Consider the following 57,671-nt stretch of genomic DNA (forward strand, 5'->3'; position numbering starts at 1 on the left):
GTGGCGCCGGGGCAGGGCGTCGGCCGCGCCCCGCGCGGCCGACGCCGACCCCCACTGCTGCTCCTGCTGCCGGCGGCGGTCATCATGATCCCGCTGGTCGCCTACCCGATCTACCAGCTCGGCCTGCTGTCCGTGCTGGACTTCGGACAGGCACAGGCCTCCGGTGGGGTGCCGACCAGCTTCGTCGGCTTCGGCAACTACCAGAAGATCCTGAGCGACGGACAGTTCTGGTCGGTGCTGGTGCAGACGATCGGCTTCGCCGCGTTCTGCGTGGTCGCCACCCTGGCCGTCGGCGCCACCCTCGCGGTGCTGCTGACCAGGGTGGGCCGGGTGCCCCGGCTGGTGCTGACCACCGCCGCGATGGCGGCCTGGGCGGCGCCCGCGATGACCGGCTCGACGGTGTGGAGCTTCCTGTTCGACACCAACCTCGGCCTGGTCAACAAGACCCTGGTGAGCATCGGCCTGGACGGCTTCCACGAGTACAACTGGTTCTACGACAAGTGGACGGCCTTCCTCATCGTCGGCGCCGTCGTCGTCTGGCACTCCTTCCCGTTCGTCATGGTGACGCTGTACGCGGGCATCAGGGCGATCCCGACCGAGGTCCTGGAGGCGGCGTCGCTGGACGGCGCCGGCACCTGGACCACCTTCCGCCGGATCACCGCCCCGATGCTCCGGCCGATCCTGACCATCGTGGTGATCCAGTCGGTCATCTGGGACTTCAAGGTCTTCACCCAGATCTACGTGATGACCGAGGGCGGCGGCATCGCCGGCCAGAACCTGGTGCTCAACGTCTACGCCTACCAGAAGGCCTTCGCCTCCTCCCAGTACGGGCTCGGCGCGGCCATCGGCGTGATCATGCTGCTGATCCTGGTGATCCCCACCGTCCTCTACATCCGCTCGCTGCGCAGGACGGGGAACGAACTGTGAACGCCCGTAGCCGCTGGCGCCTGGGCGCCAACGCCACCGCCCTCCTGGTGGCGGCCGTCACCGCCTTCCCGATCTTCTGGATGGTGCTCTCGGCCATCAAGCCGAAGGGCGAGGTGCAGTCGCTCGACCCGCGCCCGTGGACGGCGCACCCGACGCTGGAGAGCTTCCGCCAGGTGCTCAGCGTGGACGGCTTCGGCCGGTACTTCCTCAACAGCCTGGTGATCGCGCTGTCGGTGGTGGTGCTCTCCGCGCTGGTGGTCTTCCTCGCGGCGGTCGCGGTGACCAGGTTCAACTTCCGCTTCCGCACCACCATCATGGTGATGTTCCTGATCGCCCAGATGATCCCGGTCGAGGCGCTGACCATCCCGCTGTTCTTCATGTTCCGCGACGCCGGCCGGTTCGCGCCGGGCATCGGGCTCAACACCCTGGCCTCGCTGATCCTGGTGCAGCTCGCGTTCTCGCTGCCGTTCGGCATCTGGATGATGCGGGGCTTCGTCGCCGCCGTGCCGGTGTCGATCGAGGAGGCCGCGCAGATCGACGGCGCGAGCCGGGCCCGCATCCTGTGGACGATCCTGCTGCCGCTGGTCGCCCCCGGGCTGGCCGCGACCAGCGTGTTCTCCTTCATCGCGGCGTGGAACGACTTCGTCTTCGCCAAGACCTTCATCATCAGCGCGACCGACAACCAGACCCTCCCCTCGGCGCTGCTGGTGTTCTTCAAGCCGGACGAGAACGACTGGGGCGGCATCATGGCGGCCTCCACGCTGATGACCGTGCCGGTGCTGATCTTCTTCATCGCGGTGCAGCGCAAGCTGGTCTCCGGGCTGGCGGGCGCGGTCAAGGACTAGGCCGTTCAGGGCCGTGACCTCGACGGAAATCCCCGCGACGGGGGAGCTGCGGCGGGTGTAGCGTCCGGTGCCGTGATGGTGGGGTCCATGGACCGGGAGCGCGCCGACGGGCAACTCGCGCAGATCGCCGAGACGGTGGGCCTCGCCCGCCGTCTCGGTTCGCGTGTCCGGCTGCGCGGCGGCTGGGCGATGGACTTCTTCCTCGGCGAGCAGACCCGCGACCACGAGGACGTCGACTGGTTCGTCCCGGTCGCCGACGCCGCCGCGCTCGCCGCGGGACTGCACGCCCTCGGCTACCGCCCGCTCGCGGGCAGCCCGCCGGAGCAGCAGTTCGACGTCGTCAAGGACGGCCTGGAGCACGGCTTCGCGCTGGTCGACCCGGTGCCGGACGGCCGGGTCCTGGTGGCCGGCGGCCCCTGGGCGGGGACGGCCTGGCCGGCCGGGCTGCTGGACGGGCCGCCGGGGCGGCTCGGCGATCTGGTCTGCCCGATCGTCGCACCGGCGGCGCAGATCGAGATCAAGCGGATGATGCCGGTCTGGGACCCGCGCCGCCCGCGCCGGGCGAAGGACGCCGAGGACGTCGAGCGCCTGCGGCAGGCGCTCGGACGGTAGGCGTTCGGGCGGCAGGTGCTCAGGCGGCCGCCGTCTGCTCCGCCGACGGGACGCCGACCAGGGTGAACGCCGCGCCGCCGTCGTCGCGGACCACCGCCCGCCGCCCGAACGCGGTGGGCTCCGGTCCGGCCAGCACCGTTCCGCCGAGTTCCCGCACCCGCTCGACCGCGAGGTCGGTGTCGGCGGTCCCGAAGTGGACCGCCCAGCCGGGGTCGGGCCGCCGGGCGATCCCGCCGGCCGGCAGTCCGGCGACCCGGAACAGGGTGGCGCCGTCGTTCTCGCGGCCGTACTCGTAGCCGAACACCTGCCGGTAGAACGTCCGGGCGGCGTCGGGGTCGGGGGAGTGCTGCTCGCTCCAGCTGAACGCGGCGGGCTCGTCGACCAGGCCCGCGCCCTGCCAGAGCAGCCCCTGCCGCAGGCCGAACACCGCCCCGGCCGGGTCGGCCGCGAGCGCCGCCCAGCCCTGCTCGGGCGGTACTTCGTACGGTTCCCGCAGGACGCGGCCGCCCGCCTCCCGCACCGCCGCGGCCGTCCGCCCGGCGTCGGCCACGGCCAGGTACGTCGTCCAGGACTGCTCGGAGCCGCGCGGCCGGGCGGTGAGGCCCGCGACCTGGGCGCCGCGCAGCGTGGCGACGGTCCAGCCGGGCAGTTCGACGAACTCCCAGGCGAACAGCGCGCCGTAGAAGCGCCGGGCCCGCCCGAGGTTCACCGCGCCCAGCTCGACCCAGCAGGGGACGCCCTCGTGGTACCTGCCCGCCTTCGGCATGCCGCGGCCTCCTGGGTCTGTCCGGTGAATCGGGTCTGTCCGGTGTTCTTGTCGGGCCGGCCCGCCGGCGGGCTCAGGAGACGCCGCGCGGCCGGAACTGGACGCTGATCCGGGGGCCCACCGGCCGGGCCGTCTTCGGCACCGCGTGCTCCCAGGTCCGCTGGCAGGAGCCGCCCATGACCAGCAGGTCCCCGTGCCCGAGCCGGTGCCGCAGCACCGGCACGCCGCCGCCCCGGGGGCGCAGCAGCAGCGGCCTGGGCTCGCCGACGGACAGGATCGCCACCATGGTGTCCCGGCTCGCGCCGCGCCCGATCCGGTCGCCGTGCCAGGCCACGCTGTCCCGGCCGTCCCGGTAGTAGCAGAGGCCCAGGGTGCGGAACGGTTCGCGCAGCTCGCGGGCGTAGTGCTCGCTGAGCGCCGCGCGGGCCTCGCCGAGCACCGGGTGCGGTGGTGCGTCCTCCTCCCGGTAGGAGGCGAGCAGCCGGGGGACCTCCACCGTGCGCTCGTACATCTCGCGCCGCTCGGCCCACCAGGGCACCTCGGCGGCCAGCTGTTCGAACAGCCGGTCCGCCCCGTGCAGCCAGCCGGGCAGCAGGTCCACCCAGGCGTCCGGGCCCAGCGCCTCCCGGCGCATGCCGGTCAGCGGCCCCAGGGCGGGCCCGGCCGGCCCGGGGTCGTCGAACAGTGACGGCTGGAGGTGGACGGCGGCGGTGGTGGGCATGGCTCCAGCCTACGCCGTGAATCGAACACGCATCCGAATGGAGAGGTCAGAGCGGGACGACCGTCAGTGTCCGCTCGAAGAAGTTGGTGACGTAGAGACGGCTGCCGTCGGGGCTGACGGCGACGCCCCGCGGGCCGCCGGACACCGGGATGGTGCGGGCGACGGCCCTGGTGCCGAGATCGATCACGGAGACCGTGTCGAAGGGGAAGTGGGCCACGTACAGCTGCTCGTCGTGGGGGTCGACGGCCAGCCCGTACGGTCCCCGGTCGACCGTGATCACCGCGAGCGGCTGGGCCGGGGTCGGCCCGGTCACCTGGATGACCTCGGTCGCGTCGTACACGGACACCGTGTTCGCGAAGTAGTTGCTGGCGTAGAACCGGTTGCCGTCCGCGGACGCCGCGAGGCCGACCGGGAAGTCGATGCCGGTCAGGGTGCCGTGGCTCTTGGTGAGCAGGTCGGAGACCATCACCTGGTCGTCGATGGCGTTGGCGATCAGTAACTGCTCGGGGTGGACGGTGATCGCCAGGCCGTACGGCCGGGCGCCCATGCCGGTGCTGATGGTCGTGTCACCGGTGGCGGTGTCGAACACCTTGACGAAGGTGGAGGCGTGCTCGGCGACGTACAGCCGCTTGCCGGCCGGGTCGACGGCCACCCCGTAGGGGCCGACGGCGACCGGGAAGGTCAGGGCGACGGTGTTCGCCGGGGTGTCGACGGCGGTGACCGTTCCGTCGAGGAAGTTGGTGACGTAGACCCGCCGGCCGTCGCTGCTCGCGGCCACGCTGTGCGGGCCCGCGCCCACGGGAATCGTCTCGAAGGTCTGGGGGCCGGCCCGATCCGGGCCGGACGTCGGAGTGGTGGAGAGTGACATGGTCCGCTCTTCCCTGTGTCGGGTCCTCCGCCGGCCTTCGACCGGGTGCGGCGCCGGGTGCCGCCGCAGGCGGCCGGGGAGCGTCCGGGGGCGCCGGCCACCTCGTCCGCGCCCCTGGTCGAGGGGCGCGCCGGTGGTCGTCGCCTTTCGATCCTACGCCGACCGTATGCCTGGTCCACCGGGCACACGGTCGGCGTGGGCGGGGCCTCAGCGGAGGGCCGGCTCCCCTTCGGCGGTCCCGCCGGCGGCACCGTCCGCGTCCGCGGTGCCGAGCCGGGCGTACACCTCCGGGCGGCGCGAGCGCAGCCGCAGGGCGAGGCCGACCCCGATCAGGAACACCACCGGAACCACCGACACCAGCGGCCAGTTGACCTCCGGTCCGGCCGCCGTGAACAGGTCGAGCCGCCAGACCACCAGCCCGGTGGCGCCGCACAGCAGCGCCGTGGAGAGCAGCGGGGCGACCACCGTGCGGAACCGGCCCGCGCTCGCCGCGGCCGCCCGCTCGCGGCGGAAGTACGCGTACACGGCGAGCCCGGCCAGCGCCTGGAGCACCAGGATGCCGACCACCCCGGGGGAGTTCACCCAGAGGAAGAACTGGTTGTACGGGTCGGCGCCGATCAGCGCGGCCACCACCACGGCGCCCGCCGCGAGCAGGCTCTGCGCGATCCCGCCGATCCACGGCGAGCGGTGCCGGGGGTGGATCCGCCCGAGCGCGGCGGGCGCGGCGCCCTCGGCGGCCAGCGCGTGGCCGTAGCGGGTGATGGTGTTGTGGAAGGCGAGCAGCGCGGCCAGCAGGCTGGTGACGATCAGGACGCGCTGGAGGTCCGTCGCCCAGCCGCCGACGTAGTCCGTCATCGCGGTGAAGAACATCCCGGCCGGGTCGGCGGTCGCGGCGGCCACCGCCTGCGAGTCGCCGAAGGCCTGCACGATCGTCCAGGTGATGAAGGTGTAGAACAGCCCGAGGAAGGCGATGGCCGCGTACGTGGCCCGGGGCACCGTGCGGTGCGGGGCGCGGGCCTCCTCGCGGTAGATCGCGGTGGCCTCGAAGCCCACGAACGCGGCGAAGGACAGACCGAGCACGCCGCCCATGCCGCCGGTGGCCACGTTCCCGGGCGCGAACGAGGAGAGCGAGAGGCCGTGCGCCCCGCCCCGGGCCAGGATCGCGACGGCGAGCAGCAGCAGGATCCCGGTCTCGGCGATCAGCAGCGCGCCGAGCACCTTGGCGCCGAGGTCTATCGAGCGGTAGCCGAGGAACCAGACCGCCGCGACCCCGAGCAGCGCCCAGAGCGGCCAGGGCAGGTCCAGGCCGAGCAGGTCCGCGGCGGTCTCCTTGGCGAAGTAGCCGAAGGCGCCGAACATGCCGACCTGGATCGCGTTGTAGGACAGCACCGCGAGCAGCGCGGCGCCGAGCCCGGCGGGGCGGCCGAGGCCCCGGGTGACGTAGGCGTAGAAGGCGCCGGCGTTGCGGACGTGCGCCGTCATGGTGGTGAAGCCGACCGCGAACAGGGCCAGCACCAGGCCGGTGGCCAGGTAGGCGGCCGGGGCGCCGATGCCGCCGAAGGAGATGGCGAAGGGCGCGACCCCGGCCATCACGGTGAGCGGCGCGGCGGCGGCGACGACGAAGAAGACGATGTCGCCGGTGCCGAGGACGCCGCGTTCCAGCCCGGGGGCCGGTGCCGGTGCCGGGGTCGCCGCCGCGGGAGCGGTCGTGTCGGAGGGCAGGTGCATGGGGGAGCTCTCCTGGGGTCGTGCGGTCGAGGGTAGGGGAAAGCCGCCCGGGTGGGGGCGCGGACGGCCTTGGTGCGCGCCGGGGGCGCGGTGCTGTCGGCACTCGTGCCGGTTCGGGCGCCGGCGCGGGGGCGCTCAGTGCGTGCGCCGGCCGCCCAGCCAGGTGCCCAGCACGGCGACCCCGGCCAGTTCGCCCGCCGGGACGGCGTACGGGTCGGCGGCCAGGTGCACCAGGTCGGCCCGCAGGCCGACCCGCAGCACCCCCCAGGCGTCCTCCTCGAACGCCTGGTGCGCCACGCCCGCCGAGTAGGCGGCGAGCGCCTCGTCGAGCCCGATCCGCTCCTGCGGCAGCCAGCCCCCCTCCGGCAGGCCCTCGGGCGTCTGCCGGGTGACGGCGGTGGCCAGCCCGGCCAGCGGCTCGTACCGGGTGACCGGCCAGTCGCTGCCGAACGAGACCCGGGCCCCGCTGCGCAGCAGGGCGGCGATCTGGTACTGCCGGGCGCCGCGCTCGGGGCCGATCCGGGGCAGGGTCAGCTCGGTCATCAGCGGGTCCGACTGCGCCCAGAGCGGCTCGAAGTTGGCGATCACGCCGAGTTCGGCGAACCGCGGCAGGTCGGCCGGGTCGACCAACTGGACGTGGGCGATCACCGGGCGGCGGGCGCGCGGGCCGTTGCGGCGCGCGGCGGCCTCGATCGCGTCCAGCGCGATCCGCACGCCGTGGTCGCCGATGGCGTGGATGTGCGGCTGGAAGCCGAGCGCGTCGACGGCGGTGACGGCGTCGGCGAGCTCCGCGCCGGTCCAGTTGGCCGCCCCGTGCGAGTGCGGGCAGTCGCTGTACGGCTCCAGCAGCGCGGCGGTGCCGGACTCCACGACCCCGTCGGCGAAGAACTTGACGGCCCGCGCGGTGAGCCGGCCGCCCCCGGCGGCCTCCACCCGCTCGCGGTCGGCGGCGAGCCGCGGGAGCCGCCCGGCCCAGCCGTCCGGTTCGAGCAGCAGCGCGAGGTTGGCCCGGACGGCGAGGCCGTCGTCGGCGACGGCGGCGATCCAGGTGTCCACCTGGACGGCTTCGACCCAGGCGTCCTGGATCCAGGTCACCCCGGCGGAGGCGAGCACCCGGGCCGTGCCGCGCAGCGCGTCGACCTGCTCGGCGAGGTCGGGCAGCGGCACGAGGGCGAGCACGGGGTTGAGCGCGCCGAACTCGCGCAGGGTGCCGAGCGGGCTGCCGTCGGGGCGGCGGACGATCTCGCCGTGGGCCGGCTCGGGGGTGTCGGCGGTGTACCCGGCCCGCCGCAGCGCCTCGCTGTTGGCCCAGCCGGTGTGGTGGTCCATGGTGCGCAGCAGCACGGGCCGGTCGGGGACGACGGCGTCCAGCAGCGCGGCGTCGAACAGGCCGCCCTCGGCGAGCCACGGGTCGAAGGCGTCGCCGGTGATCCACTCGGCCTCGGGGTGCTCCTCGGCCCAGACCCGGACGGCCTCGACCACCTCGGCCAGGGTGGCGCAGTCCCGGACCGGGACGCCGCGCAGGCCGAGCCCGCCGATCAGCGGGTGGACGTGGCCGTCGCCCCAGGACGGCAGCAGGGCGCCGCCGGCCAGGTCGACGGTCTCGGTCCGCTCGTCGCGCAGGGCGTGCGCCGTCGCGCCGAGGGCAGTGATCCGCCCGGCGGTCACGGCGAGGGCGTCGGTGACGGGGCGGGCCGGGTCGCCGGTGTGGATCCGGCCTCCGGTGAAGAGCGTGTCGGCGCGCATACGGGTGCGTCCTCTCCCGGTGCGGTCTGGTGTGACCTGGTTAACTGAATGGGATTCGGTAACCGTAGGCGCGGCCGGGCGGGGCGCGGAAGAGTTTTATTGAAAGTCATTCGATTACGTTTTCATTACGATGATCTTGCGCGATGATCGTAGGGCCGCGCCGTGCGGCGACACCGCCATCGCCGAGCAGGACGGACATCCCATGGCCAGGCCGCGCACACCCCTGCTGGACCGGCAGCGCATCGTGCACACCGCGCTGCGACTGGTCGACGAGGCCGGCGACCTCACCATCCCGGCCCTCGCCGGCGCGCTCAAGGTCAGCCCCTCCGCGCTCTACCACCACGTCACCGGGCGGGCCGAGATCGTCGCCCTGATGCGCGCCGAACTCGTCCGTGCGATCGGCGAGCGGTCGCTCTGGGACCGGCCGTGGGACGAGGCGCTGCGCGGCTGGGCCCGCGCCTACCGGGAGGCCTTCGCCGAGCACCCCGGCATCATCCGGCTGCTGGCCACCGCGCCGCTCGCCGAACCGTTCATGCACGAGGTGTACGAGCGGGCCGTCGCCACCCTGGAGGCGGCGGGGTTCGCGCCGGAGGACGTGATGGGCGTGATCACCGCCCTGGAGAGCTTCATCCTCGGCTCGGCGCTGGACCTCGTCGCGCCCGCCGTCATGGTCGACGCCGTCGACCGGGAGGTCACGCCGCGACTGGCCGCCGCGCTGGCCGCCGTCCCGACCGGGCGGCGCCGGGCCGACCAGGCCTTCGAGGTCGGGCTCGCGGCGCTGATCGCCGGCTACCGCACGCTGCTGCCGGCCGATCACGCGCCGGTGGCGGCGGGTCCGGATCCGATTTCTGACCAGGCGTGATGGCCTGCTAGTGTTCTTTCCGTCGAGAGGGAACGATCTTCGCGGAGCGGGGATCGGGACCGGTTCGACCAGGCGTCAGCGGTGCTACCAGAGCACGCCCTACTTTCAGTAGGGAGAGTCCGTGCGATCCGGGCCTGGCGCTCCACCGGAAGCGGCCGTCCCCCAGCGGGGGGCGGCCGCTTCGTCGTTCCTCGGGTGACTCCGGGTGGCGTCGGGCGTCGTCGGCCGGGCGCCGGGCGCCGGGCGTCGTCGGATGAGGTCGGTCCTATCGCACGGGGCCTCCGAAACCCATCGGGGCGGCCGACAATCGGCCAACGTCCCACGCCAGGTGGATCGTTCGTTCGTGTGGCGGATGGATGTGCGGTCAGCGCCGATGCCGTACCGGTCGGCCTGACGCGACGTCAAAGGATGGCCGAAAGCGGACCGTTGTGGTGTGAATATGCCATTGGAACGTTCGTTGAATGGATTCCACCAGTAGCCTTCCGTGTCGAACCCGCCACGGGTCGTGGCAGTCCGGCCCCTGCCCGGCGGCCATGCCCCGCCGCGCCGTTTCCTCCCCGAACCCTCCGAAGGAGCCCGAGTGCCGGGTATCGACGAGTGCCTGTCCCGGGCGATGGCGATCGCCGGGGCCCGCGCCGCCAGTCTGGTCGACTGGAGCAGCGGGCTCGCCCTGGGCAGCGTCGGAGTCAGTCCGACCGGCGACCACGACACCACGGCCGCAGAGGCAACCGACCTGGTACGGACGGCTGTTGAGAGCGCGACCTTCACCGCCGCCGAGGACCGCACGGCACCGCTGCAGGACATCATCCTGACCGCCGGACGCAGTTACCACCTGTTGTGCTTCATCGACACCGTCTTCGACAGCCGGCTCGTCCTGCACCTCTGGCTCGACCGCGCCGAGGGCAACCTCGCCGTCGCCCGCTTCCGCCTCCAGTCGCTCGCCGAGGAACTGGTGCTCGGATGACGAACCCCGTGACGAATCCCGCTGCGCGCTCCGCCACGGGTGATCAGGGCGCCGAGGTTCGCGCCACCGTCGGGTTCCGGCCACCGGACGGGTCCACCGCGCACCCGGTCGCCGCCGAGCCCGGCTGGACCCCCGGCGCGGCCGTCGAACGGCTCGCCCGCGAACGCGTCACCGGCGCCCTGCACGGCCCCGCCGGCACCGTCTACCTCGTCGACGGCCTGGTCGCCCACGCCGAGTCCGACCGGGCGCCCGACCTCGCCACCGTGCTCACCGCCTGCGGCCGGCTCACCCGCGAGACCTGGCGGGAGGCCGTCCACCGGTTCGGCCCGCACGCCCGGGTCGGTGAGGCGCTGGTCGAACAGGGCCGGCTGACCCGCGGCGAGCTCGAACTCTGCCACCTCGGCGCGCTCTACGACGCCGCCTGCTTCCTGCTCGACGCCCCCGGCGGCGCCGCCCCCACCGACGGGCCGGCCGCCCCCGCCGCTCCGGGCCGCTGGACCTTCGCGCCCGGTGCGCGGCACTGGCTCGGCCCGGTGGCCGCCGTCGGCGCCCAGCGGCTGCGCCGGGAGGCGCAACGGCGGCAGCACGTGCTGGACCGGATCTGGCCCTCGGCGCAGTTCGACACCGCGCCGCTGTGCCGGACCGCCGCCCCGCCGACCGCTGCCCCGCCGACCGCTGCCCCGCCGACCGCCGCCGCCCCCGGACGCCACGCCCGCCGGCTCCGCCCGCCGACCCGGCGCCAGTGCGAGCTGCTCGACCACGCGGACGGCCGGAGAACCCCGGCGGAGCTGGCCCGGCTGCTCGGCCGCTCCGCGTTCGCGACCACGGCGGACGTCCGCCGGCTCGCCGCCGCCGGCCTGCTGGTCGGCCCCGACACCGGGTGCGCGGCGGGCGCCGCAGCCGCGACGCCGGGTCCGCCCGGCGGGGTGCCGGCGCCCCGGGACCCCGGCGGGCTGCACCGGCGGGTACCCGGCGCGGCGCTCGCCGCCCTGACCGGCGAACGGGGCGGGCCGGACCCCGCCGCCGTCCCGCCCACCGACACCGACCCGGACATCGCGCTGCTGATCCGGGTCCGAACCCTTCTGGAGGCCCGACTTTGAACCACTCTCCGCCCGCGACCCCGCCGTCACGGCCATGAGGCGGGCGCTCAAGCAGCGTGCCGGAAGGAGACAACTGATCGCCTTGGAGACCGAGCTGCTGGCCGAACTCCGCGCCATCAGGCACCGGTTGCCGCACCTCGCGGGCGGCCTGGTGGCCAGTGTGGACGGACTGCTGGTCGCCCACGACACCCATGGGACCGAGCCCTCGAGCCTGGCGGCGATGACGGCCGCCTCGCTCAGCCTGGCGCAACGGCTCGCCGACAGCACCGGCCAGGGGGAGTTCCGCGAGTCACTGGTCCGCGGTGAGAACGGCTACGTCGCCACCTACGCGGCCGGCGGCAGCTGCGTGCTCACCCTGCTCGCCCATCCGGACGCGAACGTCGGCCGCCTGCACCTGGAGGCCCGCCGCTCCGCCCGGCGCATCGCCGAGCTCCTCAACGACGCGCTGCTGCCCAAGGACGCCCGGGAGCTCTGACGGGCCCGGCCGTCCCGCCCTTGCCCTCTTCCGGTCGGTCCATCGAATCGACCGACCGACCTACCTACCTATCGACTCACCGACTCATCGACGAACGGGAGACACCGAGATGACCGACGCCGCAGGCGCGCTCAAGCAGGCCATGACCGTGATCGAGGGCGCCATCGGCGCGGCCCTGGTCGACTACAACAGCGGCATGGCGCTGGCCACCCTCGACGGCCCCGGCGGCCTCGACCTCAACGTGGCCGCCGCCGGGAACACCGACGTGGTGCGGGCCAAGATGCGCACCATGGACATGTTGGGCCTCAGCGACGGGATCGAGGACATCCTCATCACCCTCAGCAGCCAGTACCACCTGATCCGCCCGCTCACCAGCCGCAGCGGCAAGGGCCTGTTCCTCTACCTGGCCCTGGACAAGGGCCGGGCCAACCTGGCGATGGCCCGTCACCAGCTCACCAGGATCGAGGCGGACCTGGAGGTCTGAGCGCGGTCGGCTCCCCGGAGCAGGCGACCTCGCCGCCGGGGAGCCCCGCGCAGACCGTGCCGTCGGGCGTGACCACGCGCCACGGTGCGAGCAGCGCGTGCGGCGGGACGGACATCGTCCCGCCGCCCTCACCGCTTTCCCCGGTGAAGACCAGCTCCAGCCCTCCGGCCGGGGTGATCCGGGCGGAGCCGACCGTCCGGCCGACCAGAGCGAGCAGTGGTCCGGTGGGCCGGAGGGTCAGCGCGGGGTAGAAGATGCCGACGCCCGTCGGCCCGGTGACGCGGAACTCGTGCGCCACCCGGACGGTCACCGGCCCGTCGAGCACGAGGTCGAGCCGGTCGCCGCCGTGGACCGCCGTCACCCGGCGACCGGTCAGGACGGCGTCGAGGCCGTGCCCGGCGTGCGTCGTGTGCTGCGTGTTCTGCATGCGGCCAGTGTGGACCGGCGGGACGCCGCCTGTCCCGCCGTTCGGCGCGGGCACGCTCAGCCGGCCGGGTGCCCGCCGACCAGTTCGGCCGGGCCGCCCGGCCGGTCCCGCGCCGCCAGTGCGGCCGCCGTCCGGGCCCAGGACGCCGGCGTCAGCAGCGCCCGCGCCTCCACCGGGTCGCAGAGCCGCCACTCGACCAGCTCCTCCTCGGCCAGCACGATCGACGCGAACCGCTCGTCCGCCACCGTGCCGCCGTCGAACAGGTACACCAGCACGGCGCTCTCCCGCACCGCCGCCGGGTCCGCCGCCCGGCCGGGCAGCCAGTCCAGCGCCAGCAGCCGACCCGGCTCGCAGGTCCAGCCCAGCTCCTCGCGGACCTCGCGCGCGGCCGCCGCCCGGGGCAGCTCCCGGTCCGCCTCGATGCCGCCGCCCGGCAGCGTCCAGTACGGCACCTCGCCGCCCGGCAGGTCCCACGGCCGCTGCCGCACCAGTAGGACGCGGCCCGCCCGGTCCGTGAACACCGTGCGGGCCTTGGCCCGGATCCGCGGCAGGCTCGCGATGTACGTCGCCCGGTCCAGCAGGGGCGGGGCATCGGCCGGCGGCGCGGGGGCCGCCCCCGGGGGCCAGTGCGCGGACAGCTCGGACAGCCCCGTCTCGCCCGTGTACGCGGGGGCCGGGACGGGCGTCGGATGCTCGAGCGCTTGCCCGACCGGGTGACCGTCCTCCAGTTCCAGCGGCGCGGCCGCGCGGGGCGCCCGCAGACAGGCCGCCACCCGCCGGGAGAGCCGCGGCGGCAGCGCACGGCCCGCCTGGTCGGGCGTCAGCCACGCCCAGCCGCCCACCTCGGCGCGGTCCGGTGTGAACGCCGCCGCCTGTTCCGGCGTCAGCGGCTCGGCCCAGTACAGGTGGGCGGCGATCGGCGGGCGGTGGTGGTCCAGCGTCCAGTCCAGGCAGGCCAGCGCCCCGAGCCGGGGCGTGAACCCCAGCTCCTCCTCGATCTCCCGCACCGCCGTCCGGCGCGGGGAGCCGTCCTGTGGATCCCAGCCCCCGCCCGGCACGGCCACCGGATGCTTCCGGTCGTACGGCAGCCGCACCAGCAGCACCCGCCCCCGCCCGTCCGGGAACAGCACCCCGGCCGCCGCCAACAACTCCCGCCCCGAACCCGCCGCGTCCGCCATCCGCACTCCCTCCACCGCGCCGTCCGCCTCCGGAGACACCCCACCCCACCCCTCCGGTTCCCGCCCGCCGCGGGGTGTTCGGCGCGGTGTGGGGTGGAGTGGGAAGTCGGCCACGTCGACTTCCCACTCCACCCCACTCCTTCCTACCCCGCCGGTTCAGGAGGGAGGGCGGCGAGGGCGGTGGTGGTGGCGTGGGCCATCCGGCGGTCCTGGCGGTCGGTGGCGCCGCGCAGGCGGGCGCAGCCCTCGACGGCGGCGAGGGCGACCAGGCCGGGGAGCAGGTCGGTGCTGCGGTCGGCGACCCAGCGGGTGCCCTTGGTGGCCATCCACCGGACGTCGGCCAGGGTGCCGGGTGGCGGGTCCACCGGTTCGGGGGCGGGGGCCGGGCCGAGCGGGCGGCCGGCGGCGGTGAGCAGGTCGTGGAACCCGCGGGCGATCAGGTGGTGGCCCTCGGCGCTCGGATGGAGGCGGTCGACGCTGAGCAGCCGGCGCTGCGCCGTCCAGGGCAGCTCGGCGATGTGCAGGTGGACGGCCCGGTGGCGGACGGAGAGCGCGTGCACCACCGTGTTCACCGCGTGCATCCGCCGGGCCAGCGGCCGGGCGAGCGGGCGGGGCAGGCGCAGCAGGGCGCCCGGGTCGGGCAGGCAGGCGGTCAGGACCACCGCGCCGCTGTCGGTGAGGCGGCCGAGGACGGTGTCCAGGGCCAGGGTGGTGCGGCCGACGTCGAAGCCGGACCGCAGGGTGTCGTTGCCGCCGGCCACCACGGCGGCGAACCGCGGCCGCAGGGCGAGCGCGGCCGGCAGTTGTTCCGTCGTCAGGTCGGTGGTGAGCGCGCCGCTGCGCGCGAGGTTGGTGAAGTCGACCCCGGTCCGCGGCGGGGCCAGGGACCGGGCGAGCAGGGCCGCCCAGCCGCGCCATCCGTCGGCGATCGGGTCGCCGACGCCCTCGGTGAGCGAGTCGCCGAGGGCCACGAACCGGACCGGTTCGCCGGTCCGGCGGCCCCCGCCGGGGGCTGTGCCGTGCGCGGTACCCGGTACGGTGCCGCCTCCTCCGTCCACTGTCGTGATGGTGTTCATCGGACCTCCCACCCCGTCCGTGCCGTTCTGTTCCGTGCCATGCCGTGCCGCCCTGTCCCGCCCTGCCCCGTCCCGCCGTGGGCCCGTACTCAGCGGGCGGTGACGGGCGCCGTGCCGTGGGCGGCGAGGAAGGCCGCCACAGCCGCGGGCCAGCCGTACCGCTCGGCCCGGGCGCGGGCGGCGGCGCGCCGGGCCGGTTCGGGGCGCGCGAGGAGCTCGCGCACCGCCTCCGCGAACCCCGCGCCGGTCGGTGCGGCGGCCACACCGGCCGTGCCGATCAGCTCGGGCAGCGCGGAGCCGCGGTTGACGGCGACCGGCGTGCCGCAGGCGAGCGCCTCCAGCGCGGCCAGCCCGAAGGTCTCCACCGGCCCCGGCGCCAGCACCACGTCCGCGCAGCCGAGCAGCCGGGCGACGTCCGCGCGCCCGGCCAGGTGGCCGAGGAGGTGCACGGGCAGCCGCTCCCGGGCGGCCCGGGCGGCCAGCCGTGACCGCAGCGGCCCGGTGCCCGCCACCGCCAGCACCGCCTCGACCCCGGCGGACCGGAGCGCGGCCAGGGCGTCGAGGGCCAGAGCGGGGTGCTTCTCGGGGGCGAGCCGGGAGCAGAGCACCAGCAGCACCTGCCCGGGGGCCGCGTACCGGGCCCGCTCCGCCGCCCGGTCGGCGGCGGCCTGCGGGCCCAGGGCGGCGAGGTCCACACCGAGCGGGGCGCGCGCGAGGTTCCGCACGCCCAGGCGGCGGAACTCGGCGGCGGCCCAGTCGGTCGTGCAGATCACCGTGTCGTACGACCGGGCGGTCCGGGCGTTGAGCCGGTCGGCGGCCGCGGCGGCGACGCAGCCGTGCACGCCCCAGGTCCGCAGCACGCCGACGGCGCTCTCGTGCGACACCATCGCGGCGCGCACCCCGTGCCGCCGGGCCCAGGCGCCGGTCCAGCGCAGGGTGGTGCGGTCGGAGACCTCCAGCCGGTCCGGGGCGAGCCGTTCGAGCTCGGCGGCCACCGCCCGGCGGTCGGCGAGCAGCCGGTACCCGCCGCTGCCGGGGAGCAGGGGGCCGGGCAGCGTGACGACCAGCCCCTGCTCCTGCTCCTCGACGGTGCGCCGCTCCCCGGGCACGACGAGCACCGGGGTGTGCCCGGCGGCCCGGTAGCCCGCGCCCAGGTGGCGCAGCGCGGTACGCAGTCCGCCGGAGACGGGGGTGACGAAGTTCGCCACCCGGACGATCCGCAGCGGGCCGGTGGTCATGCGGGCAGTTCCTCCGTCAGCGCGGCGTCCTCCGTCGGCGGGGCGGCCGGCCCCGGGCGGCCGGCCGCGGCCGCCGGATCGGGGGAGGCCGCCGCTTCGCCGGGTGCCACCGGGGCGGCGGCCACCCCGTGGTGCTCCGCGAGCACCTCGGCGTAGTGCCGCAGCAGCTGGTCCCCGACCGCCTCCCAGGTGCGGGCGGTCACCTCCGCCCGCCCGGCGCGCCCGTACGCGGCCCGCAGCTCCGCGTCCCCGGCCAGGGCGGTCACCGCCCGGGCCACCGCCGCGCCGTCGCGGGGCGGGACGAGCAGGCCGGTGCGGTGGTGCGCGATCAGGTCGAGCGGGCCGCCGGCGGCCGGGCCGATCACCGCGACGCCGCTGGCCATCGCCTCCTGGATGGTCTGGCAGAAGGTCTCCAGCGGCCCGGTGTGCACGAAGACGTCCAGGGTGGCGAAACATCGGGCCAGCTCCTCGCCGGTGCGCCGGCCGAGGAAGACGGCGCCCGGCATCGCGGCCTTCAGCCCGGGCGCGGACGGCCCGTCGCCGACGATCACCACCCGCACCCCGGGCAGCGTCGAGGTCTCGGCGAGCAGGTCGACCCGCTTCTCCGGCGCGAGCCGCCCGACGTAGCCGACCAGCACCTCGCCGCCGGGGGCGAGCGCCCGGTGCAGCGCCTCGTCGCGGTGGCGCGGGTGGAAGCGGGCCGAGTCCACGCCGCGCGGCCACAGCTGGACCCGGGCGACCCCGTGCGCGGTGAGGTCCTGGGCGGCGGGGGTGGACGGCGCGAGCGTCCGGGCGGCGAGGCCGTGGACGGCGCGGATCCGGTGCCAGGCGGCCGCCTCGCCGAGCCCGCGTCCGGCCCGGTAGGCGTGCGCGTACCCGGCGAGGTCGGTCTGGTAGACGGCGACGACGGGCACGCCGAGCCGGGTCGCGACCTGGGCACCGCGCACGCCGAGCACGAACGGGCTGGCCAGGTGGACGAGGTCGGGCCGGTGGCCCTGGATCGCGGCGGCCGGCCGCCGGCTGGGCAACGCGATCCGGACCTGCGGGTAGCCGGGCAGCGGGACGGAGGGGACGTGCACCACCGGCAGCTCGTCCGGCACGCCGCCGGCGCCGAAGGTGTGCGAGGGACTCTGCGCGCCGCGCGCGGGCGCCGGCGTGACGACGAGCGGCTGGTGCCCCCGGCGGAGCAGGTGCTCGGCGGTCCGCAGCACGCTGTGGGCGACGCCGTTGACCTCGGGGGGAAAGGATTCGGTGACGATGACGACACGCATGTCCGTGTTCTGTCCGCGCCCGGCGTGCACCCGGCCAAAGGGATCTGTCGTACAAACGAACGCGGGTCGGCGAATTGTCCCGCCGACCCGCGTCGTGCCCGGTCCGGGCGCGGCCGAAGACCTCAGGCCGGCCCGGCGGCCGTCTCCTTCAGCTCCGCGTAGGGGGCGAGCTTGCGGATCGACTCGATGCTCTTCAGGCAGTCGTCCCGGTTCTCCTGCGGGTCGCCCGTCACCACGATCGATCCGTTGCTCGCCTTGAGCCGGAACCGGTGCATGCCGCTCTCATCGGTGTACAGCTCGAACTTTCCCGCCATGGCAGTCGACACCTCTCGTTCAGGAAGCCCCCTCGCACCGCACCGTAGGGGCAAATCCCTTGCCGGGCGCGCCAGATGATCCATCCGAGTGCCGGGGCCCGGGTGTGTCCGGGAGTCGGTCCCCGGCAGGCGCGCCGGCCGGGGCCGCCTGCTCCAGCCAGGTGCCGTCGCGCATGATGACGCGTCCGCGCAGTTCCCGCTCGCCCCGCCAGGCACGCACCGTCCTCGGCACCACGCGCACGTACAGGTGCGGCTTCTCCTCCGTGCGCGGGTCCCACCCGAACTTGTCGGTGAACGCCCGGGCCGCCTCCGCGGGCACCTCCCGGGCCGAGAAGCCCTCCGCCTCGCCCTGGAGGAGCACCACGTCGAAGGTGTCCGGCAGGGCCAGCCGTACGCGTGGCTCCGCGCGGACGTTGCGGGCGGTCACCGAAGTGGCGCCGGTGCACATCCACGCCGCCCGCCCGTCCCAGAAGAACCACAGGGGTACCTGGTGCGGCCCGTGCTCGGGGTGGGCCGTCGACACCCATACGTCCCGCTCGGCGACGAGCCGTTCGAGGGTGTCGCGGACACGTTCCGCCGTCTGGCGCTGCATGCTTGCGGTGGTCATGATCGGCGATGCTAGCCACCGGGTTCCGGGCCACACATCGGACGAGCGACCTACGCCCGGAGGCGGACGACCGGGTTCCGGGGCGGGCGGAACGCCCCGGGCCCGCCGGGCTGCTGCTGCCCGGCGGACCCGGTCTCCCCCTTCGGTCGGTCGGTCAATCGGTCGGTCGGTCGCGGTGGAGGGCGGACGCCGCGGCCCGGACGACGTCGTCCGCGGCGTCGCCCGCCGACCCGCGCCGTCGGATTCGAAGCCAAGCACGGCACCGCCCGCCGGACTCGGTCACCTGACTGAAAGCGGCGAAGTCCGCAGCCCGCCGGGCCGGCGGCGCTGTCGGTGGCGCGGGCTAGGGTGGGAAGCCCGTTCTGCTTCCGCCCGGAGAGGTGCCGCCCACCGATGTACGCCCTGCACGCGCTCTGGCGGGCCGACGGCCGGCTCGCCGTCTGGGCCGAGGACGCGGTGGTGTACCGGGGGGACGCGCCCGCCCGCGGTGAGCGCGGTGGGACGGCGCACCCGTTCGCCTGCCCGGCCGGGGAGGTGGCGCGGCTGCTGGGGGCGGTCGGGCCGGGCCTGGGCTGGCTGGCCGAGCAGGCCGCCGAGCGGTGGACGGGGCTGCTGCTGCCGACCCTCGGCGGCCGGCCGACACCGTCCCCCGACCTGCCGACGGGCGCCGCGCCGCGCCCGGTGGGGCTGAGCCCCTGGCGGGTGCCCGCGCTGCTCTTCGACCGCTCGCAGGCCGCCCAGCTGCTCGGCGCGCTGCACGACCCGCACTGGCCGGGGGCGAGCGTCCAGCTGCCCGACGGCACCCCGGCCGAGCTGGCGTACGGCGCCTCGGTGCGCTGGCTGGCCGCCGTGCACGACCTCGCCTGGCGGCTGGTCGGGCGGGGGCGGCTGCTGCCGGTGCCGGTCGAGGAGGCGGGGGAGTGGTACGCGCGCTGGCGGCCCGCCCCGGACGGCCCGGCCCGCCGGGAGGCGGCCGCGCTGGTCGCCGGCTGCCCGCCGGTCTGCCGAGCGGAGCACCCCGGGGGCGGGCCGTCCGCCGAGACCCTGGTCGCCGGTCTGCTCGACACCCTCGTCGACCAGGAGGCCCGGGTCGCCCTCGCGGACCTCGACCCGCCCGCCGACACCTTCCTCGCCGCCCTGTACGGCCCCGACGGCCGGCTCGCCCAGGCCCCGCCCGCCGCGCTGTCCGACGGGCTGGCCGCCTGGCAGGCCGCCCGCCCGGCCGACGCGCCGCTGCGGCTCGACTTCCGCCTCACCGAACCGCTCGGCCCCGACCCGGACGACCCCGACGGCGGGGTGTCCGCCGAGGCCTGGCGGCTCGACCTGCTGGTCCGCGCCGCCTCCAGGCCCTCCCTGGTGGTCCCCGCCGCCGCCCTGCGGCCGGGCGCCGCCGCCGACCCCGCGTACCAGGCGCTGGCCCGCGCCGTGCCCGCCGCGAGCGGCGACCCGGCCGAGGCCTACCAGGCCGAGCTGGCCCGCGCCGTCCGGGTGGACCCGGGGCTGCGCGCCTCGCTCGCGGGCACCTTCCCCACCGAGGCCCGGCTCGACCGGGCGGGCGCCCTGCGCTTCCTGCGCGAGGGCGCGCCCGCGCTGACCCGCGCCGGGTTCGGCGTCCTGCTGCCCGCCTGGTGGCAGCGCCGCCCCCGGCTCGGCCTGGTCCTGACGGCGGGCACCCCGGCCGGCGACCCGTCCGCGGTGGCGCGCACCGCGCAGGTCGACCGGGACGCCGTGCTGGCCTTCGAGTGGCGCCTCGCCCTGGGCGCGGACACCCTCTCCGAGCAGGAACTCGCCGACCTCGCCGCCGCCCAGCAGGGGCTGGTCCGGCTGCGCGGCCGCTGGGTCGAGGTCGACCAGGCACAACTCGCCGCCGCCGTACGGTTCCTGGCCGAGCACGGCACCGGAGTCATGGAGCCGGTCGAGCTGCTGCGCCTCGCCGTGGAGGACGGCGCCGTGGTGGACGGGCTGCCCGTCACCGCCGTGCGCGCCACCGGCCCGATCGGCGAGCTGCTGGCCGGCCGCCCCGCCGCCGCCGACCGCGTCCCGCGGCTGCCCGACGGCTTCACCGGCACCCTCCGCCCCTACCAGCGGCGCGGACTGGCCTGGCTGGACGCGCTCGGCCGGCTGGGCCTCGGCGCCGTACTGGCCGACGACATGGGCCTCGGCAAGACGGTGCAGACCCTCGCCCTGCTCGCCCTGGAGCAGGAGCGCGGCGCGCGCGGGCCGGTGCTGCTGGTCTGCCCGATGTCGATGGTCGGTACCTGGCAGCGCGAGGCCGCCCGGTTCGCGCCCGGCCTGCGGGTGCACGTCCACCACGGCGCCGACCGCGCCGCGCCCGACGCGTCCGCCGACCTGGTCGTCACCACCTACGGGCTGGTCCAGCGGGACGTCGCCGAGCTGCGCGGCGTCCACTGGCGGCGGATCGTCGCCGACGAGGCCCAGCACGTCAAGAACCGGTCCGCCCGGCAGTCCCGGGCGCTGCGCTCGCTGCGCTCCGGCCCGCGGATCGCGCTCACCGGCACCCCGGTGGAGAACCGGCTGGCCGATCTGCACGCCGTCCTGGACTTCGCCAACCCGGGGCTGTTCGGCAGCCCGGAGGCGTTCCGGGAGCGGTTCGCGATCCCGCTGGAGCAGACCGCCAGCGCGGACGCGGCGGCCCGGCTGCGCCGGGCCACCGGCCCGTTCCTGCTGCGCCGCCGCAAGGACGACCCGCTGATTGTCCAGGACCTGCCCGCCAAGCAGGAGTTCACCGTCCGCTGCGCCCTGACGGCGGAGCAGGCCGGCCTCTACCGGGCGGTGGTGGCCGACCTGCTGGAGCGGCTGGACGGGCTGCGCGGCGTCGAGCGCAAGGGCGCGGTGCTGGCGGCGATCGGCCGGCTCAAGCAGGTGTGCAACCACCCGGCCCAACTCCTGCACGACGGCACGGCGGTGGCCGGGCGCTCGGGCAAGGTGGCGCGGCTGGTCGAGCTGCTGGCGGAGGCGCTGGCGGAGGGCGACCGGGCGCTGGTCTTCACCCAGTACGCCGAGTTCGGTGCCATGCTCCGGCCGTACCTGCGGCGGACGCTGGGCGAGGAGGTGCTCTACCTGCACGGCGGGGTGCCGCGCGGCCGCCGGGAGGAGATGGTCGAGCGGTTCCAGTCACCGGACGGGCCGCGGGTGTTCCTGCTGTCGCTGAAGGCGGGCGGCACCGGTCTCAACCTGACCGCCGCCAACCAGGTGGTCCACTTGGACCGCTGGTGGAACCCGGCGGTCGAGGACCAGGCCACCGACCGCGCGCACCGGATCGGCCAGCGCCGCGCCGTCCAGGTGCGCCGGCTGGTCTGCGCCGGCACCGTCGAGGAGCGGATCGGTGAACTCCTCGCCGCCAAGCGCGTCCTGGCCGAGGCGGCGGTCGGCGACGGCGAGCAGTGGCTGGCCGAACTGCCCGCCGACCGGCTGCGCGAGCTGCTGACCCTGTCCGCCGACGTGATCGGGAGCGAATCGTGACCGCCTTCGACGAACGACCGCCGGCCGAGCTGCTCGACGTCTTCTGGCAGGGCGCCGTCCCCGGCCGGGCCGACGAGCCGGAGGGCGGATCCGTCACCGCCTTGGACGAGTTGGGCCCCTCGGGCCTCACCGTGCGCGGCCGCCCGCTGGACCCCGCGCTCACCGCCGCCTACCGGCGGTTCACCGGGACCGCCTGACCCGGCGAACCGCCCGCCGATCCGCTACCCCGCCGTCACGGGGTAGTGGTCGGACAGGTCGTTGTAGGTGTAGGCGGTGCCCCAACTGCTGACCGTCCACGGCGCGCTGTGGAAGCGGACCACCGTGTTGGTGTAGTTCGCCGGGCGCGCGTGGTCGGCCCGGTAGAGGACGTGGTCGAGGTCCTCCTTCGGCTCGCCCGGGTAGCGGTAGGCGGCGATCGAGTTGTCCGCGGTGTCGAAGGAGTCGGCCCAGCCGTTGCGGGTGGTGGCCGGGGCGACGCCCGCGTTGGCCAGCAGCGCGGGGTACTCGCTGCCGTGGGAGTCGATGTTGAGGTCCCCGGCGAGCACGATCGGCTCGGCGGCCGGGATGTTCTTGGCGTCCACGAACGCCTTCATCGCCTTGAGCTGGGCGGCCCGGATCGCCGCCGGCTGGCCCGCCGAACAGCCGGAGTCGGTGGACTGCAGGTGCGTGCCGAGCACGTGCGTGCGCAGGCCGTCGACGTTCAGCACGGCGTAGACGAAGCCCTTGTTCGACCACCAGTCCGAGCCGCAGGCGTCCTGGAAGACGTACTGCTCCTTGCGCAGGATGGGCCACTTGCTGAGCAGGGTGACGCCGCCGTCCTCGGGGGTGGCGGAGCTGTAGCTGCCGGAGGTGGCGTCCCAGCCGCTGGTCGAGCGGCCGACCACCGGGGTGTGGTACGGGTACGCGGCCGAGGCCTGGGCGACCAGCGCGTCGGAGGCGCCGTTGTCGAAGGCCTCCTGGAGCACCACGACGTCCTGGCCCCGGAAGACGTCGGCGGCGGGGATGGCCTTGGCGCGGTAGTCCTGGCCCCAGTTGGGGTAGAGGTTCTTGCTCATCAGGAAGACGTTGTACGTCAGCACCTTGAGCGCCGGGACGGAGGCGCTCGCGGCCGGGGCGGCGTGGGCACCCGGCGCGGCGGCGAGCGGGGCGAGCAGGGCGGCGGCGGCCGTGCAGACGGCGGCGAGGCGCGCGGAGGGAGTTGGCATGCCCGCAGTGAATCGACAGCGGGCCACGTTCGTCCAGACAGTGAACGATGACCATATGAATGCATCGGTAACTTAAAGCTGTCTGGCCAACTCCTCCTTGGGTGCACGAACTTGCCTGGACAACCTGCCCGGCTCCGGTGGGCTTCGGCTCGGCCCGGCGGGTCGGGGGCCGTCCGGTCGGGGGTGGTTCCGCGCCACCGGGGCGGGGTGCGGGGCGGGGCGGCCGGGCCTGGGGGTGGGGGAGGGGCACCCGGGGCCGGTTCCGGGGGCGCGGGTGGACGGGTGGGGCGGGGGGTGGTGGTCGGGGAATGTCCGGAGGGAGGCTGGTTGGCGTTTCTGACATGTCCATACGATCGCCCGGGTGGCGGCCGCCCGGCCGTCCCGGGACGGGGGGTGGGGAGATGTCCGCACGCATGCTCCGCGCGCGGCGGGTGAAGCGCGGGAAACAGCGCGCGCTGACGGCTGCCGTGGTGGCGGGGGCGCTCGGCGCGAGTCTGCTGACGGGGGTGCAGGGCGCCTCCGCGGGACCGCCGAAGCCGAGCCCGAAGGCGCCCCCGAGGGCCGCCGCCGCGGTGTCCGACACCGCGTCGGCCCTGCTCGCCGCGAAGCTGGGCGGCAGCCGGGTCGAGGTGCTGGAGGCGCGCAGCGAGACGGCGACGACCTGGGCGAACCCCGACGGCACGCTGACCACCGACACGGCCGCCGGTCCGGTCCGGTTCCGGCGCGGCTCCGACTGGGTGGACGTCGACGTGTCGTTCGGGCGGCAGCCCGACGGCTCCGTGGCGTCCAAGGCGCACCCGCGCGGGCTGACCCTGGCCGCGGCGAAGGGCGGCCGGGCCGCGTCGTTCGCCGGAGCGGTGAACGCCCCGGCGCAGGACCTGATCACGCTCTCCGCGGGCGACCGCAGCGTGTCGATGCGCTGGAAGGGCGGCCTGCCCCAGCCGCAGACCGACGGCTCCCGGGCGACCTACCCGGACGTGCTCCCCGGCGCCGACCTCGTCATCGACGCCACCCGGACGGGGTACGAGCAGTCGCTGCTGCTCAAGAGCCGCCCCGCCGAGGACGCGACCTTCGTCCTGCCGATCCGGGCACCGGGCGTCACCGCGCTCCAGCAGCCCGACGGCTCGGTGGAGTTCAGCGAGCGCGCGACCGGCCGCCGGCTCAGCACCATGCCGGCCCCCGTCATGTGGGACGCCACCGTCGACGAGCGCTCGCTGGAGCACACCCGCAGGGCGCCGGTCGGCCTCACCGTCACCCAGACCGGCGACGACATCGAACTGCGGCTGAGCCCCGACGCGGCGTTCCTGGCGGACCCGGCGACGCGCTACCCGGTCACCGTCGACCCGTCCGACACGGTGCTCTCCGACGTGTTCGACACCTTCGTCCAGCAGGGCGACACGGTCGACGAGTCCGCCTCGACCGATCTGAAGATCGGCTGGCCGGGGGACTACGCGGACCCGGGCCCCAACACCAAGCCGCGGGTCGCGCGCTCCTTCATCAGCTGGGACATGGCGCCGATCAAGGACGCACTGGTCTCCAGCGCGACCCTGTCGCTGTTCAACTACCACTCCTGGAACTGCCAGGCGCCCGCCGCCTGGGAGGTGTGGGACAGCGGCCCCGGGAAGACCACCAGCCGCTGGACCGCACAGCCCAACTGGTACCAGCGGTACGCCACTTCCCTTGAGACCAAGGGCCAGAACTGCTCCAACGGCGGCTACGTCAACGCCGACGTGACCTCCCTGCTGCAGTACTGGGCGGGGCAGCCCTCGGTCGCCGTCCAGGGGCTCGGCATCCGGGCCGCCAACGAGGGCAGCACGGCCGGGTGGAAGCGCTTCTACTCCGGCAACGCCGCCGCCGCGCAGATCCCCAGGCTCTCGGTCACCTACAACTACCGGCCCAGGACCGGCACCGACCTCCAGGCCGGGCCGCCGTTCTTCCCCGCCGACGGCGGCTACGTCGTGAACACCCTCACGCCGACGCTGCGCGACACCTTCACCGACCTGAACAACGACCGGGTCGACGGCACCTTCCAGATCTTCGAGGACACCACCGACACCCAGGTCGGGAACCTCCTGGTCTCCCCGTACGGGGCCGCCGGCCAGCCGGTCTCGGTCTCGGTGCCGGCCGGCCTGCTCGTCAACGGCCGCACCTACCGCTTCCGCTCGAACCCGTACGACGGGACGCACTACAACCTCGGTTGGTCGCCCTGGAAGCGGTTCACCGTCGACACGAGCGCGCCGTCCGCCCCGGTGTCGGTCACCTCGACCGACTACCCGGCGACGGGCTGGGTCAAGGGCGCGGGCCAGCCGGGCGTCTTCGTGGTCACCCCGCCCGCCGCCGACCACCGGTGGATCGAGTGGTCGCTCGACGGCGCCGGGTGGACCAGGGTGGCCACGAACGGCGCCGCCACGCCGGTCCCGCTGCAGGTCACGCCCGCCAGGGGCGGCACCACCACTCTCCAGGTGCGGGCGGTCGACCAGGCGGACAACCGGTCCGAGCCGTTCGCCTACACCTTCCACGCCGGTGCCGGCGGCCTCGTCGGCGTCGACGACGGGCAGCGCACCCCGGCCCGGCTCCCGCTGGTGGCGGAGGCCGACGCCGGCCGGTTCGACGCCGTCACCTTCTCCTGGCGCCGCTCCGACGCCGACGCCTGGACGCCGATTCCGCCCGGCGCCGTCACCGACGCCGGGCAGCCGGTCGCGGCCTGGCCGCAGCCGCTGACCGGTGGGACGGGCCGCCCGCTGGTGTGGACCGCGACGGACACCGTCACCCCGGACGGGGCGGTCCAGGTCCGGGCGGACTTCACCGGGCCGAACGCGGCCGCGGCCTCCTCGGACGCCGTCAAGGTGGTGGTCGACCGCACCGCCGACGTCGCCACCTCGACCGCGGTCGGCCCCGGTTCGGTGAACCTGCTCACCGGCAACTTCGGCCTGAGCGGCACGGACGTGTCGGTCTTCGACACGGCGGTCACCCGCACCGCCGGATCCCGGGTACCGGACGCCGGGGCCCGCCAGGACGGCCAGGTCGCCATCTTCGGCAAGGAGTGGGTGTCCGGCACGGTCGCCACCCGCACCAACCCGACCTACACGGCGGTCCGCCGCACCTCCGACACCTCGGTCGACGTGGCCACGAAGTCCGGCACCGGGATCCGCTTCACGGCCGACGCGGCGGGGACCGGCTGGGTGCCCGAACCCGGCTCCGAGGACCTCACGCTGACCGGCGGCTTCGCCGGCACCTTCACCCTGACCGGCACCGACGGCTCCGTCACCACCTTCGCCAGGGTCACGCCCGCCGCGACGGTCTGGACGGTGACCACCTCGCTCGCCGACGGCCTGGCGAACTCCACCACCGAGGTCGTCTCCGAGGCCGTCACCGGCCCCGGCGGCGCCACCCTCGCCCGGCCGCGGCGCATCATCGCGGCGAGCAGCGCGGTGACGCTCGGCGCCTGCGAGGCCGCCCCCGCCACCCGCGGCTGCCGCGTCCTGGAGTTCGTCTACGCGCCGGCGACCACCGCGACCGCCGCGGTGTTCGGCGACTACGCCGGCCAGGTCTCGGCGATCCGGCTGTGGGCGACCGCGCCGGGGGCCGCCGCCGGTACCGCCACCGACGTCGCCCGCTACGCCTACGACGACCTGGGGCGCCTCCGGGAGACCTGGGACCCGCGGATCAGCCCGGCCCTGAAGACCGCCTACGCCTACGACGGCGCGGGGCGCGTGGTCGGGCTCACCCCGCCCGGCGAGCTCCCCTGGACCTTCGCCTACGGCCGGGCCGGCGGCTCGGCGGCGGCCGGCGACGGCATGCTGCTGTCCGCCTCCCGCCCGACCCTCGCCCCCGGCAGCGCGGACCGGACCGAGGGGACCGCGACCACCACCCTGGTCTACGGCGTCCCGCTGACCGGCGCCGGCGCGCCGTACGACCTCGGGGCGGGCGCCACCGCCGGCTGGGGCCAGCGCGACAACCCGACCGACGCCACCGCGGTGTTCCCCGCCGACCAGGTACCCGCGTCGAGCGACGGCCGGGCGCTGCCCGCCGGCGCCTACACCCGGGCGACCGTGAGCTACCTCGACGCCTCCGGCCGGCCGGTCGACTCCGCCCAGCCCGGCGGGAACATCGCCGTCACCGAGTACGACCGGTCCGGCAACACCGTCCGGCAGCTGACGGCCGGAAACCGGCTGCTCGCCCTCGGCGCGAGCCCCGCCGACCGGGCGGTGCTGACCGACCTCGGCATCAGCGGCGCCGGGAGCGCCGAACGGGCCCGGCTGCTGTCCACCGAGCACGTCTACAGCCCGGACGGCACCCGGGAGACCGAGACGCTCGACCCGCTGCGCCGGACCGCCCTGGCCGCGCCGCTGATGGACGGTGCCACGACCGTGGCCCTGGCGGGCAACCAGATCGCGGCCCGCGCCCGCACGGTCCGCGAGTACGACGCGGGCCGGCCCACCGACGGCACGGCGGTCACCCGCAACCAGGTCACCGCGACGACCGTGGGCGCCCAACCGCGCTCCCACCCCGCCCTGTTCGCCGACGCCCGCACCACCCGCACCGGGTACGACTGGGCCCGGGGCCGGACGGTCGGCACCACCCTGGACGCGGGCGGGCTCAACCTCACCAGGACCACCGCGTACGACGCCCAGGGCCAGATCACCCGGACCACCCAGCCGGCGTCCTCGGGAACCGACGCCGGGGCCACCGTCACCGCCTACTACACCGGCGACGGCACCGGCCCCTGCGGCGGCAGGCCGGAGTGGGCCGACGCGGTCTGCACCACCGGCCCCGCCGCCGGCATCACCGGCGGCGGCCAGAACCCGTCCCAACTCACCACCAGGACCGCCGAGTACGGCCTGTACGGACAGCTCACCAAGCAGATCGAGACGGCCAACGGCGTCACCCGGACCACGGTCCGCGACCACGACGCGGCGGGCCGGCCCACCACGGTCACCGTGACCGGCGGCACCGGCGCCGCCGTCCCCGCCGTCACCACCGGGTACGACCCGGCCACCGGCCGGGCCACGACCACCGGCACCTCCGGCGCGGGCACCGTCACCCGCCAGTTCGACCGGCTGGGCCGTCAGATCGCGTACACCGACGCCGACGGCGGGGTCACCCGCACCACCTTCGACGCCCTGAACCGGCCGACCGTCGTCACCGACAGCGTGCCGTCCACCACCACCTACACCTACGACACCGCGGCCGAGCCGCGCGGCCTGGCCACCTCGGTGGCCGACTCGGTCGCCGGGACCTTCACGGCCCACTACAACGCCGACGGCGCCGCCGACGCGCAGGGCCTGCCGGGCGGCTACACCGCCCGCCAGGGCACCGACCCCACCGGGGCGGCGACCACGCTGACGTACACCCGCGACAGCGACGGCGTGGCCGTGCTGACCGACACGGTGGCGGTCACCGCCCAGGGCCAGTGGACCGGCCACACGGGCAACGCCGGCCGCACCTCCGCGCAGACCTTCGGCTACGACGGCGCCGGCCGGCTGGTCACGGCCACCGACACGGTCGACGGCGTCTGCACCACCCGGACGTACGGCTACGACCGCAACAGCAACCGGACCGCCCGGAGCAGCACCGCGGCCCCGCCCGGAGCCGACTGCACCACCACCGGCGGCACCTCGGCCACCTCCGGCTACGACAGCGCCGACCGCCTGATCGACCCCGGCTACGCCTACGACGCCTTCGGCCGGACCACGGCCCAGCCCGGCGGCGTCACCAACGGCTACTACGCCAACGACCTGGTGCAGTCGCAGACGACCCCCACCGCGCGCCAGACCTGGACGCTGGACCCGCAGCTGCGCCGGCGCGGCTGGACCACGGAGGCCGCGGACAACGGGGCGTGGGCGCCGACCGGCGTGAAGACGAACCACTACGGCGACGACACCGACAACCCGCGCTGGACGGTGGAGAACGCGGCCGGCGCCGTCACCCGCTCCGTCCTCGCCCCGGGCGGCGGGCTCGGCGCGCTGACCTCGGCCGCCGGGGACACGGTGCTGACGCTGACCAACCTGCACGGTGACGTCGCGGTCCTGCTGCCGACGGCGGCCGGGGCGGCGCCGGCGGTGCTCGGCTTCGACGAGTTCGGGGTGCCCAGGGCGGGCCAGCAGCCGGTGCGCTACGGCTGGCTGGGCGGCCCGCGGCGTTCGGCGGAGACGCCGACCGGCGACCTGCTCATGGGCGCGCGGCTGTACCACCCGGCCGGTGGCCGCTTCCTGCAGACCGACCCGGTGCTGTACGGCAGCGCCAACGCCTACGACTACGCGGACCAGAACCCGGTCACCAACGCGGACCCGTCGGGCCTGTGGCGGGTGAAGCTGGAGCGGCACTGGAACGGTGTCGGGGTCCGCTTCGACCGCCAGATCACCAACGCGGTGGCGAGCTACTGGTGGATCGTGGCGGCTGTTGTGGGCGGCCTCGTGGGGGGTGTGTGGGGCGTCATCGTCGGAGCCGCGCTGTCCTGGGCGCCCGCACAGGCCACCTATGCCCTCAACTCGGGCCGGTGCCTCTACGCCCGGGTGTCCTGGTGGAGCGTCGCCTTCGGTAACACCCGCTGCTTCTGACGTCCGTACCCGGGACGGGGCCCGCCGGCGCGTCCGGCGGGCCCCGTCCCGTCGCCCGCCTCAGCGCTGTCCGGCCGGCTCCACCTCCTTCTCGGGCGGCGTAGCCTGCCGGGACAGCGCGCTCGGCCACCACATGCGGTGGTCCAGGTCCAGGGTCAGCGCCGTGACCAGCACCGAGCGCACCACGAGGGTGTCCAGCAGGACGCCGAGGGCCACCGCGAAGCCGATCTCGGCGAAGCCGACGATCGGCAGGGTGCCGAGGACGGCGAAGGTGCTCGCCAGGATCAGTCCGGCCGAGGTGATCACGCCGCCGGTGGCGGCCAGCCCGGCCACCGCGCCCGGCCGGGTGCCGTGCTGGGCGGACTCCTCGCGGACCCGGGTCATCAGGAAGATGTTGTAGTCGATGCCCAGGGCCACCAGGAAGACGAAGACGAACAGCGGGAAGGCGTTGTCCTGGCCCTCGAAGTGGAAGACGTGCTCGAAGAAGAACGCGCTGATGCCGAGCGCGGCGGCGTAGGAGAGCACGACGGTGGCGATCAGCACCAGCGGGGCGGTGACCGCGCGCAGCAGCAGCGCCAGGATCACCAGGACGACGCCCAGCACCAGCGGGATGATCGTCCGGTTGTCGGAGGTCGCGGCCCGGCCCGCGTCCAGGATCACCGCCGTCGAGCCGCCCACCTGGGCGTCGGCGTTCGGCACGGCGTGCACGGCGGTCCGCAGCCGGTCCACGGTGTCCTTGGCCGGCCGGCTGTCCGGCGGGTCGGAGAGCGTCGCCTGGAACATCGCCCGGCCCTCGTGGGTCACCGGTTCCGTGGTGCCCGCCACCCCGGCCGTTTGCTGCGTCACCGTGCGCACCGCCCCGGCCTCACCGGCCGCGGAGATCACCGTCAGCGGCGCGCCGGTACCGCCCGGGAAGTGCTCCTGCAGCACCTCCTGGCCGACCACCGAGTCCGGCTTGCCGGTGAAGGTGCCGGCCGTGCTGAGACCGGTCGCGTCCAGCGAGACCAGGCCGACGCAGCAGGCCGCCAGCGCCAGCGTGGTGCCGATCCAGACCTTGCGCGGACGGCGCCCGATCCACGCCCCGACGTGCGCCCAGCGGCCGGTCTTCGTCGGCTCGGGCGTCCCGAAGGCCGGCCGCACCGGCCAGAACACCCAGCGCCCGACGATCACCAGCAGCGCCGGCAGCAGGGTCAGCATCGCCAGCAGCGCCACCAGCACGCCGATCGCGCAGACCGGGCCGAGCCCGCTGGTCGAGTTCATCTCGGCGACCAGCAGGCAGAGCATCGAGACGATCACGGTCGCCGAGGAGGCCAGGATCGCGGGCCCGGCCCGGTGCAGGGCGAAGGCCATCGCCTCGTGCCGGTCCTCGTGCCGGCGCAGCTCCTCCCGGTAGCGGGCGGTGAGCAGCAGCGCGTAGTCCGTCCCCGCGCCGAGCACCAGCACGATGAGGATGCCCGCGCTCTGCGCGTTGACGGTCAGCCCGGCGTGGTCGGCCAGCAGGTAGATCACCGCCTGGGCGACCACCAGCGCCCCGGCCGCCGAGAACAGCGGCAGCATCCACAGCACGGGGCTGCGGTAGGTGAGCAGCAGCAGGACGATCACCACGCCGACGGTGGCCGCGAGCAGGGTGGAGTCGATCCCCGCGAAGGCCTCCGCCTGGTCGGCGCCGACCCCGGCCGGGCCGGTGACGTGGGTGGTCATCCCGAGGCTGTCCGCGGCGGCGGTGGCGCGCAGGCTGTCCACCGCCGGGCGCAGGTCCTGCCAGCCGCCGGTGCCGATGTCGATCGGCACGATGGTCTGCAGCGCCCGGCCGTCCGCCGACTCCACCGGCCCGTTCACCCGGCCGAGCACGTGCGGGGCGGAGGCGAAGGCCTGGGCGTCCCGGGCCGCCTCGACCTTGTCGGCGGGCGTGATCCCGCTGTCCCGGACGTAGACCACCACCGCCTGGGCGGTGTCCACCGGCTGGAACGCCCGCTGCTCGTCGAGCACCCGGGTGGACTCGGCGTTGCTCGGCAGCCAGCTGGAGGCCTGGTTGTCCTCGGCGGCGGTGAGCTTGCCCGCCAGCGGGCCGGCCACCACCAGCAGCACCAGCCACAGGGCCAGCACCACCCACTTGCTGCGGCGTCCGCACGGCAGCTCGGCCAACTTCCGGGTCGGGCTCATCGGGAGATCCCCCGTCCTCGGGCGCGTGAACTCGTTCCAGCGTGCCACCGGGGCCGCCCACCGGCAGCCCGGGGACCTCCGGCTAGGCGGGCACGGCGGCGCGCGCCCGCAGCGCCTTGAGCGCGGCGATGTCCCGGGCGTGGCCGGTGCCGTCGCCGCCGTGCTTGCGGTCCGGGGTCTCCACGACCAGCGGGACCCCGGCGGTCGCCGGGTGCTCGAACAGCTCGCGGAACGGCTCGGCGCCGATCAGGCCGTCGCCGATGTTGGCGTGCCGGTCCTTGCGGGCGCCGACGGCGTCCTCGGAGTCGTTGGCGTGGATCAGCCGCAGCCGGTCCGCGCCGGCGGCCGCGACCAGCGCGTCCAGCGCCGCGCGGACGCCGCCCGGGGCCGCGAGGTCGTGGCCGGCCGCGAAGGCGTGGCAGGTGTCCAGGCAGACGCCGACCCTCGGGTGGCCGTCCAGCGCGTCCAGGTACTCGGCGAGGTCCTCCATCCGCGAGCAGAGCGAACGGCCCTGGCCGGCGGTCGGCTCCAGCAGCAGCCACGGCGCGTCGTCGCCGAGCGCGTCCAGCTCGTCCAGCAGCGGGCGGACGTCCGCCCGGACCTGCGCCATCGCCTCGGCCCGGCGCGAGCCGCCGTCCGGTGCCGTGCCGACCGCCGAACCGGTGTGCAGCACCACGCCCAGCGCGCCGATCGCGTGCCCGCGCAGCAGCGAGTGGCGCAGCGAGGCGGCCGAGTGTTCGCGGGTGGCCGGGTTGTCGGAGCCGAAGTTGATCAGATACGGGGCGTGGACGTAGGCGGGGACCGCGTGCTCGGCGCAGGCCGCGCGGAACTCCTCGTCCTGCGCCGGGTTGCCGGGCGGCGTCGCCCAGCCGCGCGGGTTCGCCACGAACACCTGCACCGTCTCGGCGCCCACCCGGCGGGCGTACGCCAGGCCGGTTCCGGCCAGGCCCCGGGCCGCCACCGGCACATGGGCGCCGATCGGGTTGCGGCCGGTCCGGTCGGCGGGGGACGGCGGGTGCGCGGCGGTGGGTGCGGCGGTGGCGGTGGCGGTGCTCATGGCTCCGAGCATGGCATGCGGGCGGCCGGCTTCCCGCGCCCGGTCGTTCCCACCCGATCGGGTGAATCGGGGGAGCCCGGTCGTCCCCGGGGGGTGCGGGTCCCGTCTTGGTTCGTGAGAGCACGGAACCCGAGTGCCGAGGGAGGCACGCATGACCACCACGCAGCCGTTCGAGTCCTTCGAGACGGTCGACCTGCGCGACGCGGAGCTGGTGCGGAACCCGTTCGAGGCCTTCGCGCGGATCCGTGAACGGGCCCCGCTCGCCCGGGGCACCGTCCCGGGGGTCGAGCCGTTCTGGATCGCCACCCGTTACGAGGACGTCCGCACCGTGCTCGCCGACCCGCGCTTCGTCAACGACGCGGCCACGGTGCCCGGCGCCTGCCCCGCCCACCGCACCGAGCAGGTCTGGCGGGCGCGCGGCCTGCCGCCCGAGTGCGAGAAGTACCTGCGCGCCGGGGTGTTCGACGCGGACGGCGCCGAGCACCGGAGGCTGCGCGGCCTGGTCCACCCCTCTTTCACCGCCGGCGCCGTCGGCCGGCTGCGGCCCGGGATCGAACGGCTCGCCGAGGAGCACGCCCGCGCCCTGCGCGACCACGCCGACGCCGACGGCGCGGTCGACCTCATCGCCCGCTTCGCCTACCCGCTCCCGGTGGCCGTCATCTGCGAGCTGCTCGGCATCCCCGAGCCGGACCGGCCGCAGTGGCGCGTGTGGAGCTCCTACCTCGGCCGGGGCGCCGGTCCCGGCCTGGACGACGCGCTGCGCGCGATGGTCGCCGCCGCCCGCGAGCTGATCGACCGCCGCCGCGCCGAGCCCGACGACGGCCTGGTCTCCCGGCTCGCCGCCGCCGAGGGCGGCGCCCTCGACCCGATCGAGACGGTCTCGCTCGTCCTCAACCTGATCGTGGCCGGCCACGAGACCACGGCCACCCTGATCGGCAACGGGACGGCCGCCCTGCTCGCCCACCCCGAGCAGCTCGCCCGGCTGCGCGCCGACCCCGGCCTGCTCCCGGCCGCCGTCGACGAGCTGATGCGCTGGTGCGGCCCGACGCTCGGCGCGCTGCCGCGCTACGCCACCGAGGACGTGCGGCTCGCCGGGACGCTCGTCCGCAAGGGCGAGGCCGTGATGCCGATCCTCGCCGGGGCCAACCACGACCCCCGCGTCTTCGCCGAGCCCGAGCGGCTCGACCTGGGGCGGGCCACCGCCCCGCACCACGAGGTCCACCTCGGCTTCGGCTACGGCGCCCACCGCTGCCTCGGCGCGGTGCTCGCGCACGAGGAGGCCGTCGCCGCCTTCGGCGCCCTGCTGCGCTGCTACCCCGGCCTCGCGCTCGCCGTCGCCCCGGCGGAGGTGCGGCGCGGGCCCAACCCGGTCGCCTGGCACCTGGCGGAGCTGCCGGTCCGGCTGGGGGCGCCGATGAGCTGACGCGCCACCACCGTCCACCCGGTCCGGACCTGCCGGGCCCGACCCGCCCGGCCCGACGCCCCGTCAGTCCGGCAGCCCAACCCTGGTGGCGGGGGCACCCGCGCACCCCTAGCGTCGGTTCGGCCGACACCCACCGGCCGTCATCCCCCGCTCACCTTGCGTCACCGTGCCGATGGCCCCCACGAGCGCGTCGGGGCTCCCACGCGGCGGCGTGCCAGAAAGCAGGTCACCTCTATGCCCACGCGACGGGTCCACCACCTCGCCGCGGCCACCGCCGCCGCCACGACCGCCCTGACCACCGTCCTCACCGCCATCGGCGCCGCGCCCGCGCACGCCTCCGGCGAACTGCACGTGGTCGCACCCGGAGAGTCGATCCAGAAGGCCCTCGACGCCGCCCACCCCGGCGACACCGTGCAACTGCTCCCCGGCGAGTACCGGGGCAGCGTCCGGATCAGCACGCCCGACCTCACCCTGCGCGGCGCCGGCCCGGACAGCGTGATCCTCCCGGCCGCCGCGACCACCGACCAGGCGGCCGCCGCTCCTGCCGCTGCCGCCGCCCCCGCCGCTCCTGCCCCCGCCGCTCCCGCTCCCGCTCCCGCCGCCGACGGTGCCGCGGCCTGCGCCGCCGCCGGCCACGGCCTCTGCGTGGCCGGGACCGACGGCCGCCCGCTCGACGGCGTCACCGTCGAGGCGCTCGCCGTCACCGGCTTCCCCAAGAACGGCATCAACGCCACCGGCACCACCGGTCTGACCGTCCGCTCCACCTACGTCCACGACAACGGTCAGCAGGGCATCAGCCAGGAGAAGTCCACCCGGGGCGTGATCACCGCCAACGAGTCCACCCGCAACGGCCAGTCCGGCGTCTTCCTCGCCAACTCCGTGGACAGCGAGGGCGGCGCCCTCTCCACCGACGGCACCCTGGTCACCGGAAACGTGCTCACCGACAACCGGATCGGCGTCACCGTGCGCCGGCTGCGCGACCTGAGCATCGAGCGGAACCGGATCCACGGCAACTGCGGCGGGGTCTTCATCGTCGGCGACGAGGGCGTGCCCCGGGCCGGCGCGCTCACCGTCCACCGCAACCAGGTCGTCGCCAACAACCGCTACTGCCCGCCCAACCCCCGGCTGGACCACATCCAGGGCGCCGGCATCGTGCTCACCGGCGCCGAGGAGACCGCGGTGACGGAGAACGAGGTCCGCGACAACGTCGGCGCCTCACCGTTCTCCGGCGGCATCGTGCTCGTCCACAGCGTGGTCGGCGTGGCCAACGCCCGCAACACCGTCGCCGACAACCTCGTGCTCGGCAACGGCCCGGCCGACCTCGCCGACCGCGACACCGGCACCGACAACGCCTTCGAACGCAACCAGTGCGCGGTCTCCGAGCCGGCCGGCCGCTGCTGACCGTCCGTCCGCCGCACCCGAGGCACGCCGCCGCACCCCGAAGCCCCCGCGCCCTCCGTTCCCGCAGAAAGCAGAGAAACGGTCCATGACCACCGCACCCGCCACCACCCCGCAGGCCGCCATGCGCCTGCGGGAGCTCGTCTTCGGCGCCGCCTGCGCCGCCGCCGTCCGCGCGGCCGCCCGGCTCGGTGCCGCCGACGCGCTCGGCGACACCCCCACGACCGTCACCGACCTCGCCGCCGACCTCGGCACCGAGCCCCGGCAGCTGCGCCGCCTGCTGCGCGCCCTCACCTGCTACGGCATCTTCGAGGAACACGACGGCGACCGCTTCGCCCACACCGAGATGTCCCGGCTGCTGCGCGAGGACGCCCCGAACAGCCTGCGCTACATCTCCCTCTGGTGCACCGAGCCGTGGACGTGGGAGGCCTGGCCGAAGCTGGACGAGGCGGTGCGCTCGGGCCGCAACGTCTTCCCGGAGCTGTTCGGCAAGGAGTTCTTCGACTACCTGCACAGCGACGGGGGCGAGTCCGCCAAGGTCTTCGACAAGGCGATGACCACCTCCAGCCGGCAGTCCGCCGCCGACTTCGCCGCCTACCTCGACCTCACCGGCATCGACTCGGTGGTCGACATCGGCGGCGGTCAGGGCCATGTGCTCGCCAGCCTGCTGGAGAAGCACCCGGCGCTGCACGGCACCCTGCTGGACCTGCCCAAGGTGGTCGCCGGCGCCGATCCCCGGCTGCGCGACGGCGGCGCCTTCGCCGACCGGGCCCGGCTGGTCCCCGGCGACTGCCGGGTGGACATCCCGGTGGTCGCCGACCTCTACATCATCAAGAACATCCTGGAGTGGGACGACGGGAGCACCCGCCGCACCCTGGCGAACGTGGTCGCGGCGGCTCCCCGGGGCGCCCGGGTCGTGGTGGTCGAGAACCTCGTCGACGACAGCCCCTCGATGCGGTTCACCACCGCGATGGACCTCATGCTGATGCTCAACGTCGGCGGCGCCAAGCACTCCGAGGCGAGCATGGTCCGGCTGATGACCGAGGCCGGCCTGGAGGTCCGCGAGGTCCGCCCGGTCAACCCGTACCTGCACGCCTTCGAGGCCGTCGTACGCGGCTGATCCTCCGGCGGGGGCCGGTCCGTCAGGGGCCGGTCCTCCCCTCGCCACGCGGTGACCGCCGGCCCTCCCTCGGGAGGGGCCGGCGGTCACCACGCCCCGGGGTGCTCACGCCTTGCGCGAGGACTCCAGGTGCGCGAAGACCACCACGTTGTCGAGGTAGTCCCGGCGCTTCTTGTCGTAGGTGCCGCCGCAGGTGATCAGCCGCAGCTGCGCGTCGGGCGTCCTCCCGTAGACCCGCTGGTCGGGGAAGGCGTCCTTGGCGAAGGTCTCGACGCCGTCGACCGCGAACACGGCGACGGTGCCGTCGGCCCGCTGGATCTCCACCTTGTTGCCCGGCAGCATCAGGCTGAGCAGCAGGAACACCGCCGGCCCCTTGCGGGTGTCGACGTGCCCGGCGACCACCGCGGCGCCGCGCTCGCCGGGCGAGACGCCGTCGCGGTACCAGCCGACCAGGTTCTTGTCGTCCGGCGGCGGGGCGTTGAGCTGCCCGGAGGGGTTCAGGGTGAGCTCGGTGAAGGGGGCGTCCACGTTGATCTGCGGGATGCGCAGCCGGGCCGGCTTGGACCGGTCCAGCGGCGCCGCCGCCTCGACCGGCGCGGCGGGCGCGGCGGCGGCCCCCGAGGGGGCGTCGAAGGGCGCGGTGGCGGCCGGGGGAGCGGCCTGCCCCGGGGTGGACCCGTCCGCCGGGACGGTGTCCACCGAGTTGTAGATCAGCAGCAGGCCGAGCGCCGCGGCGCCCATGCCCGTGCGCAGCAGCCGGGAGGTTCCGGGGATCAGACCGGCCATCGTCGCTCGCACTCCTCTCCGGGGCCCGCACTCCGGAGGCCGCGGGCCCGACACGGCGAAGCGCCGCCCCGCGCGCCTCCGCCGCGCCCGGCGTACCGGGCGCGGGCCACAGGAAGGAGGCGGCGGGAACGGCGCGTGGTCAGATGGCGGCGTCGGCGGTGCGGCGGCCGCGGCGCAGCGCGATCGCGCCCGCCCCGAGTCCGCCGAGCAGCAGGACCGCGCCGGAGGCGAGGCCGCCGCCGGAGAGCGCCAGCCCGCCGCCGCCGGTGTGCACGCCGCCGTGCGGGGCCTTCTCCTCGCCCTTGGCCTCGTAGCCCTTGCCCTCCGAGCCCTTGCCCTCCGAGCCCTTGCCCTCGGCCTTCTGCTCCTCGGTGCCGGAGGAGCCGTTCTGCTTCTCCTCCCAGGTCTTCTGGCCCTCGGCGCTGGCGGCCTTGTCCTGCTTCTCCTGCCAGGTCAGGTTCTTGCCCTGGTCGGAGGCGCCGTCGGCGAAGGCCAGCGGGGTACCGACGGTGAGGGCCGCGGCCACGGCGGCCCCGGCGAGCAGCGTGCGTGCAGAACGCATGATGATGATCCTTCCGGCGCGGTACCCGCGATCGCCGACACGTCGTCGGCCAGGGGACTCACGGGCGGGCGCCTGATCCAACGTCAACCACGGTGGCGGCGGCTGCCACCGGAAGGCGGCAGCGGCGGCCCGGCCGGTGAGCCCTTCGGGTGGAAGTCCCGGGCGTGTTCACCCGAGTGCCCTGGGCGGTCCGGGTGACGTGCGCGGGCGGGGGAGCGAAGCGCGGGCGGGCGAGCGGAATGCGGTCGGACGGGGGCGGGCAGACTCGGCGCATGGTCGAGATCTCGAAGGACGTCCGGGAACGGATCGAGGCGGGGCACATCTGGTACGTCGGCACGGTCAACGCCGACGGGTCGCCGCACGTGAGCCCGATGTGGGTGGGGACGGAGGGGGACCTGCTGCTGTTCAACACCTCCGTCGGACGGGTCAAGGAGCGCAACCTGCGGCGGGACCCGCGGGTCTGCCTGTCGCTCGCCGACCCCGCCGACCCGTACGACCGGGTGCAGATCCGGGGGCGGGTGGTGCGCTTCGTCGAGGGCGAGGAGGCGGAGCGGAACATGGACCGGCTGGCCCGCACCTACCTCGGCGTCGAGCGCTATGGCTGGGTAGTCCCGGGGGAGCGGCGGGTGGTCGTGCTGATCGAGCCGACCAGGGTCAGCCGGGTGACCGGTGTCGAGCCGCTCCCGCCGGGCGCCCCCGGAGCCACCCCGCCGGACGGCCGCTGAGCGCCCGCCCCCGGGGAACCGTCCGTCCGCAGGCGCGTCTATCTTGAGGGGCCACGGACACGAGAGGGGCGGGACATGGGCACGGCCGGAAGGAAGGTGGCCGCTGCGGCGGCGACGGGTGTGCTGCTGGCGGCGGTGGCGGCTTGCGGCTCGGGAGGCTCGAAGCACTCCGGGGACACGGCGAAGGGTGCCCCGACGGCTTCGGCGAGCCCGGGCGCGTCGGCCGGGGCCGCCACGGGGGCCGCCACCGGGGCCGCCGACACCCCGGCGACCCCGGCCGGCACCCCGGCGGCGGGCGGCTCTCCGTCGGCCGCTCCCGCGTCGGCCGGTGCGACGGCTCCGGGCGCCCCGGCGGGCGGCACCGTCGGCGGCCCGGCCGACGGTGCGTCGACCGCCTCCGCGTCGACCGTCTCCCCGTCGGCCGGTGCCGGGCAGCCGGCCACCGGACCCGACTCGGACACCCCGGTGCTCGACTCCGCACTCGTCGCGCAGCTCCTGCCCGACCAGAAGGCGATGACGGGCTGGGAGGAGGAGAAGCGCCGGGTCGACACCGCCGACCACGCCACCACCTGCACCGCCGTCGCGCCGTGCACCGGCAAGCCGCTGAGCGGGCAGGCCCGGTACAGCGTCGGCGAGGTGACCGTGCGCTTCGGCGTCGACACCCTGCCCGGCCGCGCCCAGGCGCAGGACCGCCTCAAGGAGGTGTACGCCGCCTACGGCGACACCGCCAAGTACGGCCCGGCGGACATCGGCCCGCTCGGGACGGAGAGCCGCGCCTTCCAGGGCCAGCTCGCTGGCCGGGACGGCGTGGCGGTCGTGCTCCGCGCCGGCACGGTGGTCGCCACCGTCACCACCGAGGGCGGCCCGGTGGACCCGGCGGGCACCCGGCGGCTCGCCGCGATGCTGGTCAAGCGGATCGAGCAGGCCCAGGCGGGCCGCACCCCGGACGCCGGGCTCGACCCGGCCTGACGTGAGCTCGGCGGCCCCCGGACCCGACCCCGGTCCGGGGGCCGCGTGCGTGTGGATACCACGCCCGGGCCACCATGAGGTGACGGAGCGTCAACACCTCTTGCGTTCAGGCCAAGTTGAGGATGGGCGTCCGCTGGCGCGAAAGTACCAGTCCGGATAGCGGACGCCAAAATGGACGGCGTGCGCCCGAGGACCGGCCGGTGCGTCCGCGCTGGTCATGCCCGCCCGCCCGGGCGTCGGGCCGAAGCCGGCGGCGCGGGTCGAAGTCGAGGGGAGGCCGAAGGGGCGGCGGTATCCGGACGATTCGGGCGGGGGCCGGAATCCGGCCAGCCGGTTGCCCGGTAGCGAAGCGGTAACCGAGAGTCGAACCGATGAACGGAACGCCTCGCCCCTCCCGTACCGATCCGCTCGCTCCGCCCGCCCGCCGGGACTTCCGGCTCCTGCTCTCGGGGGCCGTCGCGGCGCAGGCGGGCAGTCAGGTCACCCTGGTCGCACTGCCGTTGGTGGCGGTGGTGGAACTCGACGCCACGCCCTTCCAGGTCGGCCTGCTGACCGCCGCCGAGACCGCGGCCTTCCTGTTGGTCGGCCTGCCCGCCGGCGCCTGGCTGGACCGGATGCGCAAACTGCCCGTCCTGATCCGCTCCGACGTCCTGCGCTGCCTCGCTGTCGGGTCGATCCCGCTCGCCGCCGCGCTGGACGCGCTCAGCCTGCTCCAGCTCTACCTGGTGGCCCTGGTCACCGGGGTGGCGACGGTCTTCTTCGACGTCGCCCACCAGTCCTTCCTCCCGGTGCTGCTGCCGCGCGAGCGCCTGGTGGCGGGCAATGGCGCGATCGAGACCGTCCGTTCCTCCGCCCAGATCGCCGGTCCCGGCCTGGGCGGCGGACTGGTCCAGCTGCTCGGCGCACCGCTGGCGATCGTCGCCGACGCGGCCGGCTACCTGCTCTCGGCGGCGCTGCTCGCCAGGATCCGCGCCGAGGAGCGGCTGCCCGCGCCCGAGCCCGGGCGCTCGCTGCGCGCGGACATCGGCGAGGGCCTGCGGTTCGTCACGCGGCACCCGCTGCTGCGGGTGATCGCGGCGACCACCGCGCTGGCCAACCTGTTCGGCGCCGTGCTGATGGCGGTGCAGACCGTCTTCTGGGTGCGGGTGCTGGACCTCTCGCCGGCCGCGATCGGGATCCTGCTCTCGGTCACGGCGGTCGGCGGGCTCGCCGGTGCGCTGTGCGCGGGCCGCCTCGCGGAGCGGATCGGGCAGGCCCGGCTGATCTGGCTCGCCCCGCTGGTCACCGCGCCGTTCGCGCTGCTGTGGCCGCTCGCCGACGGCGGCGCCGGGGCGGTGCTGTTCGCGGTCGGCGGGGTGGTGGTGCTGTTCGGCGCGGTGGTCTACAACGTCGCCCAGGTGAGCTTCCGGCAGGGACTCTGCCCGCCCCGGCTGCTCGGCCGGATGAACGCCACCATGCGGTTCCTGGTCTGGGGCACCCTGCCGCTCGGCGCGCTGCTCGGCGGCGCCGTCGCCGACGCGGCCGGTCCGCGCGCCGCGCTCTGGCTCTGCGCGGCGGGCTTCCTGGTGGTGCCCGGGCCGCTGCTGCTCTCGCCGCTGCGCGGCCTGCGGGACCTGCCGTCCGCGCCGCCGGACGCGGACCCGGACGGCGGCCCGGACGCGGACCCGAGCGGCGACCCCGCCGACCGCCCCGCCGACCGCCCGGCGGACGCCGTCGGGACGGACCCCCTGGACATCCGAACGCCCTGAACCGAACCGAAGCGGAGAACCTCCCGTGCACTCCAGCATCACGGCCGCCTACCTCGCCCGCTACCGGTCCCTCGCCTCCGCCTCCGAGGCCGCCCCGGCGGGGCTGCTCCCGCTCACCGGCGCCCAGCGCCGCTTCCTGATCACCCGCCGCCGCGACCCGCGCGGCCGGACCGACGTCGTCCCGCTGTTCTTCGCCTTCCCGCGCGGCACCGTCGACCTGCCCCGGCTGCGCCGCGCCGCCGTCCGGCTGGCCGACCGGCACCCGGCGCTGCGCGGCGAGTTCACCGTGCTGCGCGGCACCCCGGTGCTGCGGCTGGGCGAGCCGTCCGTCGAGGTGGCCCGCGTCGCGGTCGAACCCTCGGACACCCCGGAGCGAGCGCGGACCCCGGACGGACCGGGCCGGGCCGCGCTGCGCCGGGCCCTGCTGGACTGGCCCGCCGACGGGCCGGTGCTGCGCCTGCTGCTGGCGGCCGGGCCGGACGACGAGGAGGAACTGCTCGCCGTCGCCCTGGACCACGCCGCCTGCGACGAGCAGTCGCTCGGCCTGGTCACCGACGGGCTCGGCGCCGCGTACACCGCGGACGACGCAACCCCCACCCCCAGCACCACCCGCGCCGAGGGCGTCGAGGCCTACCGGGCTGCGGTGGAGGGCCAGTTGGCCGCCGAGGCGAGCGCCGCGAGCCAGGCCGCGCAGGCGTACTGGGCCGCCCGGCTCGGCGCCCTCGCCGAGCCCCCGCCCGGGGCTAGCCCGGCGGGGGCCGCCTGGTCGACCGGGATGGCCGTCGAGCGGCTGCCCGCGGTGACCGGGGCCGCCCGCGGCGGGGTGTTCCCCGCCCTGCTGGACGCCGTCGCCGCCGCCGCGCACCGGCTCGACGACGACGACGATCGGGTGCTCGCGCTCGGCTACCCGTGGGGCGGCCGCCCGGCCGACGCCGCCCCCGTCCTCGGCTGCTTCCTCAACACCCTCGTCCACCCGGCGCCGCCCGCCCCGCCCCGCGACCTCGACACGCTCGGCGCCGCCTGGTGGGACGACCTCGAGCACGCGGACACCCCGTACGACGAGGTGGTGCGCGCCGCCCGCTCGGCCGGGGCGGGCTGGTCCGGCACGCTCGACGGGCTGCTCACCTTCGAGGACCTGCACCGCCGCCCGCCGCTGCTGCTCGGCGGGGCCGCCGGGCGGGAGGTCCACCTGGCGGGCCGTCCGCTCGCCGCGCCGCTCGCGGTCTCCGCCTCGCACGGCGAGGACCTGCTGGTCCGGCTGGCCTGGGACCGCGAGCGCTACCCGCAGGCCGCGGCGGAGGCGGCCTTCGCGGTCCTGCTTGCCACCCTGCGCCGCCACCTCGGCACGCCGGCCTGACCCGCACCGCGCCCCCCGCACGCACGCACCGCCCCCCGCAGACCGTACCCGCGCGCCGCCCCGGTGCGCCCCGACCACCCCGCCGCGCCCGCCACCACCCCCGGCGCGCCCGGCCCCGGCGGGCCCCACGGCGCCCGCCCCCGGCACCGTCGAACCCAACAACCACCCGACACCACCAGGGAGTTGCCCATGTTCGCACTGTCCTCCTCGCAGGAGATCGTCTGGCTGCACGAGCAACTGCAGCCCGGCAGCCGCGCCTACAACTTCACCGCCGCCCTCGACCTCTGGGGCCCGCTCGACACCGACGCACTGCGCGCCGGCCTCACCGCCGTGCTCGCCCACCACCCCGGTCTGCGGCTCGAACTGGTAGAGCGGGCCGAGGGGTTGCCGCTCCAACGGGTCGGCACCCGGAGCGAGCCCCGGCTGCGCACCAGCGACCTGAGCGCCGAGCCCGACCCCGAGGCCGCGTTCCGGACCCTGCTCGCCGCCGAGGCCGCGGAGCCGCTGGACACCACCGAGGCCCCGCTGCTGCGCTGGCACCTCGCCCGGCTCGGCACCGACCACCACCGGCTGATCCACGTCGAGCACCACCTGGTGCACGACGGCCACTCCTTCGCGATCCTGCTGCGCGACCTCTTCACCGTCTACCGCGCGCACGCGCTCGGCACCGCCGACGCCGTCACGCTGCCCGCCGCGCCCTCCTACGAGGACCACGTGCGCACCGCCGGCGCCGCCCGGGAGGCCGACCGCGAGCGCGGACTCGCCTACTGGACCCGGGAGTTGGCCGACGCCCCGTTCGATCTCGCGCTGCCCGGCCTGGCCCGCCCCGGCGCGCACCGCCGCCACCGCGGCGGGCAGCTGCGCCAGTCGATCGGCGCCGACCTCGCCGAGCGGCTGCGCGAGCGCGCCAAGGCCGACGGGCACACCCCGTTCTCCACCCTGCTGACGCTCTTCGCCGAACTGCTGCGGCGCCACAGCGGCCACCGCGAACTGGTGGTCGGCACCGCGGTCGGCAACCGCCCGCCCGGCTTCGAGGGCACGGTCGGCATGTTCGTCAACACCGTGCCGCTGCGCCTGCGGCTCGACCCGGCGGCACCCGGCACGGAGGCCGTGGACGAGGTGACCGACGTGCTGTTCCGCGCCCTGCCGCACCAGGACGTCCCCGTCCAGGAGCTGACCCGCGCGCTCGGCCGGCACACCGGCGGCGCCGACAACCCGCTGTTCGGCGTGATGTTCAGCGCGCACGACGCGCCGCTGCCCGACGTCCGGGTGCCCGGCCTGGAGGTCTCGCTGTACGAGGGGTTCAACACCGGCACCACCCGCTTCGACCTCGACCTCGTGCTGCTGCCCGACGACCGCCGGGTGGTCGGCGAGAAGCACGGCGCGGCCGGGATGACCCTGGTCTGGGACTACGACGCGGACCTGTTCGGCGAGCCGGTCGCCACCCTCCTCGCGGACCGCCTGCTCGACCTGCTGCGCGGCTACCTCGACGGCCCGGACGCCCCGCTCGCCGACCTCGCGGCCCCGCCCTCCCGGGAACCGGCCACCACGGCCACAGCCACCACCACCGCCCCCGAGCCGGCCGACCTCGACCCCGCCGCCGCCCACGACCCCACCGCGCTCGCCCTGCTCGCCGGCACCGAGCGGCTGAGCTACGGCGACCTCGACCGCCGCGTCGGCGCACTCGTCGAGCGGCTGCGCGCCGCCGGGGTGACCCCCGGCCAGCCGGTCGCCACCGTCCTGCCGCGCGGCGTGGACAGCGTCGTCGCCCTGCTCGCCTGCCTGCGGTACGGCGCGGTGTACGCCCCGCTGTCCGCCGAGGACCCGCGCTCCCGGCTCACCCTGCTGCTGGACCGGCTCGCCCCCGCGCTGGTGCTGGCCACCCGGCAGAGCGCGCTCGCCCTGCCCGCCGGCGCGACCCCGGCGCTGCTGGACGGCCCGCCGTTCCCCAAGGCCGAGCCCGCCGCCGTGCTCGACGGCGCCGCCTACCTCATCCACACCTCGGGTTCCACCGGCGTGCCCAAGCCGGTCCTGGTCGGCCGCGGCGCGCTCGCCCGCTGGACCACCGCGATCGCCGCCCGCTACGGGCTGGGCCCCGCCGACCGGGTGCTGCTGTTCGCCCGCCCCTCCTTCGACGTGGCGCTGGAGGAGGTGCTGCCCTCGCTGGTGGCCGGCGCCGCCCTGGTGGTGCCGCAGCGCGAGGTGCCGACCGGCCCCGAGCTGGTCGCCGTGCTGGCCGCCCGCGGCGTCACCGTCGCCAACCTGCCCACCAGCTACACCCTCGCCGTCCGCACCGATCTGCGCGAGGCGCTGGCGGACGGCCGATGGTCCCCGCGGCTGCTGGTCCTCGGTGGCGAGCGGCTGCCCGCGAGCGCCCTGCGCGGGCTGACCGACGGCACCGCCGTCACCGTCCTCAACGCCTACGGCGTCACCGAGGCCACCGTCACCTCCACCGTGCACGAGATCACCGCCGCGGACCGCACGCGGGACGGCGGGGCCGCCGACGCCGCCGAGATCCCGCTCGGCACCGAACTGCCCGGCGTACGCGTGCACGTCCTGGACACCGGCGGACAGCCGCTGCCGCCCGGCGCCGTCGGCGAACTCGCCGTCGGGGGAGCGGTGCTGGCCGACGGCTACCTCGGCCTGCCGGAGGCCACCGAGGCCCGGTTCACCGCCCTGCCCGCACTCGGCGGCGAGCGCGTCTACCGCACCGGCGACCGCGGCTACCGCGACCTCGACGGGCGGCTGCGCTTCCTCGGCCGCCAGGACAACCAGGTCAAGCTGCGCGGCTTGCGGATCGAACCGGAGGAGATCGAGGCCGCCGCCTCCGCCGAACTCGGCGGCCGCTCCTGCGCCGTCGTCCTGCACCGGGACGACACCGCGGGCCCCCGCCTGCTCGGCTTCCTCGACGGCGGCCCGCAGCCCGACCAGGCCGCCCTGCACGCCGCGCTGGCCCGCCGGCTGCCCGCCGGCCTCGTCCCGGCGAGCTGGACGGCCCTCGACGCCATGCCGCTGCTGCCCGGCGGCAAGCCCGACCGGACGGCGCTCGCCCGGCTGGCCGCCGAGGCGCCCGAGCCCGCCGGGCCGGCCGACGCGGCCGCGCCGCAGCCCTTCACCGACCCGGCCCAGTCGCTGATCGCCGAGGCCTGGCGCGAGGTGCTCGGCCACGACCGGTTCACCGCCGACTCGCACTTCTTCGAGGTCGGCGGCCACTCGCTGCTCGCCGCGCGGCTCGCCGCCTGGCTGGAGCCGCGCCTCGGCGGCCGGCCCCCACTGCGCGCCCTCTTCCAGCACCCCGTCCTGGCCGACCAGGCCCGCGCCCTGACCGGAGGCCGGAAGTGACCCCGAACCCGCCCCTCACCTCCGCCTCCGGCCTCTCCGCACCCTCCGCCGTCCTGGAGGCCGAGCACCGCGAACTCACCGACGCCTTCGAGAGCTTCGTGCGCCGGGAGCTCGACCCGCTCGCCGCCGAACTGGCCGAATCCGCCGGACAGCCGCCCGCCGATCTGCGGGCCTACGTGCGCAAGCGCTCCGCCGCCCTCGGCTTCTACGCCGGCGACTACCCCGAGGAACTCGGCGGCTCCGGCATGCCGTTCACCGCCGTCGTGCAGCTCCACCACGCCGCCGGCCGCAGCGGCTGCCCGCTCGCCCCCTACGCGCTGGCCGGCTCCGACGGCCCCAGCCCGCTGCTGCGGCACGGCACCCCCGAGCAGATCGAACGCCACCTCGTGCCGCTGGTCCGCGGCGAGCGCACCCGCTGCCTGGCGCTCACCGAACCGCAGGCCGGCTCCGACGCCTTCCGGCTCACCACCACCGCCGTCCGCGACGGCGACGGCTGGCTGTTGAACGGCCGCAAGACCTTCGTCAGCAACGCCGACCGGGCCGACCTCGCGCTCGTCGTGGCCGCCACCGACCTCGGCGACGGCGCCGGCCCGACCGCCGGCGCCACCGCCTTCGTCCTGCCCATGGACCACCCCGGGCTGCGCATCGGCCAGCGCTACGAGGGCATGTCCGGCGAGCCGCTGTTCGAGCTGACCCTCGACCGGCTGCACGCCCCGACGGCCGCCGTCATCGGCGGCGAGGCCGGCGTCGGCGCCGCCACCGGGCTCGCCATGGACAGCCTCTCCCGGGGCCGGCTGGTGGTCGCCGCGATGTGCAACGGCATCGCCGAGTACGCGCTGCGGCTCGGCGTCGAGTACGCCCGCGAACGGCGCGCCTTCGGACAGCCGATCGGCGACTACCAGCACGTCCAGGAGCACCTGGTGCGCACCCGCGCCGAGGTCGAGGCCGCCAAGCTGCTCACCCTCGCCTGCGCCCGGCTGGTCGACGACGGCACCGAGGCCCCCGAGAACGCCGCGCTCGCCAAGCTGACCTCCTCCGAGACCGCCGTCCGCGCCGTCGACCGCTCGCTCCAGGTGCACGGCGCCACCGGCTGGGTGCGCGGCCACCCGCTGGAGTACCTCTACCGCTACGTCCGGATGACGACCATCATCGAGGGGACCTCCGAGGTCCAGAAGGTGATCGTGGCCCGGGCCATGGGTCTGGGCTGACCCCGTACCGACGACCATCGACCGACGTCCGGAGGACTGACCATGACCATCACCCCGGCCCGCCCCGTGCCCGGACTCCTGCCCGGCCTCTCCGTCTCCCACGGCCGCCCGCACCGCGACGGCGCCGTCCTCGACCTGTTCACCAGCTGGGCCCGCCGCACCCCGCACGCCCCCGCGCTGATCGACGGCGACCTGACCCTGGGCTACGCCGAACTCGACCGCCTCGCCGACGAGGTGGCCGGGCAGCTGGCCGAGCAGGTGCTGCCCGGCGAGCTGGTGGGCCTGTGCCTCGACCACTCCGCCGCGCTGGTCGCCGCCACCCTGGCCGTCGCCAGACTCGGCGCCGTCCACCTGCCGCTCGGCCCGCGCCCCGGCGAGCGCCGGCTGCGGGCCGTCGCCGAACAGCTGCGCCCCGCCTGCCTGATCGGCGACCGGGCGCTGCTGCCGCCCGTCCACCGGGACGGCCGGCACCTCCCGCTCGCCGCCCCCGGCGCGGCCGGGGTGGTGGCCGCCTTCGCCGGTCCCGCGGGCGGTGACGGGCCCGCCGCCGTCGCAGCCCCCAAGGGTGCCCAGTACACCGTGCTGACCTCCGGCTCCACCGGCCTGCCCAAGGCCGTCGCCGTCGGCCAGACCGCGCTCGGCGCCCTGCTCACCTGGTACCGCGAGCTGACCGGCCTCGGCCCCGGCGACCGGCACAGCCTGCTCATCGGCGTCGCCTTCGACCCGCACCTGATGGAGCTGTGGGCGGCCCTCAGCTCCGGCGCGGCGCTGGTCGTCGCCCCCGACGCCGTCCGCTGGGACCCGGCCGCGCTCACCGACTGGTGGCGCACCGCCGGCGTCACCGTCGGCGTACTGCCCACCCCGCTCGCCGAACCCGTCCTGGACCGCCCCTGGCCCCGCGGCCTGCCGCTGCGCCACCTCATGATCGGCGGCGACCGGCTGCGCCGGGCTCCCGGCCCGGACGTCACCGCGACCGTCCACAACGCCTACGGCCCGGCCGAGGCCACCGTCGTCACCACCGTGCACACCATGGCCCCGGGCGCCGAGCACGGCACCGGCGCGCCGCCGATCGGCCGGCCGATCCCCGGCGCGATCGTCCTGGTGACCGACGAGCACGGCCGTCCGCTGCCGCGCGGCGAGGCCGGCGAACTGCGGATCGGCGGCCAGGGCCTGGCCATCGGCTACCTCGACGCCGACCTCACCGCCGAGCGCTTCGTCTCCGCGCCCGACGAGGTCGACGGCACCGACCGGGTCTACCGCACCGGCGACCGGGTGCTGATGCGCCCGGACGGGGTGCTGGAGTTCCTCGGCCGGCTGGACGACCAGGTCAAGGTCAGCGGCGTGCGGATCGAGCCGGCCGAGGTCGAGGCCGCCCTCGAACGCGACCCCCGGGTGCGGCGCGCGGCCGTCGTCGCCCGCTCGGCCCCGGCCGGCGGCGGCGCCCAGCTGCTCGCCTTCGCGCAGCCCGCCGCCGAGGGCGGGCCGGTGGACGGCGCCCTGCTGCTGGACGCCGTGCGGGCCTGGCTGCCGGAGCAGGCCGTGCCGGGCGTGCTGCGGCTGGTCGACACCTTCCCGCTGGACGCCAACGGCAAGATCGACCGGGCCGCGCTGGTCAAGGCCGAGGAGGCCGTCGCCCAGCAGGGGGAGCGGCCCGGGACCGAGGAGGCCACGCCCACCGAGCGCAGCGTCCTGCGGCTCTGCCGTGCGCTGCTCGGCCGCACCGGCCTCACCCTCGCCGACAACTTCCTGGACGCGGGCGGCACCTCCGTCACCGCGGCCCGGCTGCTCGCCGCCCTGGAGGAGGAGTGCGGCGTGCGACTGCGCGCCCCCCTGCTGCTGCGCCAGCCCGATCTGCGCGCCGTCGCACGGCTGATCGACGAGCGCCGTCCGAGCGCCGCCGGCTGACCGGCCGCCGCCGCTCCCCTCCCTCCCACCGTCTCCCTCCCACCGTCGCACGGCGCCCCGGCTCCCCGCCGGGGCGCCCGGAAGGCTGACCACCCATGACCTCTCCCGTCACCACCGTCCCGGCGCTCGTCGCCAAGCAGGCCGCCGAGCGCCCCGACGCACTCGCCGCGACCGACGGCAGCACCACCCTCACCTATCGCGAACTGGCCACCGCTGCCATCCGGCTGGCCGGCGAACTGACCGCCCTCGGGATCCGCCCGGGCAGTGCCGTCGGCCTGCTGTGCGCCCGCGCCGCCCGCCTCGCCGTCGCCCAGCTCGCCGTCTGGTGGGCCGGCGCACACGTCGTCCCGCTCGACCCCGCGTACCCGCGCCCCAGGCTGCACGCCATGCTCGACGACGCCGACGTCCGACTCACCCTCGGGGACAAGGCGCTGCTGGCCGAGGCGGGTCTGCCCGAGGACCGCGTGCTGGTCCTCACGGAACTCGGCCCCACCGTGATCGCCGCCGCACCCGCGACGCCGCCCGCGCCCCCGGCCCCGGACGCCGCCGCTTTCGTCTACTACACCTCCGGATCCACCGGCCGCCCCAAGGGCGTCCTGGTCCCGCACAGCGCCGTTGCCGACCTGGTCACGGCCGCTGACGGCATCGCCCTCGGCCCCGGCGACCGGGTGCTGCACCACTCGCCGGTCGCCTTCGACGCCGCCACCTTCGAACTGTGGGGTCCGCTGGCGCGCGGCGCCGCCGTCGCGCTGTCCCCGGCCGAACGGCCCAGCGCCGAGGAACTCACCCGCGACGTCGAGCGGTTCGGCGTCACCACCGCATTCCTCACCACCGCGCTGTTCCACCAGCTGGCCGCCCGCCGCTCGCGGATCTTCGGCGTGCTGCGCACCGTGCTGGCCGGCGGCGAGGCGCTCTCCGCCGAACACGCCGCCGCGGTGCTGCGCGCCTTCCCCTGGCTCGACCTGTTCAACGTCTACGGGCCCACCGAGGCCACCACGTTCACCACCCTGCACCGCGTCCGGCCCGCCGACGACGGCGGGCCGGTGCCGATCGGCCGCCCCTTCGGCGGTGCCCGCACCCTCGTCCTCGACGAGGAGTGCCGGCCCGTTCCGGACGGCACCCGCGGCGAACTGTGGATTGCCGGCGCCCGGGTGGCGCTCGGCTATCTCGGCCGGCCCGAGCTGACCACCGAGCGCTTCGCCGACCTCCCCGGCACCGGCCGCGCCTATCGCACCGGCGACCGGGTGCTGCGGCGCCCCGACGGGGTGCTGGAGTATCACGGGCGGCTGGACGACCAGGTGAAGGTGCGCGGCTTCCGGATCGAGCCCGGCGAGGTCGAGCACGCGCTGCGGAGCCTGCCCGAGGTCGCCGAGGCGGCGGTCGTGGTCCGCCGGGCCGGCCGCGAGGACGCCGCGCTCACCGCCTGCGTGGTCCCCGCCGAGGGCTGCCGGCCGGCGCCCGAGGCGCTCCGCCGCCGGCTCGCCGAACGGCTCCCCGCCCATCTGGTGCCGACCGCCTGGACGGTGCTGGACGCCCTGCCGCTCACCGGCAGCGGCAAGGTGGACCGGCGCGCGCTGGCGGCCGAGGACGAACCGGCCCAGGACGGGCCGGCCGAGGACGGGCCGGCGCGGCCCGCCGCGGGGGAGCCCGCCGCCCTCGGCCCGATCGAGCAGGTCGTCGCGGCCGCCTGGTCGCGCGCCCTGGAACGCGAAGTGACCAACCCCGCGGCGGACTTCTTCGCCGAGGGCGGCCACTCGCTGCTCGCCATGTGGGTCGTCGACGACCTCCGCGAAGACCTCGGCGTCGAACTCCCGCTCGGCGACTTCCTGCACCACCCCACCGTGGCCGCCCAGGCCGTCCTGATCGAACGCGCCCTGCTCGCGGCCGAGTCCGCCGAGCCGCACCTCCAGGAGCCCGCCCGATGACCGCCCCCGGCGCCCCCGGCGCCCCCGGCGCCCCCGGCGCGCCCGCCGCCCCCGCCGACCAGGCCGACCTGCTCCGCCGCGCCCGCCGCCGCACCTCGGCCCCCGGGAACGCCGCAGCCGCCGCCTCCGCCACCCGCACCCCGGGCCCGGTGCCGCGCGGCACCGGCCCCGGCCCGGCCCCGCTCTCCCACGCCCAGCAGCGGATGTGGCTGATGGAGCGCCTCGGCCAGGGCGGTCCCCGCTACCACGTCCCGCTCGCCACCCGGCTGCGCGGCCCGCTGGACCTCGACGCCCTCGCCGCCGCCCTGACCGGCCTCACCACCCGCCACCACGTCCTGCGCACCCGCTACGGCCACCACGACGACCGCCCCCACCAGCAGACCGGGCCCGCCGCCGCCGTCCCGCTGCCCGTCCGCGAGGCCGCGCCCGAGGCCGCCGCCGCCGTGCTGCACGCCGAGGCGGCCCGGCCGTTCGACCTCGCCACCGGCCCGGCCCTGCGCGCCCTGGTCGTCCGGCACGCCCCCGACGACCACACCCTGCTGCTCACCCTCCACCACATCGCCGTGGACGGCGGCTCGCTGCCCGTCCTCGCCGCCGAACTCGCCGCGCTCTACGCGGCCGCCGTCGACGGCCGCCCGTCCGGCCTGCCCGAACCGGAGCTCCAGTACGCGGACTACGCCCGCTGGGAGCGCGCCCGCGACGACCGGCTCGCCGCGGCGGCCGCCGAGCGGGCCGCCCACCTCGCCGGCGCCCGCCCGCTGCCCCTGCTGCGCGCCGTCCCGCCCGCCAGCCCCGAGCGGGGCGCCGTCCTGCACGCCGCCCCGCTCACCGCCGGGACCCTCGACGGCCTGCGCCGGCTCGGCGCCCGGCACGGCGCGACCCCGTTCACCGTCGTGCTGGCCGCCGCCTTCGCCGCCCTGCGCACCGCCACCGGGGCGTCCGACCTCGTCCTCGGCTGCGCCGGCGGCCACCGCGCCCGGCCCGAACTGCGCCGGCTGATCGGCCTGCAGGTCAACACCCTGCCCGTGCGCGCCCGTCTGCCCGAGCCCGACGGCGACCCGGCCTTCACCGAGCTGCTGGCCGCCGTCCGCACGGCGCTGCTCGACGCCCAGGAGCACCACGACGTGCCCTTCGACCTGGTCGTCGAACGCCTCGGCCCCGCCGCCCGGGGCGAGGACGGCGCCCCGCTGCTCGCCGTGAGCTGCGACCTGGTCCGCCCGGCCGAGCCGCTGACGCTGCCCGGCCTCACGGCGGAGGCCGTCGAGGTCGACCTCGAACGCGCCAAGTTCGGCCTCACCCTGCTGGTCGAGGAGGGCCCGCGCCCGCGCTGCCTGCTGCAGCACGACCCGGCGGCGCTGGACGAACCGACCGCCCGCCGCCTGCACGCGGCCTTCACCGAACTGCTCACCGCGCTCGCCGCGGACGCCGACCGGCCGCTCTCCCGGCTCCCCGGCGCACGCCTCCCCACCCCGGCCCCCGCGCCCGCCCGCAAGGAGCACCCCGCCGTCACCGCCCTGCTCGCCGACCCCCGGGTCACCGACGCCGCGCTCCACCTCGCCGACCACGGCCCGGCCCTCGCCTACGCGAGCGTCCGCGGCCCGGTCGCCCCCAGCGGCGCCGAACTGCGCGCCGCCCTGCGTCGCCGGCTCGCCGAGCCCGGGCACCTGCCGCTCGCCGTCACCCTGGTGGACCGCGTCCCGCGCCGTCCCGACGGCACCCTCGACCCCGCCCGCCTCCCCGGTCTCCCCACCGCCCACCTGACCGCCGTCCTCGACGCCTTCGCCGACCTGCTCGGCACGCGGCCGGCGGCGGACGGCGACTTCCTCCGGCTCGGCGGCCACTCCCTGGTGGCGGTGCAGTTGGCCGAACGGCTGCGCACCCGCCTCGGCCTGCCGCTGACCGGCCTGGACGTCCTGGAGCGGCGCACCCCGCGCGCCCTGGCCGCGCTGCTCGCCGCCCGCGCCGCCGAACGCCGGACCACCGGCCGCCGCCCCGCCCCCGGGGCGCTCTCCACGCGGGCCGGGACGGTGCTGCTCACCGGCGCCACCGGGGGCGTCGGCGCGGCCGTCCTCCAGGAACTCCTCGCCCAGGGCCGCCCCGTACGGGCGCTGGTCCGCCCCGAGTCGGCCCACCTGGTGGCCGGCGCCGGCGTCGAGCCGGCCGAGGGCGACCTCGCCGACCCGGACAGCCTGCGCCGGGCCGTCGCGGGCGTGGACACCGTCATCCACGCCGCCTGCACCTTCACCGAGCACGCCGTCGACGTCGCCGCGACGCGCGCGCTGGTGGAGGGCTGGCGCGGCACCGGCGGGTTCGTCCTCGTCAGCAGCGTCGACGCCTACGGCCGTCCCGCCCCGGGCGAGGTGCCCGAGGGAGCCCCCTCGGCCGGACCGCTCAGCGCCTACGGCCGGGCCAAGCTCGACTGCGAGCGGATCGTGCTGGACGCCGCCCCGCGGGCCCGCGGCCCGGTCTCGGTGGTCCGCTCGCCGATCGTCTGGGGCCCGCACCGGCGGCTGCGCGACCAGCTCCGCTGGGGCGCCACCGGCGCGCTGTACCAGGCCGCGCTGGCCGGCCGTCCGATCCTCCTGCCGCCCTTCGACGGCGGCTGGACGGGCGCCGGCTGGGTGCACTCGGCGGCGCTCGCCCGGGCCGTCGCGCAGAGCGCCGAACGCGCCCCCGGCCGGATCGTCAACGCGGTGACCGGCCACGTCTCCTGGGCCGACCTCACCGCCGAACTGGTCCGGCTGCTCGGCTCGCCGAGCCCCGTCGCGCACGGCCCGGACGCCGACCCCGAGCTGCTGCGCCCCTGGCACTACCGGGCCGACGCGCTGGCCGCGGTGCTGCGCCCGGAGCCCGGGGAGGACTGGCGTGCCGTCCTCGCCGCGATGACGGCGGGGACCGCCGCCGGAGGCTGAGCACGGGCGGACACCCCGGGGCCCGGAAGGCCCGCGGGGTGTCCGCCCGGTCACCGCCGACGCGCGCTCAGCCGCGGCGCTCCCAGCGGTAGAACTCACGCGCCATCGCGTCCTTCGGCCCCCGCCAGGTGGCCGGGTCGTAGGCCTGGACGTAGGCGGTGAGGGCGTCGCTGATCGCCCGGAACTCGGGGTGGCCGGTCACCTGGGCGACGGACGGGCCCGGCGGGTGGTCCGCCTCGATCAGGTGCAGGTAGACGTCGCCGAACTGGAACAGGCTCCGGCCCGTCACCCCGATCAGGTGCGGGAGTTCGCCGCGGTTGTCGGACTCGGCGAACACCTCGGCGATGCCGGCGGCCGCGTCGGGCTTCATCCGGGCGACGATCAGGGCGCGGTGGGTGTGCGCCGTCCCGGGCACGCTCCCGGGGGTGGTCACGGGGGATGCCATGGCTCAGACCTCCGCTGCCTTCTTCTCGACCTTCTCGCGGATCAGCTGCAGCTGGATCCGGGAGTTGCGGTTGATGTGGTTGACCATGCCCTCGTCGTCGACCGGGGCGGTGGGCTTCATCGCGAAGTCCTGCACCCAGCGCATCCGGGTGCCGGCCGGCACCTCGGCGTACTCCCAGCGGATGTCCATGAACTCGAACGGGCCGGGCTCGACGCGCCGGGCGCTGACCGCCAGCTCGGAGCGGTCGGTGGTGCGCTCGGACACCCAGCTCCAGATCTTGCCGTCCTCGTCGGGGTGCATGGTCAGCCGGAACCGCACCCGGTCGCCCTCGCGCTCCAGCACCTCCACCGAGGCGTACTCGCTGAACAGCTGCGGCCAGTTCTCCAGGTCGTTGGTGATCTCCCAGACCAGGTCGAGCGGGGCCGCGATGACGATCTCGTTGTCGGTGTGTCCGGGCATCTCAGGCACCCGCCTTCGCGGTGACCACGGCGTTGACCAGGTCCAGGAACTCGGCCGGGGTCTTGGCCGACTCCGCGCCGTTGGTGACCTTCACACCGTGCCGGTTCTCCAGCTCGCCGACCACGCCGAGCAGGCCGAGGGAGTCCACGCCGAACTCGTCGAAGGCGGCGCCGGGGCGCTCCAGGGCGGCCGGGTCGATCGCGACGCCGGCCCGGGCCTGGATGAGCGCCGCGAGTTCGGGATAGTTGAGGGTGTTGCTCACGGGATGTCCCTTCGTTGCGAGCGAATGGTGAACGGGTGGAGCGGGGGTCAGGACGGCTCGCCGCGCCGGAGCACCAGCGCCGCGTTGGAGCCCATCAGCCCGCGGCTGAGCACCAGCGCGGTGCGCAGTTCGGCCGGGCGGGCGCGGCCGGTCACCAGGGCGAGGTCGTGGACGACCTCGGTGACGTTGGGGGTGGGCGGCAGGACGCCGTCCTCCATGGCGAGCACGGCGGCGGCGGTGTCCAGCGCGGGGGCGCCGCAGTAGGCCCGCCCGGTGCCGGACTTGGGGGCGGTGACCGGGACCCGCTCGGCGTAGGGGCCGAGCGCGTCGGCCAGCGCGAGCGCCTCGGCGCGGTCGGCGGCCGGGACGCCGAGGGCGTCGGCGAAGACCACGTCGATCTCCTCCGCCGCGACCCTGGCCCGCTCCAGGGCGATCCGGATCGCCGCGGCCAGGCCCTCCCGGGACTCCGCCCAGCGGGAGGCGCCGGTGAAGGTCGCGGCGTGGCCGACGATGTGCGCCCGGACGGCGGCCCCGCGCCGGCGGGCGGTCGCCTCGTCCTCCAGCAGCAGCATCGCGCCGCCCTCGGCGGGGGCGAATCCAACCGCGTCGGGGGAGAACGGCAGGTAGGCCCGGTCGGGCCGGTCCGCGAGGCTCAGCTCGGGGTAGCCGAGCTGGCAGACCATCGAGTAGGGCGCGAGCGGGGCCTCGGCGGCGCCGACCACCACCGCGGCGGTGCCGTTCTCGACGGCCCGGGCGGCGTGCGCGATCGCGTCCAGGCCACCGGCCTCGTCGCTGGCCACCACCGCGCACGGGCCCTTGTAGCCGCCGCGGATGGAGATCTGGCCGGTGCTGGCGGCGTAGAACCAGGCGATGGACTGGTAGGGGCCGACGAACTGCGGTCCCTTGCCCCACAGTTGCTGGAGCTCGCCCTGGCCGAACTCGCCGCCGCCGGAGCCGGCCGCGGTCACCACGCCGACCGCGTACGGCTGTTCGGGGTCGGGGGTGAACCCGGCGTCCGCCACCGCCTGGTCGGCGGCGGCCATCGCGTAGTGCGTGAACCGGTCGGTCTGCACCAGGTAGCGGTCGTCGACGGCGCCGCGCGGGTCGAAGTCCCGCACCTGGCCCGCGATGCGCAGGGGGAGGTCCGTGCAGCCCTCGCGGGATATCCGGTCGAGGACGCTCACGCCCTGCCGGGTGGCCTTCCAGAAGGCGTCGGCCCCCACGCCGTTCGGCGCGACCACGCCCAGGCCGGTGATCACCGCCCGGCGTTCCTGCTGACGTGACGTCATGGATCTCACCCCGTTCTTGTGAGCACGACGGCGGACTGGAATCCGCCGAATCCGCTGCCGACCGACAGGATGTTGCGCAGTGGCAGCTCCCGCGCGGTGCGCGGCACGTAGTCGAGGTCGCACTCCGGGTCGGGCGTCTCGTAGTTGGCGGTCGGCGGCACCACGCCGCGGTCCAGCGCGAGGGTGCAGGCGACCACCTCGATCGCGCCGATCGCGCCGAGCGAGTGCCCGACCATCGACTTGATCGAGCTCATCGGCGTCCGGTGGGCGTGCTCGCCGAGCGAGCGCTTGACGGCCGCCGTCTCGTGCCGGTCGTTCTGCTTGGTGCCCGAGCCGTGCGCGTTGACGTAGTCGACGTCGGTGCGGTCGATCCGGGCGTGGGCGAGCGCGTGGTCGATCGCCCGGGACATCTCCAGCCCCTCCTGGGTGAGGCCGGTCATGTGGTAGGCGTTGCCGAAGGTCGAGAACCCGCCGATCTCGCCGTAGATCCGCGCGCCGCGCCGGCGGGCGTGCTCCAGCTCCTCCAGCACCAGGACGGCGCCGCCCTCGCCGAGCACGAAGCCGTCGCGGTGGGCGTCGAACGGGCGGGAGGCGTGCGCCGGGTCGTCGTTGCGTTCGCTGGTGGCCTTGATGGCGTCGAAGCAGGCGACGGTGATCGGCGAGATCGGCGAGTCGGAGGCCCCGGCGACGCAGATGTCGGCCCGCCCGTCCTCGACCGCCTGGAAGCCGTAGCCGATGGCGTCCAGGCCGGAGGTGCAGCCGGTGGAGACGGTCTGCACCGGGCCGTGCGCGCCGGTCCGTTCGGCGACCGCCGAGGCGAGCGTGCTGGGCGCGAACGCCCGGTGCAGCTGCGGTTCGGCGAGCCGGTGGTCGACGTCCCAGCGGGCGCCGCCGGCGCTGACCAGGGCGTAGTCGTGCTCCAGTCGGGTGGTGCCGCCGACGGCGGTGCCGAGCGAGACGGCGATCCGCCACGGGTCCTCGGCGGCCAGGTCGAGTCCGGCGTCGGCGATCGCCTCGTCGGCCGCCACCATCGCGAACTGCACGTAGCGGTCGGCCCGTTGGACCTCCTGCGGGCCGAGCCCGTGGGCCGCCGGGTCGAAGTCGCACTCGGCGGCGATCCGGGACCGGAACCCGGCGGGGTCGAAGAGCGTGATGCCCC

44 protein-coding genes and 1 pseudogene (1 of these 45 running past the window's edge) are annotated in these 57,671 nt (G+C 76.0%); 23 read left to right on the top strand and 22 right to left on the bottom strand.

Annotated features, from left to right (window positions below; genetic code table 11):
• From ACFCLZ_RS32955 to ACFCLZ_RS32965, 3 genes are all read left to right on the top strand, one after another.
• Window positions 1-927 carry a carbohydrate ABC transporter permease gene (locus ACFCLZ_RS32955; RefSeq protein WP_380281540.1) on the top strand — a complete coding sequence of 309 codons (927 nt, stop codon included), beginning with the start codon at window positions 1-3 and terminating at the stop codon, window positions 925-927.
• The gene (locus tag ACFCLZ_RS32960) at window positions 924-1,772 is read left to right on the top strand and encodes a carbohydrate ABC transporter permease (protein WP_380281541.1); all 849 of its coding nucleotides are present in this window, start codon (window positions 924-926) and stop codon (window positions 1,770-1,772) included. The genes ACFCLZ_RS32955 and ACFCLZ_RS32960 overlap by 4 nt, the downstream gene beginning before the upstream one ends.
• A gap of 87 nt (window positions 1,773-1,859) precedes the next feature.
• The gene (locus ACFCLZ_RS32965; protein WP_380281542.1) at window positions 1,860-2,384 is read left to right on the top strand and encodes a nucleotidyltransferase domain-containing protein; all 525 of its coding nucleotides are present in this window, start codon (window positions 1,860-1,862) and stop codon (window positions 2,382-2,384) included.
• A gap of 19 nt (window positions 2,385-2,403) precedes the next feature.
• Here ACFCLZ_RS32965 and ACFCLZ_RS32970 read toward each other — a convergent pair whose 3' ends face one another.
• From ACFCLZ_RS32970 to ACFCLZ_RS32990, 5 genes are all read right to left on the bottom strand, one after another.
• A complete protein-coding gene (locus ACFCLZ_RS32970; protein ID WP_380281543.1) occupies window positions 2,404-3,150 on the bottom strand; it encodes a VOC family protein in 747 nt (248 codons plus the stop codon).
• Between the two features lie 73 nt (window positions 3,151-3,223).
• Window positions 3,224-3,871: an alpha-ketoglutarate-dependent dioxygenase AlkB gene (locus ACFCLZ_RS32975; protein WP_380281544.1), complete on the bottom strand. Its 648-nt coding sequence runs from the start codon at window positions 3,869-3,871 to the stop codon at window positions 3,224-3,226.
• 46 nt (window positions 3,872-3,917) lie between these two features.
• A complete protein-coding gene (locus tag ACFCLZ_RS32980) occupies window positions 3,918-4,739 on the bottom strand; it encodes an SMP-30/gluconolactonase/LRE family protein (protein WP_380281545.1) in 822 nt (273 codons plus the stop codon).
• A gap of 207 nt (window positions 4,740-4,946) precedes the next feature.
• The gene (locus tag ACFCLZ_RS32985; protein ID WP_380281546.1) at window positions 4,947-6,467 is read right to left on the bottom strand and encodes an APC family permease; all 1,521 of its coding nucleotides are present in this window, start codon (window positions 6,465-6,467) and stop codon (window positions 4,947-4,949) included.
• Between the two features lie 135 nt (window positions 6,468-6,602).
• Complete coding sequence (locus ACFCLZ_RS32990; protein ID WP_380281547.1) at window positions 6,603-8,213, bottom strand: amidohydrolase; 1,611 nt, start codon at window positions 8,211-8,213, stop codon at window positions 6,603-6,605.
• Between the two features lie 136 nt (window positions 8,214-8,349).
• Here ACFCLZ_RS32990 and ACFCLZ_RS32995 point away from each other — a divergent pair, with 136 nt between their 5' ends.
• The 5 genes from ACFCLZ_RS32995 to ACFCLZ_RS33015 all read left to right on the top strand — a co-directional run bounded on the left by ACFCLZ_RS32995 (window position 8,350) and on the right by ACFCLZ_RS33015 (window position 12,098).
• On the top strand, window positions 8,350-9,075 hold the full coding sequence (locus ACFCLZ_RS32995; protein ID WP_380281548.1) for a TetR/AcrR family transcriptional regulator: 726 nt from the start codon (window positions 8,350-8,352) through the stop codon (window positions 9,073-9,075).
• Window positions 9,076-9,655: 580 nt separating this feature from the next.
• Complete coding sequence (locus ACFCLZ_RS33000; RefSeq protein ID WP_380281549.1) at window positions 9,656-10,039, top strand: hypothetical protein; 384 nt, start codon at window positions 9,656-9,658, stop codon at window positions 10,037-10,039.
• Window positions 10,040-10,047: 8 nt separating this feature from the next.
• Window positions 10,048-11,139, top strand: coding sequence for a transcriptional regulator (locus ACFCLZ_RS33005; RefSeq protein ID WP_380281550.1), 1,092 nt, complete (start codon window positions 10,048-10,050; stop codon window positions 11,137-11,139).
• Window positions 11,140-11,221: 82 nt separating this feature from the next.
• Window positions 11,222-11,614: a roadblock/LC7 domain-containing protein gene (locus ACFCLZ_RS33010; RefSeq protein ID WP_380281551.1), complete on the top strand. Its 393-nt coding sequence runs from the start codon at window positions 11,222-11,224 to the stop codon at window positions 11,612-11,614.
• 109 nt (window positions 11,615-11,723) lie between these two features.
• A complete protein-coding gene (locus ACFCLZ_RS33015; RefSeq protein WP_344331468.1) occupies window positions 11,724-12,098 on the top strand; it encodes a hypothetical protein in 375 nt (124 codons plus the stop codon).
• On the opposite strand, the gene ACFCLZ_RS33020 is transcribed toward ACFCLZ_RS33015, so the two are convergent.
• From ACFCLZ_RS33020 to ACFCLZ_RS33050, 7 genes and pseudogenes are all read right to left on the bottom strand, one after another.
• Window positions 12,067-12,525, bottom strand: a complete 459-nt coding sequence (locus ACFCLZ_RS33020) for a DUF6188 family protein (RefSeq protein WP_380281552.1) — start codon at window positions 12,523-12,525, stop codon at window positions 12,067-12,069. The two genes, ACFCLZ_RS33015 and ACFCLZ_RS33020, sit on opposite strands and share 32 nt — an antisense overlap.
• A gap of 56 nt (window positions 12,526-12,581) precedes the next feature.
• A complete protein-coding gene (locus ACFCLZ_RS33025) occupies window positions 12,582-13,703 on the bottom strand; it encodes an NUDIX domain-containing protein (protein ID WP_380281553.1) in 1,122 nt (373 codons plus the stop codon).
• A gap of 143 nt (window positions 13,704-13,846) precedes the next feature.
• Entirely contained in the window at window positions 13,847-14,779 is a 933-nt protein-coding gene (locus tag ACFCLZ_RS33030; RefSeq protein ID WP_380281554.1) for an SGNH/GDSL hydrolase family protein, read from the bottom strand.
• An 89-nt stretch (window positions 14,780-14,868) separates the two neighbouring features.
• On the bottom strand, window positions 14,869-16,017 hold the full coding sequence (locus ACFCLZ_RS33035) for a glycosyltransferase (protein WP_380281555.1): 1,149 nt from the start codon (window positions 16,015-16,017) through the stop codon (window positions 14,869-14,871).
• Window positions 16,014-17,288, bottom strand: coding sequence for a glycosyltransferase family 4 protein (locus ACFCLZ_RS33040; protein ID WP_380281556.1), 1,275 nt, complete (start codon window positions 17,286-17,288; stop codon window positions 16,014-16,016). Before ACFCLZ_RS33040 ends, ACFCLZ_RS33035 begins: the two co-directional genes overlap by 4 nt.
• Before the next feature lie 122 nt (window positions 17,289-17,410).
• Window positions 17,411-17,602 carry a YegP family protein gene (locus ACFCLZ_RS33045; RefSeq protein WP_380281557.1) on the bottom strand — a complete coding sequence of 64 codons (192 nt, stop codon included), beginning with the start codon at window positions 17,600-17,602 and terminating at the stop codon, window positions 17,411-17,413.
• Window positions 17,603-17,753: 151 nt separating this feature from the next.
• Window positions 17,754-18,209: pseudogene (locus ACFCLZ_RS33050) on the bottom strand (pyridoxamine 5'-phosphate oxidase family protein); the annotation flags it as partial.
• Between the two features lie 393 nt (window positions 18,210-18,602).
• Between ACFCLZ_RS33050 and ACFCLZ_RS33055 the strand changes: the two are divergent.
• Together ACFCLZ_RS33055 and ACFCLZ_RS33060 are read left to right on the top strand one after the other, a co-directional pair.
• A complete protein-coding gene (locus tag ACFCLZ_RS33055; RefSeq protein WP_380281558.1) occupies window positions 18,603-21,692 on the top strand; it encodes a DEAD/DEAH box helicase in 3,090 nt (1,029 codons plus the stop codon).
• On the top strand, window positions 21,689-21,889 hold the full coding sequence (locus ACFCLZ_RS33060; RefSeq protein WP_380281559.1) for a hypothetical protein: 201 nt from the start codon (window positions 21,689-21,691) through the stop codon (window positions 21,887-21,889). The genes ACFCLZ_RS33055 and ACFCLZ_RS33060 overlap by 4 nt, the downstream gene beginning before the upstream one ends.
• Before the next feature lie 24 nt (window positions 21,890-21,913).
• Here the strand turns inward: ACFCLZ_RS33060 and sph are convergent, their stop codons facing one another.
• The gene (gene sph, locus ACFCLZ_RS33065) at window positions 21,914-22,897 is read right to left on the bottom strand and encodes a sphingomyelin phosphodiesterase (protein ID WP_380281560.1); all 984 of its coding nucleotides are present in this window, start codon (window positions 22,895-22,897) and stop codon (window positions 21,914-21,916) included.
• Window positions 22,898-23,298: 401 nt separating this feature from the next.
• Between sph and ACFCLZ_RS33070 the strand changes: the two genes are divergently transcribed.
• The gene (locus ACFCLZ_RS33070; RefSeq protein ID WP_380281561.1) at window positions 23,299-29,457 is read left to right on the top strand and encodes a DNRLRE domain-containing protein; all 6,159 of its coding nucleotides are present in this window, start codon (window positions 23,299-23,301) and stop codon (window positions 29,455-29,457) included.
• A gap of 60 nt (window positions 29,458-29,517) precedes the next feature.
• Here the strand turns inward: ACFCLZ_RS33070 and ACFCLZ_RS33075 are convergent, their stop codons facing one another.
• Both ACFCLZ_RS33075 and ACFCLZ_RS33080 read right to left on the bottom strand, forming a co-directional pair.
• Window positions 29,518-31,620 carry an MMPL family transporter gene (locus tag ACFCLZ_RS33075; RefSeq protein WP_380281562.1) on the bottom strand — a complete coding sequence of 701 codons (2,103 nt, stop codon included), beginning with the start codon at window positions 31,618-31,620 and terminating at the stop codon, window positions 29,518-29,520.
• Window positions 31,621-31,702: 82 nt separating this feature from the next.
• Window positions 31,703-32,677, bottom strand: a complete 975-nt coding sequence (locus tag ACFCLZ_RS33080; RefSeq protein WP_380281563.1) for a deoxyribonuclease IV — start codon at window positions 32,675-32,677, stop codon at window positions 31,703-31,705.
• Window positions 32,678-32,828: 151 nt separating this feature from the next.
• Between ACFCLZ_RS33080 and ACFCLZ_RS33085 the strand changes: the two genes are divergently transcribed.
• The 3 genes from ACFCLZ_RS33085 (at window position 32,829) to ACFCLZ_RS33095 (ending at window position 36,618) form a co-directional block, all read left to right on the top strand.
• Window positions 32,829-34,100 (top strand): cytochrome P450, encoded by a 1,272-nt coding sequence (locus ACFCLZ_RS33085; RefSeq protein WP_380281564.1) that lies wholly within the window; start codon window positions 32,829-32,831, stop codon window positions 34,098-34,100.
• A gap of 234 nt (window positions 34,101-34,334) precedes the next feature.
• Complete coding sequence (locus ACFCLZ_RS33090) at window positions 34,335-35,501, top strand: nitrous oxide reductase family maturation protein NosD (protein WP_380281565.1); 1,167 nt, start codon at window positions 34,335-34,337, stop codon at window positions 35,499-35,501.
• Window positions 35,502-35,586: 85 nt separating this feature from the next.
• A complete protein-coding gene (locus ACFCLZ_RS33095) occupies window positions 35,587-36,618 on the top strand; it encodes a methyltransferase (protein ID WP_380281566.1) in 1,032 nt (343 codons plus the stop codon).
• A gap of 105 nt (window positions 36,619-36,723) precedes the next feature.
• On the opposite strand, the gene ACFCLZ_RS33100 is transcribed toward ACFCLZ_RS33095, so the two are convergent.
• Together ACFCLZ_RS33100 and ACFCLZ_RS33105 are read right to left on the bottom strand one after the other, a co-directional pair.
• The gene (locus ACFCLZ_RS33100) at window positions 36,724-37,404 is read right to left on the bottom strand and encodes a class F sortase (protein ID WP_380281567.1); all 681 of its coding nucleotides are present in this window, start codon (window positions 37,402-37,404) and stop codon (window positions 36,724-36,726) included.
• Window positions 37,405-37,543: 139 nt separating this feature from the next.
• Complete coding sequence (locus ACFCLZ_RS33105; RefSeq protein WP_380281568.1) at window positions 37,544-37,966, bottom strand: hypothetical protein; 423 nt, start codon at window positions 37,964-37,966, stop codon at window positions 37,544-37,546.
• A gap of 272 nt (window positions 37,967-38,238) precedes the next feature.
• Here ACFCLZ_RS33105 and ACFCLZ_RS33110 point away from each other — a divergent pair, with 272 nt between their 5' ends.
• From ACFCLZ_RS33110 to ACFCLZ_RS33150, 9 genes are all read left to right on the top strand, one after another.
• Entirely contained in the window at window positions 38,239-38,691 is a 453-nt protein-coding gene (locus tag ACFCLZ_RS33110) for a PPOX class F420-dependent oxidoreductase (RefSeq protein WP_380281569.1), read from the top strand.
• Between the two features lie 75 nt (window positions 38,692-38,766).
• A complete protein-coding gene (locus ACFCLZ_RS33115) occupies window positions 38,767-39,660 on the top strand; it encodes a hypothetical protein (protein ID WP_380281570.1) in 894 nt (297 codons plus the stop codon).
• Between the two features lie 371 nt (window positions 39,661-40,031).
• Window positions 40,032-41,408, top strand: a complete 1,377-nt coding sequence (locus ACFCLZ_RS33120) for an MFS transporter (RefSeq protein WP_380281571.1) — start codon at window positions 40,032-40,034, stop codon at window positions 41,406-41,408.
• Between the two features lie 25 nt (window positions 41,409-41,433).
• Window positions 41,434-42,765, top strand: coding sequence for a condensation domain-containing protein (locus ACFCLZ_RS33125; RefSeq protein WP_380281572.1), 1,332 nt, complete (start codon window positions 41,434-41,436; stop codon window positions 42,763-42,765).
• Window positions 42,766-42,954: 189 nt separating this feature from the next.
• On the top strand, window positions 42,955-46,107 hold the full coding sequence (locus tag ACFCLZ_RS33130; protein ID WP_380281573.1) for an amino acid adenylation domain-containing protein: 3,153 nt from the start codon (window positions 42,955-42,957) through the stop codon (window positions 46,105-46,107).
• Window positions 46,104-47,315: an acyl-CoA dehydrogenase family protein gene (locus ACFCLZ_RS33135; protein WP_380281574.1), complete on the top strand. Its 1,212-nt coding sequence runs from the start codon at window positions 46,104-46,106 to the stop codon at window positions 47,313-47,315. The genes ACFCLZ_RS33130 and ACFCLZ_RS33135 overlap by 4 nt, the downstream gene beginning before the upstream one ends.
• 42 nt (window positions 47,316-47,357) lie before the next feature.
• Complete coding sequence (locus tag ACFCLZ_RS33140; protein WP_380281575.1) at window positions 47,358-49,220, top strand: non-ribosomal peptide synthetase; 1,863 nt, start codon at window positions 47,358-47,360, stop codon at window positions 49,218-49,220.
• 95 nt (window positions 49,221-49,315) lie between these two features.
• Window positions 49,316-51,145, top strand: a complete 1,830-nt coding sequence (locus tag ACFCLZ_RS33145) for a non-ribosomal peptide synthetase (RefSeq protein ID WP_380281576.1) — start codon at window positions 49,316-49,318, stop codon at window positions 51,143-51,145.
• Window positions 51,142-54,057, top strand: coding sequence for a condensation domain-containing protein (locus ACFCLZ_RS33150; RefSeq protein ID WP_380281577.1), 2,916 nt, complete (start codon window positions 51,142-51,144; stop codon window positions 54,055-54,057). Before ACFCLZ_RS33145 ends, ACFCLZ_RS33150 begins: the two co-directional genes overlap by 4 nt.
• A gap of 67 nt (window positions 54,058-54,124) precedes the next feature.
• On the opposite strand, the gene ACFCLZ_RS33155 is transcribed toward ACFCLZ_RS33150, so the two are convergent.
• The 5 genes in view from ACFCLZ_RS33155 to ACFCLZ_RS33175 are tightly spaced (at most 47 nt apart) and all read right to left on the bottom strand, a layout consistent with a single transcriptional unit that may run on beyond the window.
• Window positions 54,125-54,502, bottom strand: a complete 378-nt coding sequence (locus ACFCLZ_RS33155) for a TcmI family type II polyketide cyclase (protein WP_380281578.1) — start codon at window positions 54,500-54,502, stop codon at window positions 54,125-54,127.
• 3 nt (window positions 54,503-54,505) lie between these two features.
• Window positions 54,506-54,961, bottom strand: coding sequence for an SRPBCC family protein (locus tag ACFCLZ_RS33160; RefSeq protein WP_380281579.1), 456 nt, complete (start codon window positions 54,959-54,961; stop codon window positions 54,506-54,508).
• A 1-nt stretch (window position 54,962) separates the two neighbouring features.
• The gene (locus tag ACFCLZ_RS33165) at window positions 54,963-55,223 is read right to left on the bottom strand and encodes an acyl carrier protein (RefSeq protein ID WP_380281580.1); all 261 of its coding nucleotides are present in this window, start codon (window positions 55,221-55,223) and stop codon (window positions 54,963-54,965) included.
• A gap of 47 nt (window positions 55,224-55,270) precedes the next feature.
• Entirely contained in the window at window positions 55,271-56,512 is a 1,242-nt protein-coding gene (locus tag ACFCLZ_RS33170) for a beta-ketoacyl synthase N-terminal-like domain-containing protein (RefSeq protein WP_380281581.1), read from the bottom strand.
• A gap of 5 nt (window positions 56,513-56,517) precedes the next feature.
• Window positions 56,518-57,671 carry the 3' portion of a beta-ketoacyl-[acyl-carrier-protein] synthase family protein gene (locus ACFCLZ_RS33175; RefSeq protein ID WP_380281582.1) on the bottom strand. It continues 106 nt past the right edge of the window, so 1,154 of the gene's 1,260 nt are visible here — the last part of the coding sequence; the start codon falls outside the window, past its right edge; it ends in the stop codon at window positions 56,518-56,520.

The sequence above is a fragment of the Kitasatospora purpeofusca genome (assembly GCF_042691725.1).
Classification (GTDB): Bacteria; Actinomycetota; Actinomycetes; order Streptomycetales; family Streptomycetaceae; genus Kitasatospora; species Kitasatospora purpeofusca_B.

Coding starts and splice junctions, on each gene's coding strand:
- ACFCLZ_RS32965 (WP_380281542.1), top strand. CDS start 1,860: ATGGACCGGGAGCGCGCCGACGGGCAACTCGCGCAGATCGCCGAGACG.
- ACFCLZ_RS32970 (WP_380281543.1), bottom strand. CDS start 3,150: ATGCCGAAGGCGGGCAGGTACCACGAGGGCGTCCCCTGCTGGGTCGAG.
- ACFCLZ_RS32975 (WP_380281544.1), bottom strand. CDS start 3,871: ATGCCCACCACCGCCGCCGTCCACCTCCAGCCGTCACTGTTCGACGAC.
- ACFCLZ_RS32980 (WP_380281545.1), bottom strand. CDS start 4,739: ATGTCACTCTCCACCACTCCGACGTCCGGCCCGGATCGGGCCGGCCCC.
- ACFCLZ_RS32985 (WP_380281546.1), bottom strand. CDS start 6,467: ATGCACCTGCCCTCCGACACGACCGCTCCCGCGGCGGCGACCCCGGCA.
- ACFCLZ_RS32990 (WP_380281547.1), bottom strand. CDS start 8,213: ATGCGCGCCGACACGCTCTTCACCGGAGGCCGGATCCACACCGGCGAC.
- ACFCLZ_RS33015 (WP_344331468.1), top strand. CDS start 11,724: ATGACCGACGCCGCAGGCGCGCTCAAGCAGGCCATGACCGTGATCGAG.
- ACFCLZ_RS33020 (WP_380281552.1), bottom strand. CDS start 12,525: ATGCAGAACACGCAGCACACGACGCACGCCGGGCACGGCCTCGACGCC.
- ACFCLZ_RS33025 (WP_380281553.1), bottom strand. CDS start 13,703: ATGGCGGACGCGGCGGGTTCGGGGCGGGAGTTGTTGGCGGCGGCCGGG.
- ACFCLZ_RS33030 (WP_380281554.1), bottom strand. CDS start 14,779: ATGAACACCATCACGACAGTGGACGGAGGAGGCGGCACCGTACCGGGT.
- ACFCLZ_RS33035 (WP_380281555.1), bottom strand. CDS start 16,017: ATGACCACCGGCCCGCTGCGGATCGTCCGGGTGGCGAACTTCGTCACC.
- ACFCLZ_RS33040 (WP_380281556.1), bottom strand. CDS start 17,288: ATGCGTGTCGTCATCGTCACCGAATCCTTTCCCCCCGAGGTCAACGGC.
- ACFCLZ_RS33045 (WP_380281557.1), bottom strand. CDS start 17,602: ATGGCGGGAAAGTTCGAGCTGTACACCGATGAGAGCGGCATGCACCGG.
- ACFCLZ_RS33055 (WP_380281558.1), top strand. CDS start 18,603: ATGTACGCCCTGCACGCGCTCTGGCGGGCCGACGGCCGGCTCGCCGTC.
- sph (WP_380281560.1), bottom strand. CDS start 22,897: ATGCCAACTCCCTCCGCGCGCCTCGCCGCCGTCTGCACGGCCGCCGCC.
- ACFCLZ_RS33070 (WP_380281561.1), top strand. CDS start 23,299: ATGTCCGCACGCATGCTCCGCGCGCGGCGGGTGAAGCGCGGGAAACAG.
- ACFCLZ_RS33075 (WP_380281562.1), bottom strand. CDS start 31,620: ATGAGCCCGACCCGGAAGTTGGCCGAGCTGCCGTGCGGACGCCGCAGC.
- ACFCLZ_RS33080 (WP_380281563.1), bottom strand. CDS start 32,677: ATGAGCACCGCCACCGCCACCGCCGCACCCACCGCCGCGCACCCGCCG.
- ACFCLZ_RS33085 (WP_380281564.1), top strand. CDS start 32,829: ATGACCACCACGCAGCCGTTCGAGTCCTTCGAGACGGTCGACCTGCGC.
- ACFCLZ_RS33090 (WP_380281565.1), top strand. CDS start 34,335: ATGCCCACGCGACGGGTCCACCACCTCGCCGCGGCCACCGCCGCCGCC.
- ACFCLZ_RS33095 (WP_380281566.1), top strand. CDS start 35,587: ATGACCACCGCACCCGCCACCACCCCGCAGGCCGCCATGCGCCTGCGG.
- ACFCLZ_RS33100 (WP_380281567.1), bottom strand. CDS start 37,404: ATGGCCGGTCTGATCCCCGGAACCTCCCGGCTGCTGCGCACGGGCATG.
- ACFCLZ_RS33105 (WP_380281568.1), bottom strand. CDS start 37,966: ATGCGTTCTGCACGCACGCTGCTCGCCGGGGCCGCCGTGGCCGCGGCC.
- ACFCLZ_RS33110 (WP_380281569.1), top strand. CDS start 38,239: ATGGTCGAGATCTCGAAGGACGTCCGGGAACGGATCGAGGCGGGGCAC.
- ACFCLZ_RS33115 (WP_380281570.1), top strand. CDS start 38,767: ATGGGCACGGCCGGAAGGAAGGTGGCCGCTGCGGCGGCGACGGGTGTG.
- ACFCLZ_RS33120 (WP_380281571.1), top strand. CDS start 40,032: ATGAACGGAACGCCTCGCCCCTCCCGTACCGATCCGCTCGCTCCGCCC.
- ACFCLZ_RS33130 (WP_380281573.1), top strand. CDS start 42,955: ATGTTCGCACTGTCCTCCTCGCAGGAGATCGTCTGGCTGCACGAGCAA.
- ACFCLZ_RS33140 (WP_380281575.1), top strand. CDS start 47,358: ATGACCATCACCCCGGCCCGCCCCGTGCCCGGACTCCTGCCCGGCCTC.
- ACFCLZ_RS33145 (WP_380281576.1), top strand. CDS start 49,316: ATGACCTCTCCCGTCACCACCGTCCCGGCGCTCGTCGCCAAGCAGGCC.
- ACFCLZ_RS33150 (WP_380281577.1), top strand. CDS start 51,142: ATGACCGCCCCCGGCGCCCCCGGCGCCCCCGGCGCCCCCGGCGCGCCC.
- ACFCLZ_RS33155 (WP_380281578.1), bottom strand. CDS start 54,502: ATGGCATCCCCCGTGACCACCCCCGGGAGCGTGCCCGGGACGGCGCAC.
- ACFCLZ_RS33160 (WP_380281579.1), bottom strand. CDS start 54,961: ATGCCCGGACACACCGACAACGAGATCGTCATCGCGGCCCCGCTCGAC.
- ACFCLZ_RS33170 (WP_380281581.1), bottom strand. CDS start 56,512: ATGACGTCACGTCAGCAGGAACGCCGGGCGGTGATCACCGGCCTGGGC.